54 protein-coding genes (1 of these 54 running past the window's edge) are annotated in these 57671 nt (G+C 36.0%); 46 read left to right on the forward strand and 8 right to left on the reverse strand.

Annotated elements, in window-relative coordinates; genetic code table 11:
• Positions 1 to 83 precede the first annotated feature (83 nt).
• The 13 genes from DWZ63_RS10900 (at position 84) to DWZ63_RS10965 (ending at position 20119) form a co-directional block, all read left to right on the forward strand.
• A complete protein-coding gene (locus tag DWZ63_RS10900) occupies positions 84 to 398 on the forward strand; it encodes a hypothetical protein (RefSeq protein WP_118499913.1) in 315 nt (104 codons plus the stop codon).
• 207 nt (positions 399 to 605) lie between these two features.
• The gene (locus DWZ63_RS10910; RefSeq protein ID WP_347474845.1) at positions 606 to 1265 is read left to right on the forward strand and encodes a YodL domain-containing protein; all 660 of its coding nucleotides are present in this window, start codon (positions 606 to 608) and stop codon (positions 1263 to 1265) included.
• Positions 1266 to 1381: 116 nt separating this feature from the next.
• Positions 1382 to 2167, forward strand: coding sequence for a site-specific integrase (locus tag DWZ63_RS10915; RefSeq protein ID WP_347474846.1), 786 nt, complete (start codon positions 1382 to 1384; stop codon positions 2165 to 2167).
• 108 nt (positions 2168 to 2275) lie between these two features.
• Positions 2276 to 4375: a zinc-ribbon domain-containing protein gene (locus DWZ63_RS10920; protein WP_118499915.1), complete on the forward strand. Its 2100-nt coding sequence runs from the start codon at positions 2276 to 2278 to the stop codon at positions 4373 to 4375.
• Positions 4376 to 4543: 168 nt separating this feature from the next.
• On the forward strand, positions 4544 to 5008 hold the full coding sequence (locus DWZ63_RS10925; protein WP_118499916.1) for a low molecular weight protein-tyrosine-phosphatase: 465 nt from the start codon (positions 4544 to 4546) through the stop codon (positions 5006 to 5008).
• A 375-nt stretch (positions 5009 to 5383) separates the two neighbouring features.
• Entirely contained in the window at positions 5384 to 7849 is a 2466-nt protein-coding gene (locus tag DWZ63_RS10930) for an ATP-binding protein (RefSeq protein ID WP_118499917.1), read from the forward strand.
• A 21-nt stretch (positions 7850 to 7870) separates the two neighbouring features.
• Complete coding sequence (locus tag DWZ63_RS10935; RefSeq protein WP_118499918.1) at positions 7871 to 10381, forward strand: EAL domain-containing protein; 2511 nt, start codon at positions 7871 to 7873, stop codon at positions 10379 to 10381.
• 303 nt (positions 10382 to 10684) lie between these two features.
• On the forward strand, positions 10685 to 11968 hold the full coding sequence (gene serS / locus DWZ63_RS10940) for a serine--tRNA ligase (protein ID WP_022013093.1): 1284 nt from the start codon (positions 10685 to 10687) through the stop codon (positions 11966 to 11968).
• A gap of 103 nt (positions 11969 to 12071) precedes the next feature.
• On the forward strand, positions 12072 to 12509 hold the full coding sequence (locus tag DWZ63_RS10945; protein ID WP_055940621.1) for a hypothetical protein: 438 nt from the start codon (positions 12072 to 12074) through the stop codon (positions 12507 to 12509).
• A 376-nt stretch (positions 12510 to 12885) separates the two neighbouring features.
• A complete protein-coding gene (locus tag DWZ63_RS10950) occupies positions 12886 to 15405 on the forward strand; it encodes an ABC transporter ATP-binding protein (RefSeq protein ID WP_118499919.1) in 2520 nt (839 codons plus the stop codon).
• 67 nt (positions 15406 to 15472) lie between these two features.
• On the forward strand, positions 15473 to 18043 hold the full coding sequence (locus DWZ63_RS10955) for an ABC transporter ATP-binding protein (RefSeq protein WP_118499920.1): 2571 nt from the start codon (positions 15473 to 15475) through the stop codon (positions 18041 to 18043).
• Positions 18044 to 18093: 50 nt separating this feature from the next.
• Positions 18094 to 18504 carry a C-GCAxxG-C-C family protein gene (locus DWZ63_RS10960; RefSeq protein ID WP_118499921.1) on the forward strand — a complete coding sequence of 137 codons (411 nt, stop codon included), beginning with the start codon at positions 18094 to 18096 and terminating at the stop codon, positions 18502 to 18504.
• A 328-nt stretch (positions 18505 to 18832) separates the two neighbouring features.
• Positions 18833 to 20119 (forward strand): hypothetical protein, encoded by a 1287-nt coding sequence (locus tag DWZ63_RS10965; protein ID WP_118499922.1) that lies wholly within the window; start codon positions 18833 to 18835, stop codon positions 20117 to 20119.
• Between the two features lie 58 nt (positions 20120 to 20177).
• On the opposite strand, the gene DWZ63_RS10970 is transcribed toward DWZ63_RS10965, so the two are convergent.
• On the reverse strand, positions 20178 to 20579 hold the full coding sequence (locus DWZ63_RS10970; protein WP_118499923.1) for a NusG domain II-containing protein: 402 nt from the start codon (positions 20577 to 20579) through the stop codon (positions 20178 to 20180).
• Positions 20580 to 21364: 785 nt separating this feature from the next.
• On the opposite strand from DWZ63_RS10970, the gene rpmG reads away from it, so the two are divergent.
• The 5 genes from rpmG to rplA all read left to right on the forward strand — a co-directional run bounded on the left by rpmG (position 21365) and on the right by rplA (position 23750).
• Positions 21365 to 21529 carry a 50S ribosomal protein L33 gene (rpmG, locus tag DWZ63_RS10975; RefSeq protein ID WP_270393414.1) on the forward strand — a complete coding sequence of 55 codons (165 nt, stop codon included), beginning with the start codon at positions 21365 to 21367 and terminating at the stop codon, positions 21527 to 21529.
• 46 nt (positions 21530 to 21575) lie between these two features.
• A complete protein-coding gene (gene secE, locus DWZ63_RS10980; RefSeq protein WP_022013755.1) occupies positions 21576 to 21893 on the forward strand; it encodes a preprotein translocase subunit SecE in 318 nt (105 codons plus the stop codon).
• A gap of 11 nt (positions 21894 to 21904) precedes the next feature.
• Entirely contained in the window at positions 21905 to 22429 is a 525-nt protein-coding gene (gene nusG, locus DWZ63_RS10985; RefSeq protein WP_022013754.1) for a transcription termination/antitermination protein NusG, read from the forward strand.
• A 60-nt stretch (positions 22430 to 22489) separates the two neighbouring features.
• A complete protein-coding gene (gene rplK, locus DWZ63_RS10990) occupies positions 22490 to 22915 on the forward strand; it encodes a 50S ribosomal protein L11 (protein WP_022013753.1) in 426 nt (141 codons plus the stop codon).
• A gap of 142 nt (positions 22916 to 23057) precedes the next feature.
• Positions 23058 to 23750 (forward strand): 50S ribosomal protein L1, encoded by a 693-nt coding sequence (gene rplA / locus DWZ63_RS10995; RefSeq protein WP_022013752.1) that lies wholly within the window; start codon positions 23058 to 23060, stop codon positions 23748 to 23750.
• A 257-nt stretch (positions 23751 to 24007) separates the two neighbouring features.
• Here the strand turns inward: rplA and fliD are convergent, their stop codons facing one another.
• Entirely contained in the window at positions 24008 to 24523 is a 516-nt protein-coding gene (fliD, locus tag DWZ63_RS11000; protein ID WP_118499924.1) for a flagellar filament capping protein FliD, read from the reverse strand.
• A 338-nt stretch (positions 24524 to 24861) separates the two neighbouring features.
• On the opposite strand from fliD, the gene DWZ63_RS11005 reads away from it, so the two are divergent.
• Positions 24862 to 25755 carry a phosphatidylglycerol lysyltransferase domain-containing protein gene (locus DWZ63_RS11005; protein WP_182431505.1) on the forward strand — a complete coding sequence of 298 codons (894 nt, stop codon included), beginning with the start codon at positions 24862 to 24864 and terminating at the stop codon, positions 25753 to 25755.
• A gap of 343 nt (positions 25756 to 26098) precedes the next feature.
• Here the strand turns inward: DWZ63_RS11005 and DWZ63_RS11010 are convergent, their stop codons facing one another.
• Positions 26099 to 27556, reverse strand: a complete 1458-nt coding sequence (locus DWZ63_RS11010; RefSeq protein WP_312032753.1) for an aminoacyl-histidine dipeptidase — start codon at positions 27554 to 27556, stop codon at positions 26099 to 26101.
• Positions 27557 to 27847: 291 nt separating this feature from the next.
• Between DWZ63_RS11010 and DWZ63_RS11015 the strand changes: the two genes are divergently transcribed.
• The 10 genes from DWZ63_RS11015 to DWZ63_RS11060 all read left to right on the forward strand — a co-directional run bounded on the left by DWZ63_RS11015 (position 27848) and on the right by DWZ63_RS11060 (position 36112).
• Positions 27848 to 29053 (forward strand): asparaginase domain-containing protein, encoded by a 1206-nt coding sequence (locus DWZ63_RS11015; RefSeq protein WP_055940645.1) that lies wholly within the window; start codon positions 27848 to 27850, stop codon positions 29051 to 29053.
• A 139-nt stretch (positions 29054 to 29192) separates the two neighbouring features.
• Positions 29193 to 30425: a polysaccharide deacetylase family protein gene (locus tag DWZ63_RS11020; RefSeq protein ID WP_055940647.1), complete on the forward strand. Its 1233-nt coding sequence runs from the start codon at positions 29193 to 29195 to the stop codon at positions 30423 to 30425.
• 36 nt (positions 30426 to 30461) lie between these two features.
• A complete protein-coding gene (gene ybaK, locus DWZ63_RS11025) occupies positions 30462 to 30941 on the forward strand; it encodes a Cys-tRNA(Pro) deacylase (RefSeq protein WP_055940649.1) in 480 nt (159 codons plus the stop codon).
• 125 nt (positions 30942 to 31066) lie between these two features.
• Positions 31067 to 31690, forward strand: coding sequence for an NUDIX hydrolase (locus DWZ63_RS11030; protein WP_243020599.1), 624 nt, complete (start codon positions 31067 to 31069; stop codon positions 31688 to 31690).
• 97 nt (positions 31691 to 31787) lie between these two features.
• Positions 31788 to 33881 (forward strand): ABC transporter substrate-binding protein, encoded by a 2094-nt coding sequence (locus DWZ63_RS11035; protein ID WP_055940652.1) that lies wholly within the window; start codon positions 31788 to 31790, stop codon positions 33879 to 33881.
• A 5-nt stretch (positions 33882 to 33886) separates the two neighbouring features.
• Positions 33887 to 34072, forward strand: coding sequence for a DUF951 domain-containing protein (locus DWZ63_RS11040; protein ID WP_055940655.1), 186 nt, complete (start codon positions 33887 to 33889; stop codon positions 34070 to 34072).
• A 174-nt stretch (positions 34073 to 34246) separates the two neighbouring features.
• Positions 34247 to 34534, forward strand: a complete 288-nt coding sequence (gene rpsF, locus DWZ63_RS11045; protein ID WP_022013742.1) for a 30S ribosomal protein S6 — start codon at positions 34247 to 34249, stop codon at positions 34532 to 34534.
• A 20-nt stretch (positions 34535 to 34554) separates the two neighbouring features.
• Positions 34555 to 35019 (forward strand): single-stranded DNA-binding protein, encoded by a 465-nt coding sequence (locus tag DWZ63_RS11050; protein WP_022013741.1) that lies wholly within the window; start codon positions 34555 to 34557, stop codon positions 35017 to 35019.
• A 42-nt stretch (positions 35020 to 35061) separates the two neighbouring features.
• Positions 35062 to 35322: a 30S ribosomal protein S18 gene (rpsR, locus tag DWZ63_RS11055; RefSeq protein ID WP_022013740.1), complete on the forward strand. Its 261-nt coding sequence runs from the start codon at positions 35062 to 35064 to the stop codon at positions 35320 to 35322.
• A gap of 202 nt (positions 35323 to 35524) precedes the next feature.
• On the forward strand, positions 35525 to 36112 hold the full coding sequence (locus DWZ63_RS11060) for a VanZ family protein (protein WP_118499927.1): 588 nt from the start codon (positions 35525 to 35527) through the stop codon (positions 36110 to 36112).
• 232 nt (positions 36113 to 36344) lie between these two features.
• Here the strand turns inward: DWZ63_RS11060 and DWZ63_RS11065 are convergent, their stop codons facing one another.
• The 5 genes from DWZ63_RS11065 to DWZ63_RS11085 form a co-directional block, all read right to left on the reverse strand.
• Positions 36345 to 36908, reverse strand: a complete 564-nt coding sequence (locus DWZ63_RS11065; protein ID WP_055940661.1) for a MerR family transcriptional regulator — start codon at positions 36906 to 36908, stop codon at positions 36345 to 36347.
• Positions 36909 to 37428: 520 nt separating this feature from the next.
• On the reverse strand, positions 37429 to 37776 hold the full coding sequence (locus tag DWZ63_RS11070) for a PadR family transcriptional regulator (RefSeq protein WP_022013737.1): 348 nt from the start codon (positions 37774 to 37776) through the stop codon (positions 37429 to 37431).
• A 162-nt stretch (positions 37777 to 37938) separates the two neighbouring features.
• The gene (locus tag DWZ63_RS11075; RefSeq protein ID WP_055940666.1) at positions 37939 to 38436 is read right to left on the reverse strand and encodes a hypothetical protein; all 498 of its coding nucleotides are present in this window, start codon (positions 38434 to 38436) and stop codon (positions 37939 to 37941) included.
• 19 nt (positions 38437 to 38455) lie between these two features.
• Positions 38456 to 38851 (reverse strand): DUF6120 family protein, encoded by a 396-nt coding sequence (locus DWZ63_RS11080; RefSeq protein WP_055940669.1) that lies wholly within the window; start codon positions 38849 to 38851, stop codon positions 38456 to 38458.
• A gap of 24 nt (positions 38852 to 38875) precedes the next feature.
• Positions 38876 to 39265, reverse strand: a complete 390-nt coding sequence (locus DWZ63_RS11085) for a DUF6120 family protein (protein WP_055940672.1) — start codon at positions 39263 to 39265, stop codon at positions 38876 to 38878.
• A gap of 192 nt (positions 39266 to 39457) precedes the next feature.
• Between DWZ63_RS11085 and DWZ63_RS11090 the strand changes: the two genes are divergently transcribed.
• The 17 genes from DWZ63_RS11090 to DWZ63_RS11170 form a co-directional block, all read left to right on the forward strand.
• A complete protein-coding gene (locus tag DWZ63_RS11090; RefSeq protein WP_147353228.1) occupies positions 39458 to 39844 on the forward strand; it encodes a hypothetical protein in 387 nt (128 codons plus the stop codon).
• A 17-nt stretch (positions 39845 to 39861) separates the two neighbouring features.
• Positions 39862 to 41355: a hypothetical protein gene (locus tag DWZ63_RS11095; protein ID WP_055940677.1), complete on the forward strand. Its 1494-nt coding sequence runs from the start codon at positions 39862 to 39864 to the stop codon at positions 41353 to 41355.
• Complete coding sequence (locus DWZ63_RS11100) at positions 41330 to 42523, forward strand: hypothetical protein (protein WP_055940680.1); 1194 nt, start codon at positions 41330 to 41332, stop codon at positions 42521 to 42523. Before DWZ63_RS11095 ends, DWZ63_RS11100 begins: the two co-directional genes overlap by 26 nt.
• A 7-nt stretch (positions 42524 to 42530) precedes the next feature.
• Positions 42531 to 44570: a hypothetical protein gene (locus DWZ63_RS11105; protein WP_118499928.1), complete on the forward strand. Its 2040-nt coding sequence runs from the start codon at positions 42531 to 42533 to the stop codon at positions 44568 to 44570.
• A 61-nt stretch (positions 44571 to 44631) separates the two neighbouring features.
• Complete coding sequence (locus DWZ63_RS11110) at positions 44632 to 45504, forward strand: ATP-binding cassette domain-containing protein (protein WP_182431506.1); 873 nt, start codon at positions 44632 to 44634, stop codon at positions 45502 to 45504.
• Positions 45505 to 45656: 152 nt separating this feature from the next.
• On the forward strand, positions 45657 to 46316 hold the full coding sequence (locus DWZ63_RS11115) for a PilZ domain-containing protein (RefSeq protein ID WP_055940690.1): 660 nt from the start codon (positions 45657 to 45659) through the stop codon (positions 46314 to 46316).
• Positions 46317 to 46522: 206 nt separating this feature from the next.
• Positions 46523 to 46966: a DUF1292 domain-containing protein gene (locus tag DWZ63_RS11120; RefSeq protein WP_055940693.1), complete on the forward strand. Its 444-nt coding sequence runs from the start codon at positions 46523 to 46525 to the stop codon at positions 46964 to 46966.
• A 136-nt stretch (positions 46967 to 47102) separates the two neighbouring features.
• Entirely contained in the window at positions 47103 to 47570 is a 468-nt protein-coding gene (locus DWZ63_RS11125; RefSeq protein ID WP_118499930.1) for a subtilin biosynthesis sensor protein SpaK, read from the forward strand.
• A 43-nt stretch (positions 47571 to 47613) separates the two neighbouring features.
• Positions 47614 to 48852: a PucR family transcriptional regulator ligand-binding domain-containing protein gene (locus tag DWZ63_RS11130; protein ID WP_118499931.1), complete on the forward strand. Its 1239-nt coding sequence runs from the start codon at positions 47614 to 47616 to the stop codon at positions 48850 to 48852.
• A 230-nt stretch (positions 48853 to 49082) separates the two neighbouring features.
• Positions 49083 to 50237, forward strand: coding sequence for an iron-containing alcohol dehydrogenase (locus DWZ63_RS11135; protein ID WP_118499932.1), 1155 nt, complete (start codon positions 49083 to 49085; stop codon positions 50235 to 50237).
• Between the two features lie 40 nt (positions 50238 to 50277).
• Entirely contained in the window at positions 50278 to 51612 is a 1335-nt protein-coding gene (locus DWZ63_RS11140; protein ID WP_118499933.1) for an aminotransferase class III-fold pyridoxal phosphate-dependent enzyme, read from the forward strand.
• A 424-nt stretch (positions 51613 to 52036) separates the two neighbouring features.
• Positions 52037 to 52663, forward strand: coding sequence for a PBECR4 domain-containing protein (locus DWZ63_RS15785; protein WP_182431507.1), 627 nt, complete (start codon positions 52037 to 52039; stop codon positions 52661 to 52663).
• A gap of 38 nt (positions 52664 to 52701) precedes the next feature.
• Entirely contained in the window at positions 52702 to 53061 is a 360-nt protein-coding gene (locus DWZ63_RS11150; RefSeq protein WP_022013721.1) for an Hpt domain-containing protein, read from the forward strand.
• Complete coding sequence (locus tag DWZ63_RS11155) at positions 53049 to 53720, forward strand: response regulator transcription factor (protein ID WP_055940708.1); 672 nt, start codon at positions 53049 to 53051, stop codon at positions 53718 to 53720. Before DWZ63_RS11150 ends, DWZ63_RS11155 begins: the two co-directional genes overlap by 13 nt.
• A gap of 94 nt (positions 53721 to 53814) precedes the next feature.
• Positions 53815 to 55107: an ATP-binding protein gene (locus DWZ63_RS11160; RefSeq protein ID WP_182431508.1), complete on the forward strand. Its 1293-nt coding sequence runs from the start codon at positions 53815 to 53817 to the stop codon at positions 55105 to 55107.
• A gap of 174 nt (positions 55108 to 55281) precedes the next feature.
• Positions 55282 to 56052: an ABC transporter ATP-binding protein gene (locus tag DWZ63_RS11165; protein ID WP_118499935.1), complete on the forward strand. Its 771-nt coding sequence runs from the start codon at positions 55282 to 55284 to the stop codon at positions 56050 to 56052.
• A 25-nt stretch (positions 56053 to 56077) separates the two neighbouring features.
• Positions 56078 to 57671, forward strand: the 5' portion of a protein-coding gene (locus DWZ63_RS11170; protein ID WP_118499936.1) for an ABC transporter permease. Its footprint extends 422 nt past the window's final position; 1594 of the gene's 2016 nt are visible here — the first part of the coding sequence; it begins with the start codon at positions 56078 to 56080; its stop codon lies off the right edge, out of view.

Below are 57671 nucleotides of genomic sequence, written 5' to 3' on the forward strand. Positions count from 1 at the left end.
TATGCTAAGTTATTTTATAATGTACGCCTGAGTTTTTTGCGCTTACGGAAACTACGAGAAATTAAAAGAGGTAAGGTATCAGGATGTGTACCACAAGGCACTTTGCTATTAACATGGATGAAAAAGGCAGTGACGGGATGGATATGGATGATGAGCTGGAAGCTCCAGAGAGCGAAAAAGAGGTCGCAGACCGTCAGGCGAAGAATATTCCGCTTGCAGAGAAAACAGTGGGTACAGGGCAGGATAAGGGCATCAGACAATATGCAGATGCACCTGCAGAAAGAACATCCCTAAAGGCGAAGCTGGAAACGATGAAAGCAAGGGTTGCAGGAGGAGAAACAGAAAAGTCTATGCCACAAAAGACAAATGGAAAAGAAGAAACTTATAAGATATTTTGAAGTTTTTTTATTTTTATTCCCAACTTTATTCCCAACATGATATAATGAATTTGGTTGGGAATAAAAGTTGGGTAAAGGAGCATACTAATGGATATTAAACAAATTGTTTTAGATTTATGTGCCTTAAGTGATGAACAGGAATGGTTTGAATTTAAATAATGATATTATACATGGAATGAAATGCTACTACTGACGCAGGAGAAAGCATTGGAATTGTTTGACCATGACTTACCTGTGTATCTGTTATACAATGACGGTTCGGAAACCACGGTAGAAGATAGAAAACAGATTACGGAGCATGAAGGAATTTTTGGCATTGAAAAAGGTGATTGGGAAAATGAAAGAAAACTTCGTTCTATGCAGGCTGAACTTTCGGACAATGAAATAAATAAAGAAGCAAAGCTTTTGTACGGCAGTTCTGACAAGTACGGTATTTATCAGTTGAAGCATAATTCGGAATTAGTTCATTTGCGGTTTGAGAGCACAGAGTCTTTAAAGCGTATGGGTATTACAAAGGACAATTTTGATGCTATCAAGCCAGAAAATTATGAACTGATTTATGTAGGAGAGCTTTCTGAACTGCAAGAGCAGACAGAGGGCGAAATGCTGGAAGCAATCTATGAGAAATTCAATATAGACCACCCGGAAGATTACAGAGGGTATTCCCTGTCTGTCAGTGATATTGTGGCCCTGCATCAGAATGGGAAAAACAGTGCTCATTTTGTGGATTCCTTTGGATTTACTGGACTTTCTGATTTTATGCAGACTTTGGAGGGAGTCAAAGAGCAGGAAGCGGAGATTGAAACCTCTGGACAGGATGTCCATAAGTCAGAGTTGGAGAAACAGGAGAAGGAAACTTCGGACTAATTTCCAAGATTCGAGTATCAGATACAAAGCTGTTCTTAATCAAGTTGCAACAGGAGGATGGCAAGAGTTACAGTTCTATCCATACCATTCGAGGGGTGCTTAGACCTGCTTTACAGATGGCAGTGGATGACGATGTTCTCATCAAGAATCCATTCGGATTTGAACTTGCAACAGTTCTGGTTAATGACTCGGTCACAAGAGAGGCAATTACCAAAGATCAGATGAGAAAGTTTTTAAGGTTTGTACATGACGATCTTTTATACTGCAAATATTATGAGGTTGTCTACATCCTTTTCCATACAGGAATGCGAATTTCAGAATTCTGTGGATTGACCTTAAAGGACATCGACCTTAAGAATAATACAGTAAATATCGACCATCAGTTACTTAGGACTTCGGCAATGGAATATATCATTCAAGACACTAAGACCACAGCTGGAACAAGGGTGTTGCCGATAAGCCAGGAAGTAGCAGATATGTTTCGCTCAATAATTGATGATAGATCTAAGTACAAGGTGGAGAAGGTGGTGCAAGGCTGCAGTGGATTTTTATTCCTTGACAAGAACGGAATGCCCCTTGTGGCTATGCATTGGGAACACCGATTTAGGAGTATGCTTGGCAGGTACAATGAGATTTACAAGGTGCAGATGCCTAACATTACACCTCATGTATGCCGACATATGTATTGTTCGAATATGGCAAAATCGGGAATAAATCCAAAGATGTTACAGTACCTCATGGGGCATTCGGATATATCGGTCATAATGAATGTGTACACGCATATCGGATTCGATGATGCTGAGGAAGAATTGAAGCGGATGGAAGAGTTTAGGAAAGCGCAGGCGGAGGTTGAACAGAAGAAAGAGAAGCCGATGTCACAGAAAATGTTTAAGGTTGTTTAATATGGAAAAGAGATGACGCTCTGGCTTAGGCTGGAGCGTTATTTTTTGGTGGAATTTATACGATAACACCAGTATAATATATACTTAGATAAAAGGTGGTGGATTGATATGGCTAAGAAAACTATTAACTGGATTGACAATATGCCCGAATTATTATCAGAGTGGAATTATGAGAGAAATGATGTAGAGCCTATTAATATATCAATTTGGTCAAAAAGAAAAGTGTGGTGGAAATGTAAAGAGGGACATGAATGGCTCTCTTCAATGAATAATCGACAGAAAAAAGTTGGTTGTCCTTATTGTAGTGGCAAGCTTCCGATAGTAGGGTTGACTGATTTGGAAACAACCAATCCTGAATTATTGAAAGAGTGGGATTATAGTAAGAATATTATAACACCAAAAGAAATAAAAGCAGGTAGCGGAATAAAAGTATGGTGGAAGTGTTCACTTGGTCATTCGTGGAGTGCATCACCTAATCATCGAACAAAGGGAAGAGGGTGTCCTATATGTGCTAACAAAGTGGTACTACTAGGGTATAATGACCTAACAACATTAAAACCTAATATTGCATCGGAATGGGACTATGAGAAAAATGGAGAGAAAACTCCTGCTAATTATATTGTCAGAAGTGGAGAAAGAGTATGGTGGAAATGTAAAAGAAATCATTCATGGGAAGCAGTAATTGCTAGTAGAACTGGCAATAAATATGTGGGATGTCCATATTGCTCTGGTTTATTGCCTATAGAGGGAGAAACAGATTTGCTCACAACTAACCCGGAATTAATAAGTGAATGGAATTACGAAAAGAATACATTATTAACTCCAAATATGGTGAAGGCTGGTAGCTCTGATAAAGTTTGGTGGATATGTGATAAAGGTCATGAATGGCAAGCTGTAATAAGTAGTAGAACTGTGAATGAAAGTGGATGTCCGTTTTGTTCTGGGCGATATGCTATTCAAGGCGAAAATGATTTAATGTCGGTCGATTCTCCACTATTAAAAGAGTGGAATTATGATAGAAATGGAAGGCTTACACCAAGTGATTTTAAAGAGCATAGTGCAAGAAAAATATGGTGGAAATGTAAAAAGGGGCATGAATGGTGTTCATCTATTTCTGATAGAAGTCGAGGAGATGGATGTCCATATTGCTCGGGCAAGAGAGTGTTGGTGGGATTTAATGATTTAGCACATATAAATCCATATATTGCAAAAGAATGGAATTATGAAAAAAATGGAAATAAAATTCCACAAAAATATACGTGTAAATCTGGAATAAAGGTTTGGTGGAAATGTGAAAAGGGGCATGAGTGGAAAACATCGATTAGCAATAGAAGTAGGGGAGACGGATGCCCAAAATGCAACTCTGGTATAAGAACTTCATTCCCTGAACAGGCTATATATTTTTATGTAAAAAAGATATATCCCGATGCGGTAAATAGATGTACAGATGTATTGCCTAATGGAATGGAAATTGATATTTTTATACCATCAATTAATGTGGGAATAGAGTATGATGGAAGTGTTTGGCATGAATCTGATAAAGCATTGGAGAAAGAAGTAAAAAAATATATTGAATGTAAAAGGAACGATATTTTTTTAATTCGAGTAAAAGAAAAGGGCGGTAATGCTAGAGAAAATTCATGTGATGTTATGTTACGAATAGATGATAGTTTTAATAATGAGGCATATAGTTCACTGTTTATGCAACTTAGTAAATACATCAAAATTCCGAATGAAATTGATGTGAAAAATGATAGAGTTCATATACAAGAAAATTATAAGACAGAAATAAAAAATAATTCTTTTGGAAGTAAGTATGCTGATTTGGTTGTAGAGTGGGATTCAGAAAAGAATGGAATGTTGACACCATATATGTTTTCGTCAAATAGTGGTGAACGCATTTGGTGGAAATGCTGCAAAAATCATTCGTGGCAAACTACAATATCAACAAGGGCAAAGGGAAGTGGATGTCCCTATTGTTCTGGAAGATACGCTATTAAGGGGGAAAATGATTTGCAGACATTAAGACCAGAAATTGCTAGTGAATGGAATTATAATAAAAATGGAAATTTGCTTCCATGTGAATTTAAGTCTCAAAGTAATAAAAAAGTGTGGTGGAAGTGTAAAGAAGGGCATGAGTGGGAAGCAATTATTGCAAATCGTACTAGAAGAGGAGACGGTTGTCCTGTTTGTGGTAAAAACCCTTAGTAGTAACCCATTCCCTAGTACTACCAATTTTACTACTAACAGGTAGTAGCAACTTGCAGGGTTCTACTCCAATTTGCTACAATCTGTAATTTCAGAGCATTTCATCATAACCCCGGAAAGCCTCGCAAAACAGGGCATTTCCGGGGCAAAACAAGGAGAAACAAAACTATGATAAAAATATTATTCATCTGCCACGGCAATATCTGCCGCAGCACAATGGCACAATTCGTTTTTCAGGACATGGTAAACCATGCCGGTCTTGCCGATGAATTTTTCATCGACTCAAAAGCAACCAGCACGGAGGAAATTGGCAATCCACCGCACCGTGGCACGGTTCGCAAGATGAACGAGCTTGGCATACCGATGCAGCCGCATTTTGCATCGCAGGTCACAAAGAGTGACTACAACAAATTTGATTATATAATAGGAATGGACAAGTGGAACTATAAGAATATGATGCGTATTTTTGGCGGTGACCCGGATGGGAGGGTGTCGCTTCTTCTTGAATTTGCGGGAAGTGGCAGGGATATTGCCGACCCGTGGTACACGGGAAATTTTGATGACACATACAGAGATGTAAAAGAGGGATGCGAGGCACTGTTATACAAATGTGTCGGTGAAATTAAAGCCTGACACAGATTGTCAGGCTTATACAACAGTGATTAGAATTTGCGTGATTACTTAAAATAAGTTCAGCCCGTTGAGTGCCATGATGCATATATGACAGCGTCAAACCTGAATTCTGGTTTATCAATGACGGAAGTACGGATAAAGTCATGCTATATATATGACAACATTAAACCGCCAAAAATTTATCATCTACGGGTGATACGAATCGTTGATGTAAGACTTGTGTTATGTTAGAATTGTAATTAGTGTATTGTATCATTGATACAATATACCAGGTGTGAATGGAATTTTATATGATGTTGGGGCAAAAGACATTTTGCATCATTATATAAAAGGATATAAAAGGGTTAAACTTTTTTGAAAGAGAGGAAACTCTTAATGAAATGGAATTATGATTTTTACATAGCATCATCAGTTGTGTTAATAGTTCTTATAATATATTATTACAGGGTTGCTGAACTTAATAAACTTTCACGGAGAATATATGGATATTTTCAGATAATCTGTCTGGCAAGTTGTGTGACAGATATGTTTTCGACAGTAGTTCTTAGAAAGTATTTTCCGGATATGACAGGTCTTAATTATTTTGGTCAGATGGTTGGATATACTTTTCAGCATTTGATACCGTGTATGTACTTTTTTTATATAGTATCAATGGCACGAGATATAAAGACCATAAGAAAAAAGATGCTTTTTTGGGCGATTCCTGCGATAATAGAGCAGGCTATGATATGGACAGATTATTTTACTGATGCCTTATTTAGTTATTCGGTCAGTGAGGGATACCGGCGTGGACCATTTATGCCGGTTCTTATAGTATGTACTGTTTATTACTTTGCAGCAGCTATTGTGCAGGCATTTTCAAAAGAAAGTATTTTAGAACGCCGTTATAAACTTGTCACAATATGGTTTATGCTTTTAAGTTTTGCAGCTATGCTTACACAGATGCTTAATCCGGAAATTGTAGTTATAGGTGCGAGTAGTGCATTAGGATGTCTTATTATGCAGATGACATTGCAAAACAATATTCTTATCAGACAGGCAAACCACAAGGAGATTGAGGCAAGACAGGCTGCTGAGGAGGCAAACAGAGCAAAGTCAACATTTCTTGCAAATATGTCACATGAGATAAGAACACCTATGAATGCAATATGCGGTATGGCAGATATTCTTGAAAAATGTGAACTCACACCACTTGAACATGAATATGTAGAAACGATACAGACGGCAGCAGAGTCATTGTTGTCCATTATAAATGATGTACTCGATTTTTCAAAGATAGATGCGGGCAAAATGGAACTCTGTCCTGTTGAGTATCGTTTTGATTCATTTATAGAGGGGATTGAAAATGTCATTTCTGCCAGGATTTTTGATAAAAAACTTGAGTTTGAGGTTTCTATGTCCGAAGGAATCCCAATATATATGTACGGTGACTATGCTAAGATTAACCAGATCCTTATCAATATATTGAGCAATGCAGTCAAATTTACCGATTCGGGAAAGATTAAACTTGATATACGCTCAAAGCAGATCAATAAGAACAATATTGAACTGAGTTTTGCCGTTAGCGATACCGGTATAGGTATTAAAAAAGAGGATATGGGCAAATTGTTCAATCAGTTCAGCCAGGTTGATGCTATGCGTAACAGAAAGCGTGAGGGAACTGGTCTGGGACTGGCACTTGCAAAAAAAATAGCACAGCTTATGGGTGGGGATATTGAAGTCCGGAGTGAGTACAATGTTGGAAGCTGTTTTACGGCAAGGATTAACCAGAGAATATGCAATGATGATAGCGAGGAGTTGAGACGGGAGGCAGCAGATAAGTACAGAAATAAGACTATATTTTTATATGAAAATGACTATAGCAGCAGAACGCATTTGATAGAGATTTTTGAACAGCTTAATCTACATGTTATTTGTATTAATTCCATAGACGAGATAGGCAGAGAAGTGTATAATATATATTCAGATGAACAAAAATTGTTTGTTTACAATTATAATGCTTATCTTAGGGTTAAAAATAAATTTTCAAGTAAGGAGTTGTTAAAAAAGATAAAAAACATTGCTCTGCTTGAATTTTATACTGTTTTTGAAGAAAACGAGATGCCGGGATTATATATAAGAAAGCCCTATGATTTGTTCAAAATTTACAGAGTCTTATTTGAAGAAAAATTGGACGGGTATAATATTAATGCCATTGGAAAATTGTTAAAAAATGGTCATGCAGATAATTCGCTCATAAAGCTTGATAATGCAGATGTTGAAGTTGATAAGTCTCGTTCATATAAAGAAAATAATCAGCCTGAGAGTAGACAAAAGGCTGTCGATGTCAGTGATAATAACATTGAGAAAGCTCAAGAAAGCGGGGATGTTAGAGGAAATACGAATAGAAATATTAAGGAAGAAAATTTTAAAAAACAGGATTCTGCCGTGAAAGTTTCGGGTGATATGTTTAAAAATATAAGAGTTGCAATTGTTGATGACAACAAGGTTAATCTTAGAGTTGCGGTAACTCAGTTAAGGCAGCTGGGTGTTATGGCAGAGGTGTTTTCAAGTGGCGGTGCAATTATTAAGGCACTTGAAAGAGAGCGTAAATATGATATGATATTTATGGATCATATGATGCCTGAAATGGATGGCATTGAGACCACGAAAGTAATACGAAATATGGCTTCGCAAGATTGCAAAGATGTTCCTATCATAGCACTTACCGCAAATGCGGTTACGGGTGTAGAGAGAGAATATAAAGAAGCGGGAATGAACGGCTGGATGTTTAAACCGGTAAAACTTGATGATTTTAAGGAGATACTACTTAAGTTTGTATCAAAAGAAAAGGTGTCTTAGGTTTGAATAAGGGGGATTAATATGGATGGAAAAATTTTTGAAAAGCTTATTGAGGTGTCAGAGTGTGCATTCTTTATTTCAAAGCCGGGCGGCGAAATGGAAATAACATATGCAAGTAAAAAATTTTATTCAATATTACAATACACAAAAGAGGAGTTTCAGGAGAAGTTCAAAAACAGTCTTATGGCTGTAATCCTGCCGGAAGAAAAACAGAAAGTTAAAAATCTTATAGCAAGACAGTTTGCAGCCGGCGGTGCAGTAAACATTGAATGTAGGGTAAAAAGAAAAGATGGGACTACCGCATGGCTTTCAATTTCAGCGAAAACCCTGTTACATATGTCGGAAAACAGATTTTTCTGTTCCTGCCTGGACATAACAAAATCCAGGAACAATGTTGAAAATATGTTTAAGGCAAAACATGAGATTGATGTTATCGCAAACAGTATTCCGGGAGGAGTATTGAAAATCCGTATGAAAGACATGAAGATTCTTTATGCCAATGACGGATATTATATGTTGTCAGGGTATTCGAGAGCCGAATTTCATATAAATTTTGGAGACTACTGTGATAAAATAATTTATCCTGCTGACATGAAGATGGTTAAGAGTGTTTTTGGAACGACTGTCGAGAACAATGGTCTTCTTGGCTTTGAGCATCGCATCGTTGGCAAGACCGGTAATACAAAATGGCTTTATGTGAACGGCCGCAAGATTGATGATGAGAGCGGTGAGGATGTATATTTATGTGTTCTTATGGATGTTACATCCAGAAAAAGCATGGAGGCAGAGTTTGAGGAGAATATCAGAAGATTTAAGTATGTCTCAGAGTATCTAAAGGAGACTATGTGGACATATGACATAAATAATAAAACTTTTACGAGGAGTGGAAGTCTCGGCGAATCTTTTTCAAAAGAAAACTTTTTAAGGACATGGGATGACATGCCTGAGATGCTTGAACTTTTCCATCCGGATGATGCAAAGATATTTGAAAAGAATGTAAAAAACAGAATTGAAAATATCGGAAGCAGCCGCTATATATACAGGGTAAGAGATAACAGTTCAATGTTTAGAAATGTTGAGATATGTGCCGTGTCTGTATCTGATAATGGTAATGATAAGCCGGATAAAATTTATACGGTTACCAGACTTGTAGATAATGCCGAAGAAATTTCATCAAGACTCGACCATGAGAGAGAAGAGATTTCAGAGCGCAACAAGCTTGTAAATATGGCTAAGTCAGCACAGGCACAGGCTGAGGATAATATTACATCACTTATGCCGTATGCTTCATTTATGAATAAGGCAGAAAAAATTCTTAGTGAGAGAAAAGAAAAAGAGCATTATGCACTTGTATGTGCCGATATAAATGAGTTTAGAAAATTCAGCCATCATTATGGTTTTTCAATAAGCAACAGGATTTTGGAAGAATTCTCAAAAACACTTCTCAACAATCTTGCAAAAGAGGGTGTTTGCTCACGAGTTGACGGAGATTATTTTGTATTGCTCACAAAATATGAGAGTCACAAAGAGCTTCTGCGTATGATGTCCGAGATGGTAAGAGCAAGAAATGTTGCTGAGGAAGAAGAAAAGGATGTAAATATAGAGTTTGGAACTACCACGGGAATTTATCTTGTTCAGGAGTCAGACTGTGAACTGCTTGAAATGCTTGAAAAGGCAGATATGGCAAGAAGAAGTATAAAAGGGCTTCGTGGAAACCATTATGCGATATATACCGATGACCTTAAGAGTGAGCAGTTCAAGGAAGAAGAAACAATAAGTGAAGTTTATGATGCGGTAAGAAATAATGATATAGAGATATGCTATATGCCTAGAATAAAAGGTGACAGGGAAAAGATTGTCGGCTGCAAGGCTGTTCCAAGAGTACAGTTAAAGGATGGTCATGTCCTTGAATCTGATGAATTGACAAGACTTATCGAGCGTGGCGGAAGACTGAGCAGTTTTGCATTGGCTACTTTATCGACCGTATGCTGCAGCGTCGGGGCATGGAAAAAACTTGGAAACAAAATCGTGCCGTTTTCAATAGAAATGACGGCGAGCGAGCTTTCAATACACAATGTTGTCAGAAAAATAGATGATATTGTTGTTGAAAAGAACGGACTTGAACCAAAGGATGTTATCATAGAAATTCAGGAGAGGTATCTTGCGGACATGACAACGGTGCTTGAAATGGCAATAGAGAAGCTGTGCGGCAGGGGTTACAATGTAGTTATAAGCAGATTTGGAACAGACCACACGGCTATCCACTCTATCAGAAAGTTAAATGTAACGGGAATCAAATTCCACGGAGAGTATTTCAATGAATACATGACATCGGAGAAAGAGTGCATTATATTGAGTAAGACCGTTGAGATGGCAAAGAGTCTTGGACTAACAGTTACCTGTGGAGGAATACACACACCTATGCATGAGGAATTTGCCAAAAAGATAGGCTGCGAGATGTTTGAGGGTGATATGTATTACGGTGCAGTCAGGGCAAATGTATTTGAAAAATGTTTTCTGTCAAATTTATAAGAGCTGTAATTTTATAAATGGGTTCCGGCTTTTACAGAATAGAGCAATAAGCGGTTGGGACTTGTTTATAATGGTGCGGTCGGAAAGAAAAATATTTGTGCTGTTTACATCTGTGGTATGACAGTCAATGTTTCAGGTTGCAATATTTCGATAATATGTGTAAAATAAAATGGATGTCGGGTGACATTTAACCATGATGCAGCCGGCAGCGAAATTCGTTTATAAACGGCTTTAAAATTTAGCTTTGAAAAGCCGTATGATTATGACTATTAAAATGACAAAAGAAGTAAAAGGAGATAAAAAATGATAGACATAAAATTTCTGAGAGAAAATCCGGATATTGTAAAGCAGAATATTAAAAACAAATTTCAGGATGACAAACTTCCTTTAGTAGATGAAGTTATAGAGTTCGATGCTAAGTCAAGACAGGCAAAGCAGGATGCAGATGCACTCCGTGCTTCAAGAAAATCAATTTCAAAAGAAATCGGTGCACTTATGGCTCAGGGTAAGAAAGAAGAAGCTGAGGCAAAGAAAGCAGAAGTTTCAAAGAATGCTGAAAAACTTGCGGAGTTAGAAGAACTTGAAAAAGAGTATCAGGAAAAAGTAAAAGAGAGAATGATGGTCATTCCAAACATTATCGATCCTAGTGTTCCTATAGGTAAAGACGACAGCGAAAATGTTGAGATTGAGAAATTTGGTGAGCCTGTTGTTCCTGATTTTGAAGTGCCATATCATACAGAGATTATGGAAAAATTTGATGGTATAGACCTTGATGCAGCAGGAAAAGTTGCAGGAAACGGTTTCTATTATCTTATGGGAGATATTGCAAGACTTCATTCAGCAGTTATTTCATATGCCAGAGATTTTATGATTGACAGAGGATTCACATATTGCATACCACCATTTATGATTAGAAGTAATGTAGTTACCGGTGTTATGAGCTTTGCTGAGATGGATGCCATGATGTATAAGATCGAGGGAGAAGATTTATACCTCATCGGAACAAGTGAACATTCAATGATCGGTAAATTTATCGACACTATTGTTGATGAGAAAGAGCTTCCAAAGACTCTTACAAGCTATTCACCATGTTTCAGAAAAGAGAAAGGTGCTCATGGTATAGAGGAGCGTGGAGTTTACCGTATACATCAGTTTGAAAAGCAGGAAATGATAGTTGTATGTAAACCTGAAGAAAGCAAGATGTGGTTTGATAAATTATGGCAGAATACGGTTGACCTGTTCAGAAGTCTTGATATTCCTGTTCGCACACTTGAGTGCTGTTCAGGAGATCTTGCAGACCTTAAGGTTAAATCTATTGATGTTGAAGCATGGTCACCTCGTCAGAAGAAATACTTCGAGGTTGGAAGCTGTTCAAATCTTGGTGATGCACAGGCACGCCGCCTTCAGATTCGTGTTCGTGGCGAGAATGGTGAAAAATACTTTGCACACACCCTCAACAATACGGTTGTTGCACCACCTAGAATGCTTATCGCATTTCTTGAGAACAATCTTCAGGCAGATGGAAATGTCCGTATTCCTGAGGCACTCAGACCGTATATGGGGGGCAAGGAGTTTTTAGGTAAATAATCATAACATTTAGATTTGTTTTATTGCAGACCGTAATGTTACATCTATAAGGTATGTCATTGTCTGCATATACTATACAGCAGATGAATTGGAGGGATTGCACATGACACTTGACAGAAAAGACTTTAAGAAAAAGCTGGATGAAAATGTGCATGAATGTGCACAGTGTGGTCGTATATTAAATAAGGTGTATAAGGATGACCTTTGTCCGGAGTGCAAGGATTTGAATTTGTTTGCGGAAGTAAAAGATTATATCCGGGAAAATGAAGTAAAAGAAATAGATGTTGCAGAACATTTTGGAATACCTGTTTCAAAAGTCCGCAGATGGATAAAAGAAGGTCGTATTCAGTATAAAGAAGGGGAAAATATTACACCAATTCATTGTCAGATATGTGGAAAAACCATAGATTTTGGTTCTGTATGTCCTGAATGTAGAAGGAAAAATGGTCTTCACATATATGCAAAAAAATCTTATAGTGATGATGATATACAAAGTGCAATGAGATTTTTAGGTAAAAGTGAAGAGGGCAAAAGATATTAGTATAAAGAATAAAAAAGAAGCAGTGCGGTTTTTTTCGTGCTGCTTCTTTTTTAATGTAGTAAAATGCTAGTAATGTAATGCCAATGAGAATTGCTTTGCTATTTTATATTCAAATTGTATAACAAATTGCACAAAACAGCACTGATTTCTGTGGCTTTTTATAAATGTAAGAAATGATATGATAGATTTAGATTTCAAATGTTTTGTATTGATTGCAGCAATATTTTGTGGATATATATTGCGTCAAAGTCAGCTTATATATCGTTATAAATAAATAAGCAGGTTGTTTGCTGAATTGATTATATGCTGTGTTAATCATTGATTATGACAGTTTTACAAACACAAAAAAGCATAATGAAAAAAGGGGAGGAGTAAAATGATAAGATTAGAGAATATATACAAATATTACTATTCTGAGTCATCGGTCACACAGGCACTCAGAAATGTAAATCTTGAATTTTCAAAAGGTGAGTTTGTTGCCATTACCGGAGAGAGTGGCAGTGGAAAGACGACGCTTTTAAATGTGATAAGTGGTATTGATACATACGACGAGGGCGAGATGTATGTCAATGGACAGCCTACATTCCAATATGATGATGACGACTGGGAAGCGTACCGCCGAAATAAGATAGGCTTTGTCTTCCAGAATTACAATCTTATAGGTCATTATACCGTACTCGACAATATGATAAGTGCACTCCTTATACTCGGTGTCGGCGAGAAGAAAGCAGAGAAAAAGGCGTTAAAATATCTTGAGAAAGTCGGACTGAAAGGTTTTGAGAAAAGCAGGGCTTCAAAACTTTCAAGCGGTCAGAAACAGAGACTTGCCATCGCAAGAGCACTTGCAAAAGAGACGGATATTATCATGGCGGATGAGCCGACAGGAAACCTTGACAGCGAGACTGGACTTCAGATAATAAAACTTTTGGCTGAATTATCAAAAGAAAAACTTGTTATCATGGTAACTCACAATTATGAACAGGCACAGGACTATGTGACGAGAAAGGTTAAGATACATGATGGTGAGATAGTGCTTGATGTGGCAGTAAATACGGATAAGAGGATAAATTATAAAGCTGAACAGCCGAGTGATGATAAAAATGCGGATGCCGGGGAAAAATTAGGAAATCAGCCGAAAAACACACAGGCAGATTTAAATCAAAAGAGGAAAGAAGAAAACAGCATCGCAAGGTATTTTGCGTGGAAAAACTTTTCTACCCAAAAATTAAGAGGGCTGTTGTTTATAGTGTTTTTTATGGTTGTTTCAACTGCATCATTCTTGTTTTTAGGTCAGATATATTCCAATATTGATGATTCATCAACAAAAAAATATGACGATTCAGTTTATTATAATGGTGATAAGACGAGAATATCCGTAAGGAAAAAAGACGGAACATCTTTTAATAAGAGTGATATAGAAAAACTGAATAAGATAAAATATGTAAAAAATACAGATATATGCGACAAGGCAGATGATATAAATTATTACTGCGAGGAGGGAAAGGATTATAAATATTCATATGGTGCGGTAGAGTCAGATGGTTCATCATATGGTGCATTGGATCCGGATGATTCATCATCTTCATATAGCATCCGTACACAGTCGGAGAACAACTGGACATTTGCAAAAGGTATTAAAAAAGCTGTAAAACAGGATATGAATGTTAATTTTATCAAAAAAAATAAGTTTATGAGGTCGGTTAGCTGCATTACAAAATCAGACCTTGTGAAAGGAAGTCTTCCAAAGAAAAACAACGAGGTTGTCGTATATTCAAAGGACAGTTCAGTAGTCGGAACGACGAAGAGGTTTTATTTTACGGCAAAAAACATTTGGGGAATGGACGGATATTACTACGAGGATATGAAAATTACAGGTTGCCTTAAGGAAGAGACAGAGCAGGCATATTTTGCAGAAAGTCTTTGTAATATGCTTTCGTCATCAGATGATGGGGCAAAATTTAAGATTGATTTTATGTATGATACAAAGACAGACAGTTATCAGGGAAGTTACAAATTGATTCCGATATACAGTGAAACAAGGGACAACCTGTATGACAGTAGTGCGGACATGACTGAGGATGAGGACACAAAAGACAAAGATTATGATTATAGAAATGGAGTGCCATCCGGCGAAAAAGCAAGAGCTTCATGCAATACACAGGTTACATTAAATAATTTAGGTACTTATGATGAAACATACGATGAAGATGCAACTGCGATGATGGGAACAGACAGACTTACCATAACCAAAAAAGATAAAAATGGTGAGCTGACAGGAGAGAGTGATAAGCTTGTGCTTGAAGTGACAAAAGAAGTGACTGATTATTCGGACAGGTTTATAGAAATCTCAAAGCATCTTTATTATAAGTATTTCAAGAATGAGAGCAATCAGGCAGCGGTTTATATCAGCAATTATGCAAAGACGGATAAAGTTATAAAAAGTATTGAAAAGCTTGATAAAAATTATGAGGCTGTAAGTGCCTATAGAATGTCACTTGGAGAATATAATGATGAAAAAGTATCAGAGCGGCTTGTAACACTTGGAATAGCACTTGGAGTTCTTGTAATGCTTATTATACTTGAAATCTTTATTCTTCGTTCACTCATGAAGATTAAGATTAAAGATTATTTTGTACTTAAATTTATAGGTATGAAGTTGAATACGATAAACAAGATAAGTATTATGGAAATGTTTTCGTATTGTGCGGTCACGATTGTTTTTGTGATAGTGGCGGCAAATATTATCGCATTGTGCGGCAGCCGTGTAATGATTGATATGCTTGCCTATTATACGATACCATTTTATCTGATTTTTATAGTGTATAATCTTATCTTGTGTGGTGTTACGGTAAAAGCGTTTAATAAGTTACTTGTACAACGAATGATTAAGAATTGATGTTTGAACAGGCAGAAGAACGGATTGCAAATATCGGCATGAATTGTACCGGAGGGAGGCTTGAAGGATGATCAGAGTTAAAAAATTAAATAAATATTTTAATAAAGGAAAAAATAATGAACTCCATGTGTTAAATGATATAAATCTGGAGTTTGAAAATAATGGACTTGTCGTAATCTTAGGTGAGAGCGGTTCGGGAAAAACAACGCTTTTAAATACGATAGGCGGACTTGATGTGTTTGCCGATGGTGAGATAGATTATGACGGTGAGACTGTAAACAGATATTCGCCAAAGAAGATAGAAAAAATAAGAAATGACAAATTCGGATATATATTTCAAAATTATTATCTTTTGATGGATAACTCTGTTGAGTATAATGTAAAACTTGCACTTAGCGTTTATGATATGACGGATGAGGAGAAGCAGGAGCGGACGGAGTATGTTCTGGATGCCTTAAATATGGGGCGTTACAAAAAGAAACTTGTCTCGGAACTTTCAGGTGGACAGCAGCAGAGAGTATCTATAGCAAGAGCACTTGTAAAAGCACCATCAATAATACTTGCCGATGAGCCGACTGGAAATCTCGATGAAGAAAACACGATAAACACTATGAGTCTTTTGAGAAATATCTCAAAGGAATGTCTTGTAATAGTTGTATCACACGAAAAACGCATATCAAAATTTTTTGCTGACAGGATAATCGAGATACAGGACGGACAGGTAAAGAAAGATTATAAAAATAAAGCTATAAAAAGCTATGAAAAGGCGGACGACTCTAATATATATTTAAGAGAGCTTTCAAAAGAGAGCATGGAAAATGATGATTTTAGGATAAATATATATAAGGACAGCCGGCAGATAAAGGGTAATGCGGATAAAGAAAATAGTAAAATAATATCCGGAGAAAATATAAGTGAAAAAATAAAAACTGTGGCTGCACAAGATAAGGAAAATCAAGGGAATGAAATAAAAAATGAGACTGACAAGATAGTGCTCAATTTTGCATGGAAAGACGGAAAACTCTACATACAAAATCTTTCTGACACAGAGATAGCCTTTGAAGGGGAGGAGTCAGGTTGTCAGATGGTGGATGACAAAAAGCCACAGATAGACATAAGCAGTGTCGATGAGATAGATTATTCGCTTGAAAAGCCAAAAGCAGGCAGAACTGCAAAGCTTCCGTTTAGGGAGATAGTAAAAATGGCGAGAGAAAATTTAAAACTTCTCGGAAAAAAACAGGCATTTATGATAGGAACGCTTTTGATGGTATCAGTGCTGTTATCCGTAGGTGCGGCGGATTTTACAAATCGTATGTCGATAGATAAACAGAGTGTTGTGAAAAGTGATTCTCATGTTGTTACGGTGCAGTTAAGTCCGGTGGAGGGGGTTTTTGACGATCAGCTCAATAAAGCGGCGAAAGATTTTATCGGAAAAATAAAACAGGAAAACAAATATTCAGATATATTTATTTCTGCAAATTGCGATATGGCGGTAAAATATAACGGATACAGTCAGCTTGGGGGAAGTGTTGCAAAACTTAGCGGATATTCGTTTATTTCAAATAAACATTTGAAAAAATCATCGCTTATATGTGGAAAAATGCCGGAAAACAGGGATGAAGCGGTAGTCGATAAATGGGTGCTTGAAAACTTTATGAAATCGGACAGTGCCATAGCACCGTTATACAAAAAAGTTGATGATTTTATCGGAACAACGATAATATCACCGGCAAATCAGATTGAGTTTAAGATAACAGGAGTGTCCGACACAGGAGAACCGGATATATTTGTTGAAGAAAATAAACTGCTAGGTCTTTCATATTCTGCTATGAATCTTGCTTCACTTGATGAGATGAAACGGATTTATGCGGATAAAAAAGGCAGTGGAATAAAATCAGATACTAAGCTTGAAAGCAAAAAAGTGCTTGCGAGAAAATCCATATATAATCAGGATAAGATGATGGGTTCATTTTTGTTTACGGATCAGAGGTATGGAACATTTGAGATTGTAGGGTATTTCGATGATGATATAAATGTAGATTATATTGCAAATGAGCAGGACTGCGAAAATATACGAACTACATATAATGCATATTCAAAGTCATTTGATGTTTATACTGATGATGTAGACGGTGCGATAAAATATTTAAAGAAAAAAGCATCAGCTTACAGAAAAAAATATTTTACGGCGAGTGTAAAATGCCAATACAATAATCAGCTTAATAAATATAGGGAAAAGCGTAAAATGAATGTTGGTACAAAAAATATTGTCACAATCGCACTTGCGGTACTTGCATTTATAATGATATACTTTTCAATAAAATCAAATGCTGTTTCGAGAATAGAAGAACTGACGGTTTACAGACTTCTTGGAATAGAAAAGGGAAGCATACTACAGGCATATGTACTCGAAATGATGATGCTTTGTGCATACACCGTACTGCCGGGGGCATTGATAACAAGCAGTATTATAAAATTTATGGCACAAGTGCCATCGCTTCAGATAAAAATGATATATCCGTGGTGGGCGGTTCTGCTGCTGATAATCATTATTTTTGCAATAAACATAATACTCAGCATACTTCCGGTAAACAAGATAATATCAAGACCACCTGCAGAACTTGCGGTAAAGGACTGATGGATATGTAGCGAAGAAAGAATAAAGATAAAAGAAAGGAAATCAAAGACATGGAAACAAGAGTAGAGAAAACAATAGAAAGACACAATAAAGGATATAACTGTGCACAGGCGGTTGCCTGCACATACTGTGACCTTGTCGGAATGGACGAGGAAACAATGTTCAAGGCAACAGAAGCATTAGGACTTGGAATGGGCGGCATGGAAGGAACCTGCGGTGCACTTACCGGTGCGTGTGTTGTAGCAGGAATGAAAAACAGTTGCGGAGACCTTGAAAATCCTGTAAGTAAAGGTGAAACATACAGTTATTCAAGACAGATATTAAAAAAATTCCTTGACCAGAACAAAGCCACACGCTGCAAAGACTTAAAAGGTGTGGAAACAGGAGTTGTCTTAAGAAGCTGCCAGGACTGCATAAGAGATGCTGCAAAGTTTTTGGAAGAAGTAGTGTTTGCCGAGTAAGTAAATTACAGATATTTTCAGAACTGAAAATATCGTATGGAAAAAGAAGAACATAAAGATTTTGGCAATTAAGGATGCGAAGCATTGCCAAAATCCTGCTGTCCACAGTTTGTGGACAGTAGTGTTTGCCGAGTAATAGTTAAGTGAGTTACAGATATTTTCAGAACTGTTACATTCAGCCATAAAATAAATTTCTCTCCCCCTTTAAAAATGATAAAAGTTGTGTTATATTATAAAAGAGTACAATTTTTTAGATGAAAATTTTTATCTGAGTTATTATAATAAGGAAAATGAAGATAGTAAATGAAAAAGAAAGGGGATGTTTGAGATGGATACCGCTGTTTATAATCATCTGATGACGCAGTATCGACCAAAAGAGCTGACTAAATATGATACACACAAAGCATCAGAACTTAGAAGTGTTGTAAATCAGATTGCTAAAAAAACAAAGACATCTCCGATATATATGGTTAGGCTTACAGATGCAAAACAGTCATATGCACTTGGTGTCAAAGAGTCGTCCATGCTTCTTGGGACAGGACTTAAAGAGCTTTCAGACACTTCAGCAGATGGTGTTTTTTCTAAGAAGAAAGCATATGCATCTGATCCTGAAAAAGTCGGAGTTGAAATAGTAGATGAGGACGAGGAAAAACTTCCCGATGAGTTTTCACTTAAAGTTGAGAAGCTTGCCACTCCACAGTATAACATTGGAAATCCGGTTTATGGTTCAAGCCAGAGTCTTCCGGGGGGAACATACAAGTTCAGGATAAGTGTTCTTGATGATATGTATGATTTTCAGTATAATATTAAAAAAGACTCGGATAATGCGGAAGTTATGAATGGAGTTGCGTCATTTATAAATAAAGCAAATATCGGTCTGAATGTTGGAGTCGTTCCAAATGATAGCGATGACAGAGTAAGGATGAGTATTGTTTCCGATGCAACGGGAAACAGCGGAGACGAGAGGATATTTACACTCACTGACAGGAACAGTGACGGAAAGCTGGGGATAGTCGATTATTTTGGATTAAATGAGCAGGAAAAGAGTGCAACAAGTTCAAAATTTTATATGGATGGCGTAGAAAAGAGTACACTGGCAAATGAATTTACCATTGGAAAAGCACTCAGGGTATCATTAAAGGGAATAAATATTGACGGTGACGGTATCAGTATCCGGTACAGACCCGACAGTGAGAAGATACTTACGAGCCTAAATAAAGTAAAAGATGCTTACAATTATATGATAGAGGGCTCAGATGAGTACGCAAAGATAACAAACAAGACATCAAAACTTGCGTCAGAACTTAAATATCTTGTCGAGCCGTTCAAGTCAGAGATGGAATCATGTGGTCTTTTATTTGAAGAAGACGGCACGATGAAAATAGATGAATCACTTGCAACTCAGGCGATTAACGATGGAGATATGCAGAAGCTTTTTGCATCAGATTCGGATTTATCAAAACGCCTGCTCGGTAAAAGCGAGAGTGTAAAACTTGACCCTATGGAGTATGTAGACAAACTTCTTGTCTCATACCCAAACTACACAAAAGAAGGTGTGGGTTATTCCTATATCACTTCGCTTTATAGCGGAATGTTGTTTAATTACTATTGCTGATTGTCTGGTAAGATACGAAGAAAAGCCTCATTACCCTTGGGTGATGGGGCTTTTTTTGTTATTTAACTACAGCGTCAGGTGCATCATCATCTGTCTTGTCATTAGAAGAATGGTCAATGGAAATCACGACTTTATGCGGCAGACACACGATAGTCTCGCCCTCATATCTTATACTGTGCTTTTTAACACAGGTCTGGTCAGGGCAGTCGGCTTCGGTCATGTCGGCAGTACCGCTGCTTATTTTAAGAACATTTTTACCGCCGTTTACCCCATTTATCGTAACGGTCTTGTCAACATCAATTGGATAAGAAGCGGTAACTTTGCCATCAACCTTAACTGTGACAAACTTACCTGATTTATTAAAATATAACTTGTAAGCCGTAAAACAAATGACAGCGGCGACGACAACGCATATGATAAGTATAATGTCATTGCGTTTTTTTGCGTCTTGTAAATTCATGTTTAAAATCCTTTCATTATAAATAATGGTAGGTATTTGCGAAACTAATTGTATGTTGTGTTAATTGCACAGCTATAACAAATAATACCGTCGGCACGCTTTCGCTATGTTGTCGTTCGTAGCAGTACATAAATCAGCAAAAAACGCTGATTAAGTGCTGACGACGACAAAAATGCCGACTAACATTATTTGTTATATCTGCACAATTTAATCAAGGTTTATGATAGTTTCGCAAATGCCTATAATAAGTAGATAGGTGCTTGGTGATTGCAAAACTACTTATATATCGTGTGAATTGCAAAAAAATAGCAAATACTATTTTATATATTGAGTGTATAACAAAAAGCAAGTATTATTATATACAAAAAAATATCTATATAAAAGTGTAAAAGAAAAAAATTATACTAAAAAGATAAAAATAATCGTTACTGTTCATACATAAACTTCTCATTATCTTTTAAGTGAAATACTGACAAATGAGTTTGTAATATTAAAGTGTATATAAAAGCAGATACAAAAAATATAAAACATTTTAATAATATAACATTTAGTATTTATTAGAAAATATGTAAAAATATACCACAATCCATTCTAAGCGTCCGTGAACTGTTACAACCAGTTACAAATTCCCCAAAAACCACTTGACGAGGGGTGCATTTTTGTGATATATTTGATAAGCGATGTAACAGGTCTTTTTTTTATGCCTAAAATTCTTTAGCGATATTAAGAAAAAGGTCATGGTAAAAAGCCATGAAAACAGAACTAATCGTAACACAAAATATTATATGGAGGTGAAACCTGTGAGAGTAAAAATTACATTAGCATGTACAGAATGTAAGCAGCGTAACTATGATACTACTAAGGAAAAGAGAAATCATCCTGACAGAATGGAAACAAAGAAGTATTGCAGATTCTGTAGAAAGCACACAATGCACAAAGAGACAAAATAAGTCTTAGTAAATATGCAAGCAATGCTTGTTACAGTAGGAGGCAGTTATGGGAGATTCCGAAAACAAAGAAGTATTACAGAACGAAGCAGTTGCAGAAAATAAACAGGCAGACAATGCTGTTGATACAAAAAAAGCAGACAAGCCTGTAAAAGATAAATCTGCAACAGATAAATCTGTGAGAAAAAAAGGTGGTTTTTTCCGTTCATTAAAGTCAGAGTTCAAGAAAATCGTATGGCCTGACAAGGAGACAACCATCAAAGAAACTACTGCGGTAGTTATTGTAACAGTTATTTTGGGCGCAATCATTGCTCTGCTTGATTTTGTTATCAAGACAGGCCTTGATAAGATTATTCAGATGGGTTAAGGTGATAGATTATGGCAGATACAGAAGCGCGTTGGTATGTGGCTCATACTTATTCAGGGTATGAGAATAAAGTAAAAGCAGACATAGAGAATACTATCGTAAATCGTAATCTTCAAGATCAGATTTTAGAGGTATATGTACCTATGCAAGAGGTTGAAAGGGAAGGAAAGGACAGCAAAAAGCTTGTTCAGCAGAAAATGTTCCCTGCATATGTTTTGATAAAGATGTTTATGAATGATGATACATGGTATGTTGTCAGAAATACTCGCGGTGTTACAGGATTCGTTGGTCCGGGATCAAAGCCGGTTCCACTTACGGATGAGGAAGTGGCAAGCATGGGACTTATGAGTTCGGTAGCTGAAGCTCCATTTAGCATAGGCGATTCTGTAATCGTCACATCGGGCATCTGGGAAGATACGGTTGGTATTGTTCGCCAGATAGATCTCAAGAACAAAACAGTCACGATAAATATTGATATGTTTGGTCGTGAGACACCAACTGAATTGAGCTTTAATGATGTAAAAGTTTGTGACTAATTAAAGCAATGCAGTTTCAGATTGTTACCATGTATTTATTATTTAGGAGGTAAATTAAAAATGGCTAAGAAAGTCGAAGGATATATTAAATTACAGATTCCTGCAGCAAAGGCAACACCAGCACCACCTGTTGGTCCTGCTCTTGGTCAGCACGGAGTTAATATCGTACAGTTCACAAAGGAGTTCAATGCTAAGACGGCTGGACAGGAAGGAATGATTATTCCTGTTGTTATCACTGTATATCAGGATAAGAGCTTCAGCTTCATCACAAAGACTCCACCGGCAGCAGTTCTTATAAAGAAAGCTTGTAACATCCAGTCTGGTTCAGGTGTTCCTAACAAGACTAAGGTTGCTACAATCACAAAGGCACAGGTCCAGGAAATTGCTGAGACAAAGATGCCTGACTTAAATGCTGCAAACCTTGAAGCTGCTATGAGCATGATCGCTGGTACAGCACGCAGCATGGGTGTTACTGTAGAGGAATAATAAGCAAAAATCAGGTATAATATTTAAAAAGAATATCGCATAGGAAGATTTGTTATAGATTGAACGTTGTGGGAGGCGACATACATAAAATTCCGGTATGTCTTAGAACCCGCCGTTACTACCACCAGGAGGTTTTATTATTATGAAAAGAGGAAAGAAATATGTAGAGGCTGCTAAGTTGTACGATAAGACTCAGCAGTATGATGTTGCAGAAGCAGTAGGTATTGTAAAGAAAACTTCTACAGCAAAGTTTGATGAGACAGTTGAAGCTCATATCAGACTTGGTGTAGACGGACGTCATGCAGATCAGCAGATTCGTGGTGCCGTTGTATTACCACACGGAACAGGAAAGAAAGTAAGAGTTCTTGTTTTCGCTAAGGGTGACAAGGTAGACGAAGCATTAGCAGCAGGTGCTGATTATGCAGGTGGCGAGGAACTCGTACCAAAGATTCAGAACGATGGATGGTTTGAGTTTGATGTAGTTGTAGCTACTCCTGACATGATGGGTGTTGTTGGTCGTCTTGGTCGTGTACTTGGACCAAAGGGCTTAATGCCAAACCCTAAGGCTGGAACAGTTACAATGGATGTAACAAAAGCCGTAAACGATATCAAAGCAGGTAAGATCGAGTACAGACTTGACAAGGCTAATATCGTTCATGTTCCTGTAGGAAAAGTATCTTTCACTGAAGAGCAGCTTACAGACAATGTAAACACATTGATCGCAGCTATCACAAAGGCTAAGCCGGCTTCAGCAAAGGGTCAGTACTACAGAAGCTTTACACTTGCTTCTACAATGGGACCTGGAGTTAAACTTAATGTAGCTAAACTTGTTTAATTATAAACAGATTTGAGCGTGCATGGGTTTTGATACCAAAAAAGCATATTTAATATAAAAAAGTACCATCGGGACAGACGGGTAAGTGGTCGTCCTGATGGTACTTTTTTGTTGAGACAAAAGTAAATGATGTATTTTTGTCTTTAGCCGGAAAGTAAGCAAAATCTGAAAGCGATTGGTACTTTTTGAATGAAATCCAATAAGATAAACGAGTCCCAAAAACTTCCAATATTTGTTTTAAATTTTAACTTAATAACCTACAATGTCACATCTATGCGGTTTGATGCACGGTAAATTTTGTTTGCATAGAAGTTTATTTTTTTCGTAAATTCACTGTCTTCTGAGAATAATTTACCAATTTTGGCAGGTTTAGTTTCCATAAGTTTATCCTCGTCCAGTTTGAGCTTGCCTGATGCCGATATTGTAATTCCAATATCAGAAAGAGCCTTTTCCTGGTCTTTTGTAAGACTTTTGAGAAATTTTTCAGGATGCGATATATCATACTCGTTTGATGAGCCCGAACTTTCCATAAGATTGTTGTAAGCATTTACAAAGGATTTTACTGTGTAAAATATATCATTGCCGTTGTCCTGTGAAAAATCCATTTTACGAAGTGTTTTTGAAATCTTTGTCATTGCACTTGAGTCTGCTTTAGCGAGTTTATTTGTTTTATATGAAGCACGCTGTTCACTTTTTGAAGCATTTCTGTCAATCGAGTAGAAATCACGAAAATACATATCATATGACTTTGTAATTGAATAATCTATAGCCATGTGTAAATCCTCCTTATATGATTAAAAAATAAATAGTCATTTGCAAAACCAATTATATGCTGTGTTAATTTCAGTTTTTGATAGTTTCGCAATCACCTGTTAAAAATTTCAATAAAATGCAAAATATAACCTATATATAATATCGGAGAAGTCATGCTATAAGTTTACCATTGGTGTAGATATGCATTGTGCACATGACGGGCATAAATAGCATACAAGTGTATAGTGTCGAAAAAACGAAGTTTTGCACTTGCAAGAATGTGTTAAATGTATATAATAGTAGGATGCAGGGATAAAATAATATAGAAATTTACCAGTAACCGGAAATGGAGATTAGAATGATTTTTAGAGATATAGAACTTAGTGACAGGGATTGGCTTGGCAAAAAGTTCAGGGAAGATAATAAAAAAGCCTGCGAGTTTTGTTTTGCCAACAATTATTTATGGAGAAAATATTTTCCGACCCAGATAGCCACGGAGGGCGATTGTGTCATTTTGAGATATTATGCCGAGAATGATGCTATGTATGTTTTTCCTATTGGAAACGGAGATAAAAAGAAAGCATTGGAGCAGTTGTTTTTATATGGTCAGGCTAAGGGAGAGCAGATACACCTTTATGGACTGCTCGATTACGAAGTTGAACAGCTTAAGGAGTGGTATCCGAAACACTTCAGATACGAGGCTGACAGGGATATGTTTGATTATATCTACGAGACAGAGCATCTTGCAAATCTCTCAGGAAAGAAATTTCATGGGAAGAGAAATCATATTGCGAGATTTATGGATGATGATGATTGGGAATATGAAAAGCTTAACAGTGAAAATTTACATGAATGTATAGATATGAACAATAACTGGATTCAGAAAAAGTATGATGATGATGCATGGAGTCAGGAAGTGCAGGATGAATATGATGTTGTAAAAGGTGCACTGATTGATTATAAAAGGCTTGGACTTGTCGGCGGTGTGCTGAAAAAATATGGCGAGGTCGTTGCATTTGAGATTGGTGAGCCGTTAAATGATGATACATTTGTTGTTCATTTTGAAAAGGCATACGCTGATGTTCAGGGTGCATACCCTATGATAAATAAACAATTTGTATTGCATGAATGTCAGGGTTATAAATATGTAAACAGAGAGGAAGATGATGGAGAAGAAGGCTTAAGAAAAGCAAAACTTTCCTATCACCCGGACATATTACTAGAGAAATACAACGCCTACAAAATCGGGTGATAGTCTTATAAATTTACCTGAGAAAATGTATATTTTTGCAAGCCGATTGCATCCGAAAAAAGAAGAAAAATGTAATATTTTACAAAAACTTGTCTTATTTTACAAAAGGGGTGCAATTTCTGAAAAAATATGTATAATAATAATTGTCAGAGAGATAAGATATAAAAATCTGACATATAAATAAGCTAATGACATAGTTGCAACAGAGCAACGAAGAGATATACCCCTCAACCCCACCCCATTGGATCAAACCAATGGGGACTCTTTTTTATACGAGCAATTCGTTATACGAATGTTTCGTTATACGAACATTTCGTTATACATATGAGTGAAGGGTGTATGATTATTTAAGTCGTTTTAAAACTTCAAGCGTAAATTTCCATGTTCTTATGACACTTTCTATTGAAAGTCTTTCTTTAGCCGTATGAATATCATAGATTGCAGGACCAAATGATACGCAGTCGAGTCCGGGAAGTTTTTCAGAGAAAAGACCACACTCAACACCGGCATGAAGTGCATTGATAATAGGTTTGTAACCGTACTGTTCTTCAAATACTTCAGACATTACATCTCTAAGATGTGATTCCTTTTTAAATTCCCATGCAGGATATTCACCAAAGTTTGTGATATAGCCGCCAAGTGAGTCCATAAGACATGAAATCATATCCATAAGCATAAACTTTTCACTGCTTACGCTGCTTCTGATAGAAAAGCTTGCCTGCATCTCATTTTCAGTGGTTTTTAATATGCCCATGTTAAGGGAAGTCTGAACAAGCCCGTCAATATCGTGACTCATGCGGTGAACACCACCCGGAAGATTTACAAGAGCTGTGATAAACGCTTTAGTAGACTGTTTTGTCATTGCATCGGCGGAAGTGTTGTCGCTAAATGATACCGTGGCTGAAAGTGATGGGTCTGTGACAGCATATTCATGTTTGTAAGTATCGTTCATTTCTGAGACTGAAGAAGAAAAAGCATCTTTTACACCGGCGTCTGTCAGAATAAGAATAGCAGTTGTCTTGTTAGGTATGGCATTATCCTTAAGACCACCGTTGACACTCACAAGACTAAAATCATATTTCTTAGAAAGAGCATATAAAGTTCTTCCCATAAGTCTGTTTGAGTTTGCCCTGTCTTTGTTTATCTCTGTACCTGAATGTCCTCCGACAAGACCTGAAATTGTAATCTCAGCCGTAAGTCCATTTGTTTTTTCAAATGTGAGAGGGAGATGTGCAGTAGTAGAAACACCGCCGGCACAGCTTACAAGAAGTGAACCCTCATCTTCTGAGTCAAGATTTAACATTATTCTTGATTTTAGAGGGGAACAGTCAAGACTTGCGGCTCCGAGCATACCGATTTCTTCATCAACAGTAAAAACAGCCTCGATAGGAGGATGAGGAATATCTGTTGAATCGAGTATTGCAAGTGCAAAAGCGACAGCAATACCATCATCACCGCCGAGGGTTGTGCGGTCGGCATGAATATCGTCCCCATCAACGATAAGGGAAAGTCCGTCTTTTTCAAAGTCTATATCACAGTCATGCTCTTTCTCACATACCATGTCAAGATGCCCCTGGATGATAACGGATGGAGAGTTTTCATACCCGTTTGTTCCGTCTTTCCAGATAATGATATTGTTAGACTCGTCCTGTGAATATTTTAAATTGTGCTCTTTGGCAAAAGAAACGCAGAAATCGCTTATCTGCTTAGTGTTTCTTGAACCGTGTGGTATAGAGCATATCTGTTCAAAATAATTAAATACTGATTTTGGTTCTAAATTTGATAAAATATTATTACTCAAAATGCTACCTCCAAAAAATTGATATATCATTATATTTGTGCCAAAAGGTGTTTTGCCTCTTGCATTATATTACAAATATACCACAAAAATAAATCAAAACAAGTGGATTTGTGCATGATTAAGTAAATATTTGGAATGATAAGAAAAAGTTAATTTTTAATAGTGTTATGAGCAAGCAGCAGAGTATATTATGAAAATCTGACGGACTGCATATGTTCGACAAGATTTAATAGACCTTTTGCTGAAAATAGGGTACAATGTCTTAAAAAGCGAAAAACGGAGGTTTGGATTTTGAAAGTATTGGTCGCTTTTACAGGTGGAACTATTGGAAGTACGATTACAGACGGCTATGCCGCACCTGATGCTGATAAAAAATACAGGCTTATTAATATGTACGAGGAGAAGATAAAAAGCAGCAAGGCAGGAGAAACTAAAGATGATGAATGTGCAGGTTCATTGTTTTCGGGACTTGAAACTGAAAAAATAGAGTTTGTTATGGAGTCACCGTATCAGGAACTGAGTGAAAATAATACCTGCTCAACAATGCTTTTTCTTGCAAAATATATAAAGGAACAGATTGAGTCAGAAAAATACGATGGGATAATTATTACGCACGGGACTGATACATTGCAATACACTTCGGCTATGCTTGGCTATATGTTTGACGATGTATCGATACCGATAGTGCTGGTATCCTCAAACTATGTGCTTGAGGATAAGCGTGCAAACGGACTTATCAATTTCGCATATGCCGTGGAATTTGTCAAAGGCAGATATGGAAACGGTTTATTTGTTTCCTATTATAATACGGGCGATGTACAGCGTATTCACCGTGGAACAAGAGTGATGGAGCATTGTGCGTACACTGATGATGTATTCAGCGTAAAAAATTCTGAGTATGGTTGTTTTAAAGATGGTAAGTTTGTCAAAAATACAAAAGTTGATTTATATAGAAAGAACAAAACATATACGAAAGCAGACTATAAATCATCAGAAAATGACATGACGATAAAAGACGATAAATCAGAAGAATATAGTAGAACATTTACAGATAAATCAAAAGAAAAACCTGCATTGTTTAAAAAACCTGATATAGCCGATATTATATTGAAAAAGGCAGATATTGACAAAAGTTTTTCGGACATACAGATTATAAAGCCTTTTCCGGGGATGGCATACGGGCTTTTGTCTGATGATGTGAAAGCGGTTATTCATCTTACTTACCATTCAGGAACTATGTGCAGCAAAAATCCGGGGCTTGAGGAGTTTGCGGCTGAAACAATAAAGAGAAATATCCCTGTATTTATATATGGGGCGGGTGACAGCGTTGATTATGACAGTGTAAAGATTTATGATAAATTAAATTTTAAAGTATTGCCTGTGTCATCATTAACGGCAATGACAGTAAAATTGTGGCTTGGAAGTATCATTTATGATGATATGGATAAACTTGTGGAATTTATGTTTGCTGATATATCAGGAGATTTTGATTTTTGAGAAGATAAGTTCTGACTGATATTGCACAAATTTGATAGTTGCTGTCAGTTTATGCTTTAATGAATTTATTTTAACACTATCAGGCAGGAGCAGAGCGGATTGTAAGTATCTGCTTAACTTTGATTTTAGGAGGAATTTTATGAATAGAAAGAAAAAAATAATATGCATTGTGTTGTGCATTGCAATGGTCGTGACGGTAAGCGGCGGTTTTAACAAAAAAATATCACCAAAACATATTTTTGCATACTCTGAAAATATGGTAAATACGGCACAGGTGGCAAGTGATGCAGCTATACAGACAGAAATGCCTGTTACAAAGACAGCGACACCGGGGGCGGCAGAGCCGTCTGAAACAACATCGGGCGGTGTCATAATAGCACCGACGATAAAACCTGATTATGTGGTTGCACCTACTATCAAACCGACAGTAAAGCCGACAAAAAGTCCTAACAGCAGTAAGAACGGATTTGTTGTAAATGCAAATGGCAGGTATTATTATAAAGATGGAAAAATGGTAAAAAACAAGTGGATGAAGATAGATGGAAAGAAATACTACTTCAAAAGCAATGGAGCGGCGGCGATAGGCTATAGGAACATCAACGGAAAAGGTTATTATTTTACAAGCAGTGGTGTGATGTACACGGGATTTGTGAATATCAACGGAAAGAAATATTATTTTGGAAAAAACGGTGTCAAGGTATGCAGCAAAAAGAAGATAGGCAGATATATGTGCTATTTTAGAAAGTCCGGGGCATTGTATAGAAAGATTAATACAAAAAAGAAACTTGTTGCACTTACATACGATGACGGTCCGTCAAAAAATACAAATACCATTCTTAATATATTGAAAAAGAATAATTCAGTTGCAACATTTTTTGAGGTTGGAAACAGGATAGCATCGTATAAGAGCATCGTTAAAAAGATTGACAGGATGGGCTGTGAGATTGGAAATCATACATATGGACACAAAATTCTTACCGGATGCAGCAGGGCAGAGATAAAAAAACAGATAAACGGCACAAACAATGTTCTTAAAAAAGTAATTGGGAAAAAGACTATCATTACCAGACCGCCCGGAGGAAATCATAGTGCTGTTATTGATAAGATAATAAACACACCAGTCATCATATGGTCGCTTGATACCAAGGATTGGAAGAACAGAAATGCCGCAATGGTGACAGATGCCGTCTTGAAAAATATTAAAGATGGTGATATTGTTCTTATGCATGACTTATACAAAAGTACGGCAGATGCATCGAAAAAGATAATACCGACACTTGTAAAAAGAGGGTATCAGCTAGTGACGGTAAGTGAACTTTCAGATTGCAGAAAAGCAATGAAAAAGGGCAGTTCCTACAGTGCGTTCAGATAAAAATATTATCAATAAAATTGAAAGGCGTGAGATAAAATGGGTAAGGAAGTTAAGACAAATGCAGTTCGTATTCTAGACAGAAATAAGGTTGAATATGAACTTAACAAATACGAATGTGATGATTTTAAGGATGGCGTGTCGATAGCAGATATGCTTGAACAGAGTTATGATATGAGTTTTAAGACGCTCGTTACGGTCGGAAAAAGCGGCAAATATTATGTTTTTGCGATTCCTGTTGACAAAGAGATAAACATGAAGAAAGCTGCGAAAGAAGTCGGTGAGAAGAATATAGAGATGGTGCATGTAAAAGACATAAATGCCGTTACGGGATATATAAGAGGCGGCTGCACACCGATAGGAATGAAGAAAAATTATCCGACGGTCATAAATGAGAGTGCAAAAGAGCATGAGAAGATAATTGTCAGTGGAGGAAGATTAGGACTCCAGATAATTTTGAAACCGGATGATCTTGTGAAAGTCACTAATGGAAGATATGCGGACATTATTATGCACTGATTTGTATCTGCAAAACTGATTATAGGTTGTGTTATAGCTGCATAATTTAATTTTATATAAAGAAAGTTTCGCAGATATATGAATTTGGATAAGAAGTGTAGTAGGATTTTTAGAAGGAGATTAATATGAGTGATAGAGAACATGTAAGAGGTATGAAGAAGCAGACGGACAATAAATTTTTGAATATGTACGAGTTAAATGCCGTGGATAGGAATGGCAGGGAGCATCCGTATTATTTTGCAACGAGAAGAAAAGACGGTGACCTTATGTGCCAGACGGGTGAACTGAAAGCAGATGGTACGGTTATTTATGCGGTGCTTAAGGATGATCCGGAGAAGATTGTTCTTGTGAGACAGTACAGATATCCTATAAACAAGTATATTTATGAGCTTCCGGCTGGTCTTATTGATGAGGGCGAAACATCTGAGCAGACTGCAATAAGGGAGATGAAAGAGGAGACAGGGCTTACATTTGAGCCGTTTACCGATTATGATGACTGTCTTAAAAGACCATTTACGCAAAATCAGGGTATGTCAGATGAATGTGATACTGCCGTGTTTGGTTTTGCCACAGGCGAGCCGTCTAATTCAGGCAATGAAGCATCAGAGGACATTGAGGTGGTTATTGCAGATAAGGCAATGGTAAAGAAGATATTGAAAGAGGAGATTGCGACTATAAGAGGTGCATATCTTCTTATAAATTTTCTTCACAGTGATAAAAATGACCCGTTTGCTTTTTTGAAGATTTAATACTATTAAGCAGGTCTGCTGCTTCGATTGCAAGCATCTGCTTGATATAAAAATCATAACATTTTTGCAAATGCTAAAATAAATTCAGAGGTGGAAGATGAGAAGTAAAATAAAACAGACGATAAGTGTAATTTTATGCCTTTCTATGATATTAGGTATGACAGGTTGTGGAAAGAAAGTTAAAAAAGAGCCAAAGCCGAAGCCAAAGGTGACAATTTCAACAAAAAAAGGAAGTGCACAGGCGGGCGGAAAAGGTGATGGACAGGCAGATTCGCCTATAGTGATAGGCTGTGATAAGTTAAATAAAAACTTTAATCCGTTTAGTGCTAAAAGTGCAGGTGACAAAGAGGTAGTAAGACTTACACAGGCATATCTTGTCACAAATGACAGAGCAGGAAAACCGGTTTATAAAGGTGTCGAGGGAGAAGTAAGGCTCTACAATGATAATGGGTACACTTATTATGGTCCCGCTGATATATCGGTACAGTATAGAAAGAAGAAAAACAGAACGGTTTATACGATAAAGCTTGATGATGATTTGCTTTTTAGTGACGGCGAAAATGTAACGGCAGATGATGTTATTTTTTCGTTATATGCATTTTGTGATAAATCTTATAAGGGCGATGAGAAGATAGGTAAACAGAAAATAACGGGACTTCAAAAATACAGGAAAAATAAAAAAGTCAGAAAAATATCAGGAATAAGAAAGACCGGAAAATACAGTCTTACCCTGACAACAGACGGTTACAGTGATGATACAATAAAAGCATTGCAAATACCGATATGTCCGCTGCATTATTATGGTGATGAGTCGAAATATAATTATAAAAAAGGCAGATTTGGATTTAAAAAAGGTGATATATCATCAGTTCGTGCGAATAAGAGATCTCCTATGGGAGCAGGACCGTACAGATATGTAAAATACGAAAAAAAGATAGTTTATTACACCTACAATGAGCTTTATTTTAACGGCTGTCCTAAAACGGCATTTGTGCAGATAAAGGAAATGTCAGGTATTCTAAAAAAAGCAAACAAGCGTGTTGCTAAAGTTATAGCGGAGGAAAAAAAGGCAGAAGCAGCAGGTGAAGATGAAAAGACTCAGGACAACAATGAAGATGCCAAAGCAGGAGACGATAAGGCAAAAGACGAAAATGCATCTGACGAAGAAACTGTTAATCATGTTGCGGAAGTGACAGAGGTAACGGAGGGAACAGTTGATGTATTGGACAGAAACATCAGCGGAGATGACCTTGAGTGGATAGCAAAAGCGAACTCAAATGGGAAATTATACGGTTCAGATATAAATACAAGTTTTACTTCTGATAAGAAATTCAGTTATGTAGGAATAAATGCAAAGAATGTGCGTGTCGCAAACAAGAGTGAGTCTGAACAGTCAAAAGCACTCAGGAAAGCGATAGCTTCTGCTATAAGTGCACAGAGGATACAGAGGGCAGAAGAACTTGCAGGTAAGGTAAAGATATTAAATTATCCTTACACATCAGAATCATGGCTTTCACCAAATACAGGTGATGAGGATTATAATAGGGCATACAGTGACACAATAGATGGCGAAGAAATATATAATGATGATATGACAGACGAAGATAAAAGGATAGCGGTCAAGGATGCAGCCACTAAATATCTTGAAAAAGCAGGATACACATTTAAAGACGGTGTTTTGGAAAGTATTCCGGTGGGAGCATCTAAAACATACAGGATATATGTTGAAAATGGAAGAAAAAATATGCTCTATCCGATGATAAAAGAAACATCTGCATTGCTTAAAGATATAGGGGTTAACCTTAAGATTGTATCAGTAACAAAAAAACAGATGAATTCAAAGAAATTTATAAATAAAGCACAGTTGTGGTGTGCTGAAACAGATACATCATACGGATACAGCCTCTATAAAAAATATATGTCAAAGACAAATATGTTTGGAATTAAGATACCTGAATTTTCAACATATCTTAAAAAGACCGATGCCACCGTAAAAATGGGGAGAAAACAAAAGCTTTATAAAAAAGTCTTTAACAACATACTTGAGCAGGCAGTAGAAGTGCCGGTATTTCAAAAACAAAAAGCCACATTGTTTAGTGCAAAGAGAATAAAAATGAGCACTGTGACAAAAGATACAACGGCTTACTATGACTGGATAAATGAAATTCAAAATGTTGAGATGAAGGAGTAGTAAAGATGGCAGACAAGGTTGAACTTAAGATAGGCGACATAATAAAGATGAAAAAGCCGCATCCCTGTGGAACAAACGCATGGGAGATAAAGCGTGTCGGAATGGATATAAGACTTTGCTGCACCGGCTGCAATCATCAGGTTATGCTTCCGAGAAAACAGGTAGAAAAAGGTTTTAGAGGTTTCGTATGAAAAAATGCTTGCATGAGATAAAAAAATGTGGTATGATAAGAAACTGTGATACGTTAAATTTTTCCTTGCTCTTTTCTGTTAGGACAAAGTGTGTTGAAACACATCGATTTTGAATTATCACACAAAGTCGGCGTCATGAAGAGAGCCAGAGACCAAAAGGAGGTACAGACAGCTATGAACAAATATGAATTAGCATTAGTTGTCAATGCAAAGATCGAGGACGATGCAAGAGTAGCTACTGTCGAGAAGGCAAAAGAATATGTCACAAAATTCGGCGGTAACATTACAAATGTTGAGGAATGGGGCAAGAAGAAACTTGCTTACGAAATTCAGCATATGAAAGAAGGATTCTACTACTTCATCCAGTTTGATGCAGAAGCAGATGTTCCTGCACAGCTTGAGCAGGCAGTCCGCATCATGGACAATGTTCTCAGATACTTATGCGTTAGACAGGAAGCATAAGAAAGGAAGGTGTTTCCTTCATGAATAAGGTTATTTTAATGGGACGTCTGACAAGAGATCCTGAGATAAGATATTCAGCGGGAGAAAATCAGACAGCCGTTGCAAGATATACACTTGCAGTAGATCGTAGATTTAGACGCCAGGGAGATGAGCAGACAGCAGACTTTATCAACTGCGTAGTATTTGGCAGAGGTGCAGAGTTTGCAGAGAGATATCTTCATCAGGGCACAAAGATTGTAGCAACAGGTCGTATCCAGACAGGAAGCTACACAAACAAAGATGGCAATCGTGTTTATACAACAGATGTAGTTGTAGAGGAACAGGAATTTGCTGAGAGTAAGGCAGCAGCATCAGAGAATGCAGGCGGTGGATACCAGCAGGCTGGGGCCGCAGCTCCAACAAGACCGGAACCTACTCAGGCAGCAGGTGACGGATTTATGAACATTCCGGATGCCATCGAAGAGGAATTACCATTTAAGTGTTAATGTTTATCAAAACATTACGGAAAAATTAAGGAGGATTTCGACATGGCTTACAATAAGAGCGATAGAGATGGCGCAAGAAGAAGACCTATGCGTAGAAGAAAAAAGGTTTGTGCTTTTTGTGCAGATAAAGAGCATGATGTAATTGATTATAAAGATGTAAACAAGTTAAAGAGATATGTCTCTGAAAGAGGAAAAATTCTTCCTAGAAGAATTACAGGAAACTGTGCTAAGCATCAGAGAGCTTTAACAGTTGCAGTTAAGCGTGCAAGACACGTTGCAATTATGCCTTATACAACAGACTAATTTTTGTGTGATTTACACAATTGAAAAAAGAACCATTGTATCTTTTGATATGATGGTTCTTTTTGATTTAATGATAAAGTTATATTATAACTCTATTAAAATGCTTTGATAATAAAAATATTATTGAAAAAGATTGATTATTAATGATATAATTAAAGCGTTGCTTAAAGATATTAACAGAATTTTGAGGGAGGGAGAAGCCATGTTTACGATTGCGATACATCCACCGTTGTTTTGTGTAGCGTTTTTGGTTGTTTTTATCATAACATTTTTAGTCAGGATTATAAAAAGAGAACACAGGATTAGACTGTGTTACATAGGGATTATTGAGTTATATATCATGTTGCTGATAAGTGTAACGATTTTTCCTATCAGAATAATTCCGTCTGAAATGAGAACTGGTAAAAACAGCATCTTGGATTTTTGCCAGTTAATACCCTTTAAAGATATTATTGATATTGTTAAGAATAGTGGAATTATAAATATACAGTTGATAGGAAACATTATACTGTTAATGCCAATGCCTGTTCTTATAGGGTATTTAAGTAAAAAAGTTAATTATAAAGTATTATTTTTTAAATCAATATTATTTTCATTTGGGATTGAGATAATACAGCTTATCATTGACACACTGCTGTCTTATCCGAGCAGAATATTTGATGTGGACGATATTATACTTAATGGAATTGGAATTTTAATAGGTATGATTATTTTTAAAATATTAAAAGAACAGCAAAAAATTTATGATTTCATAGGGGAGAAAATTGTCTGGAATACACAAAAACAATGATAAAATACACGAAAAATTAAATGCATAATAAAATATTATGGCATTGTTCACAAACTACATATAATAAATTGATAGTGTTATGAGCAAGTCGTAGAGCGTATCAGAAATATAAGCTTGATTATAACCAGCCCGGCGGTTTGTCTGCCGGGCTGGCTTTTTAAGTAATAGGAAATTGCTTGGATCATAGAGCGATTCTTGCAGAGGTAAAACACTGTTTTTGCCTTTTTATACATTATCTTGGAATTCCTATAGCACCTCCCTGAAGATTGCTTTTTACTTTTGGATGTGCGAAATAATAGCTGGATGCAACCAATTTTGAATATTCCTTGTGTTCATCAGTTTTTTGTTTGCGTAAATCATAATCGGTAAAAGGTTCATCAAAAGTGCTGAGGTCATAATCGGAAAAATAGTCATCAAGTATAGTTTCACGGCGGAGCATTTCAACTTGTTCAGTAAGGTCTTTGGCTTCATTTATATGGCTAAAATCAACATCATCAAGAAGTTTGCATATCTGAGTCATAACGCCGATTTCACGTTCAAGATTATTTCTGTGCGTATTGCATATTTCAGCAAGCTTTTCAGGTTCAGCAAATAAAGCTTTTATTTCATCAATGGAAAAACGGAGCTTGCGCAGTCCGATAATTGTTTTCAACTGGGTTATTGCTGCTTCGTCATAATCTCTGAAAATTCTGCCTGATTTATTTTGTGTAAGTGGCATTATAAATCCACAATCTTCATAGTAGCGTATGGTTTTCTGACTGACATTAAGTAAATTTGATAATTCTTTGATTTTCATAATAATCCCTCATTTCTGACTGATATTAAACTGTTGTTTTTGGTATCTGTAATAAAATTACCATATAACCTTAGGGAATAAGCAAGCTTTTTTTGAAAAAAATTGAAAAAGTTCGTATCAGACAAAAGTTTGAACTGTTGCAATCTCTTTAGAAAGTAAAAAAATGAGATTAAATACACAAAAATAATGATAAAATACACAAAAGACAATATCTGTAATAAAATGTTATGCTAATGTTCACAAACTATTAACAAAAACAACATTGCATATTCATAATAGTTAGGTAATATATAACCATCAAATGAAACGGAATCATTTGATAAGTGCTTAAATTTTTTTCATACCTTCTCCTTTAAGAATCGCTTCTCCAGGCGATTCTTTTTTTTATGTTCCAGGAAACGAGAAGTTTCCTGGAACATAAAAAATACTTCGTGAGAGTGTCAGTAATAAAAAATTGCACATAGCTTTGTAGTCAGTGATATAAAGCTATGTGCAAATGAACAGCGATAAAATGAAATGTTTACTCCTCGTTTTGTTCTTTTAAACTGTGAAAAATCTTATCAACGCCCAGTGACATATTTTGATAAGTTTCGTATAGTTTGTTGTAGTAGTCCCGCCCCTTATCTTCGAGATGGAAATAAATCCTAGTGCGTTTTTTTCCAACCTTTACATTTTTTTCAGTAACAAGACCGCTATCAATCATCTTGCAGGTTGCAGCATATGTTGTGTTATATGAGAGAGAGATAAGACCATCAGAATTTTCTTTGATAATCTTGCAAATCTCATATCCGTAGCTGTCTTTTTCATTTAATATAGATAGTATTAATAATTCTGCAATGCCGGTTGTAAGTGTATTCTTTGCAGCCATAAAATCCCTGCCATTCCTTAAATAATATTTTTTAATATGATACAATGAACGCTTATGCGTTCATATTAAGAGTTTCTTTGAAACTCTGCTGTGTGCAAAATTTATGCACATACATTATGATACAATAATGTAATATAAAAACAAGCATAATGTCAATAGTTTTTATGAGATTGTACCATTTTTAGAACAGGTTATCGTAACATTTTTATTTATGTTAGTTTTGCAAGTATTATTGTATGTATGAACGACAACAGCATTTACAGTGGCAGAGTTATCTTTTTTTGATGATGATATGGATTTTATAGTCCAGTTTGTGGTATAGGTTTTTGAGCTATGTGAACATGATACACATTTTGCACTTGAACCATTGTAGGTAAATGTACCTGTAATTGATACTGACCACATACTTTTACCGCTAGCTGATTTATATGTGCTGGTTTTTGTCTTTGTAATCTGTTTTGTGCTTCTTGTAAATAAGCTGATTTCAGAAAGTGGTAATTTTGTTTGCTCGCTTTGAATTTTTGTTTCAAGATAGTCACCATTTTCTAAATATATGATTTGAGAATTAAAATCTGTGCTGTTTGTCATTTGTGCAGAAACATTTACCGGTGCAGTTAATATAATGGCTAAAGTGGTTATAATAGTAATAATATTTTTCATGATTTTGACTCCTTGTAATTTATTTGTTGTTAAGTTGTTCAATTAAATTTTTTTCATATTCAAAAATTTGATCGGCTCTGTGATAGTACCAAATTGACGCTGAGGTGACAATTAAAAATGCAATTAGCGAAAATGTCAAAATTCTGATTATCCATTTTTTAACATTTATTTTTTTAAAATATGGTACAATATTATCTGGATTTTCAGACATATAGCTGTTGATTGTTTCCTGTGGAGAACCAAAAATATTGTATAAATCTTCTATAGCAGCATCCGGATTATCAATACAGTAATCATTAACTGAAGTTGAAATGTAATTTATGTATTTCTTTTCATTTTGACGAATTACAGGAAAAAAGCATTTTATCTGCGATATATATTCTTTGCATAGTTTAGTCTTTTTTTCGGAATTCATATTAACCCTCCTTATTATATTGTGTTATTCTATGGTTTCTTCGTAATCGTAAATGGCTGTATCTTTTAAAGTCTTGTAGTCATTATGCAGTTTTATTACTTCGAGAGTTGAAGCAATCATAATAACGGCTATAAGGATGATTGAGATATATCTAAAAGTTCTTGCCCGTTTGACTTTTTTAAAATATGGCTTTAAGGAGTCGGTGGTTGTCATTATATAGTTATTGATGGTTTCCTGGGGAGAACCAAATTGTTCATATATATCCTGTATATTTGCATCAGAGTGTTCTGTGCAGTAATCATCTACTGAGTTTGATATTATTTTTAAAAATTTTCGTTCATTTTTAGCTTTTACAGGAAAAAATGCCTTGACTTGTGACATATATTTCCGGCGTAGTTTATTTTTGAAGATCATGGTAAACTCCTTTTTTTCGTATATGTAGTTTATAATAATACTTAAATATGTATTTATTGTAAAAGAAAATATTTAAAAGTCAATATTTTGAATATAAAAATATTGTTGACAAAAATATTAAAAAGATGTAATATCTAAATACATGGTCATGTATAGTTATTTAATTTAAGAGAGAAAGGATAAGTGAAATTTATGAAAAAAGCAGTAAAAGTAATTATGTCATTAGTAGTAGCATTAAGTATTATGTTGGTTCCGCAGTATGGGTGTGCAAAGACTAAATCAACGATTATACATCTTTCTGAAAAGAATGTATTTTGTAATAGTGAAATAACTAGAACGAGTGCTTCTGGAACTACAGGTAATGATGGATGGATAAAAGTTAAAGTTACATCAACTTATATATGTGCTGTTAATGGTAAACAGAAAAAACCTGTAACAAGTAGTAAATTGAGTTATAGTTCAATTGCGCAAGTTGGGTTTAAAGCCGTTAATAATGGAATAAGCCTTAGTGTTTCATCATCACATTATGCAAGTTATGCGGGTTCGACTGGCACAGGGCATACAGCAGTTGCATATTAAAGAGGAGTAATTAATATATGAAAAAGAAATTAGTAGCAGTATTTTTAACATCTGCACTTATTTTAACTTCATGTAATTCAAGTGGGGCTGGCAGCAAGACAGCCCCTTTGAAGTCTGATAAAAAGACATCTGACAATGAGGTTGTGTGGACTCTTGAGGATGGGGCAAAAGTACCTGAAGATAATGTGAAAAAGCTAAATGAAGCATTGTATAAGAAAGGTTATGATGTTTCTGTCAGATTTAATTATCTTAAAAATGATTATGTAAAGAACAGTCCGAAGGAATATCATAGTGCATTGGAGAAAACAATCAAAGAAAAAAAGACGGATATTGCATTTTGTGGGTGGGAATATGAAAATTATCCCGGCGAGATGACAGAATTTATCAGGAAAGGATATTTTTATCCTTTGGAAAAGTGGCTTGTATCATCTGATGGCAATGCAGTATATAAGCTTTACGATAAGGAAATATGGGACTGTGCAAAGATTGATAATAAGAACTATTTTCTGCCAAATGAAAATATGTCATATACACCATCAAATGTGATTGGTTTTAATAAAAAGTATATATCTCAGGATAAGATAGAGTCATGGAATGGAACATGGGCAGGGTTACTTAGCATAATGGACGGACTTAAGCTTAAGGAAGATGCTGCTAAGATTTTAGGCTTTCCTTCAATAAATTCTTTTCAGGATATGACTTCAAGAGAAGTTTATACATATAAAGACGGACTATTTTATAATGTGAAAACAGGGGAGATAACTAATCCTTTTAATACGAAAGGTTTTTATGAGTATTTATCATTTTTACATAAATGTTATCTTAAGAAGTATATTAAACATGGTATGGATGATAATGGTGTGACAGATGATAATGAGTCAGAACAGTATGACACAGGTAAGTTTGCAATGATGTTTAATGTTACGGATGACAGTGGCAATGCAGATATGGTATATAAGAAAAGAAAATTTGCTATTTCAAATGATATAGGTATCGGAACTGCCGTATGTGCAAATTCTGATAAGAAAGATAAGGCATTATTGCTTCTTAAGGCATTGCGTACTGATGATGACCTTGCAAATATCCTGTTATGGGGTGACGCGGATAAATCAAAACTCACTGATGCAGACGGATTTGTGGATGAGGATAAAGTGAAAAACGGTATTATATATCAGCCTGCGGCGATTGGTCTTAGTGATGGAACTTTTCAGCTGAAAGGTGCAAAAGCAACAGATATGAGGGTATATAAAAAGAAGTGTCTTTCATCAAAACTTAGGGTAAAGTCGGCTATTGCTGGATTTAATCCGGATTATAGTAATTTAAAGAAAGAGTTGTCGGTTTATACAAAATTACTAGAAATGTATCAGGACTGTTGGCAAAAAGCAGATTTCGGCAAAAAGATGTATAATGATATAAAATTAAAAATAACAAAGAAGTCAGAGCGACTAGTAAAAGAGTTAAATGCACAGGTGGAGGAGTATAAAGTTGAAAAACAGAACGGGAAAAAATAATAAATTTTTGTTTGTGGCAGTTGGTATTGTTGTAATTGCATTAGTGTGTGTCGTGGTTAAGATAAACTTTGGCAGCAGGAAAAGTACGGATAATAAAAAATCTGAGCAAAAGGCTCAGTTGCATGACAGCATTACCGGTTATACAGAGCAGTATTTTGAAGATGGTATATTGTATGTAGATGACAATTATATGAGATTTTGCTCTAATGCTGCAAATGAAGACGGACTTATTTGTGCAAGACCGAATTGTAAGCATCAAAAGTCGAGAACAGAGGAATGTGGGGCATATGTAGATAATATAAACACCACAGGGTTTGCAAAGCGTGGTGATAAAATTTATTATATCGGTGCTGGGGATACAGGTGAGGATTATTCATTATATAGTGAAGATCTTGAGGGACAAAACAGGAAAAAACTTGTTAAACTTCCTAAGGCAAACTATATTTTTGAGGCTTTGTATCATGACAATACGGTATATATTGCATATATGTATAAAAATTATACTGATGATGCTTCTAAAACTACACTTGGAATATACAAATATGATACTGGCAGTGAACAGGGCAATGTTTATTTTGAGACAAAAGCATACGGTTTTTCGTTTGACGGAATGGTTATGGGAAAAGATACATTATATATGTCTTATGTGTGCTCAAATGTATCTAATTCAGATGTTCTGAAACATAAGTCTGACAAGTATTATGAAAGAAAGCACAGTCGTAAATTTGTTAAAGGTCTTGATGTAAAATCAGGAAAAGAAAAAGTTTCGTTAGACGGTTATGGAAATAATAATACGCTTTTATATGTTTCAGGAAAATTATTTTATAATACGGGAAAAGACAATTTATATTATGATGAAAATACCAGAGAGACTCAAAAGATAAGCGGTGACAACCTTATACCTGTAAAAAGCACGGATAAACAGTATGCGTATTTTATGTCATATGATAAAAAGACAAAAAAGAGAACTTATTTAAGATATGATACATCAAATGACGAGATGAACATAATAGCACAGGGAGATTATATCCTTTGTGCCGTTTATGAGGATAAAGTTTATCTGTCAAATGCGGAGGGAGAGAAAACGGAGTATTCATATATCGCACTTTACGATTTTGTTAAAGGTGATATTACAGGTGTGAAGAAGTATAAGTCAATGTGGGGATGATTTTATTATGGGTTTGATAAAGCAGGAATTTAAAAAGGTGTGCAAATTTGATGTTTTTTGCCGAATTATTATTGCAATATTATTATTGTCGTTTTTTATATCTTATTATAATGCGGTAAATGTGCAGGATGCAGCGAAGTGTCAGCCAAAGGACTACTGCCGTATCTCAAAAAGCATATATGAAACCGACATAAATAAGGCAGTTAAGAAACTTGAAAAGGAACAGGAAAAAAGTCTGAATACTGGTTCGGGTTCTTATGCTGCAAATAAGACTGTACTTGAGGAACTTGAAAATATAAAAAGTTATAAGAATTATCTTGATAATCTTAAAAATGGTTCAAGCGGAGGGCTGTTGGCAGAAAAACAGGATAGTTTTCAAAGCAGGGTAAGGGCAAAGTGTAAGAAACTTTATAAGAAACTTGACGCATCAAAGGTCAGATATTCAGCTTCAAGGGGTATTGAACTGTTTATGCAGACTGATACTACGGACTTTGTAATAGCATTTATGGTGCTTTTTATAGTGTTTAGGATTGTTACTATTGAGAGTGAGACAAGTATGGGATGTCTGCTTGCAGGTTCTGTAAATGGAACTAAAAAAACAACATTTGCAAAGTGGGTCGTGGGTCTTTGTCTTGTATGTTTTTTGACCGGATTATCGGTTTTGATAAAACTTATTATATATACAGGAGAGTATGGCTTTTCAAGCTGGGGTGCACTGATACAATCCGTGCGGGGGTATCAGGCAGTTGCGGGAGAGTTTACGATAGCTTTATATACTGTATTTTTTATTATATTTAAGATAATAGGATTTATATTTTTATATACTCTGTTTTTTCTTATAGCAGAAATAATAAAAACTCCGGTTTTGACATTTTTAAGTGAGATTATCATTTCGGCAGCGTTGTTGTTTTTGATGTTAAAAATACCGCTTTCAGGTAATATGGCATTTTTTAGTTATTTTAATCCGTTGAGATGTGTTGACCAGCAGATGCTCATGTTTGGGTATAATGCTTTGAATTTTTTTGAGAAGCCTGTTGATTATATGACGGCATGGCTGATATATGCACTTATATTGTTTGTAGCAATGCTTGCTGTGATATTTAATATAAGCAGTGCATCAGCGGGTGTGTCTTTTCAGGTAAGAACTCTGGAGAAAAATAAAAAAGGCACAAACGGATTAAAAAAGTTTCTTATTTATTTTGAAAGTGTTAAGAGTTTAAAATATGGAGGAGGTCTGGCAATTCTGTTTTTTGCTGTTGTGGCAGTGTTTGTATTTTATTATCCGCCACAGGAGAATTTATCTGCTTCTTCTGATTTTTATTATCGTGAATATGTCATCAAATATCATGGAAATTGCACGGATAAGAAATGTATTAAACTTTCTGATGCTTATAAAAAACTGGAAGATTTAGAGAAAGATTTGGAATTAAACGGTGACAAATATACTGAACTTGCGGCAAAAGCGGCATCAGATGAACTTGAAAAAATGGAGCCGCTGAAAAAAATCATAGATTATTCAAAGTACCTTAAAACCAAGAAAAATGCACATATTGTATATGAAAAAGGTTATCTTATGCTGCTTGGCAGGAATATACCAGGAAGTTATCTTAGATGGTGTGATATTTTAGGTGTTTTAGTTGTAGTTCTTATCTCTGTTTCAATGTGGGGAATGGAGGAATGGTATGGGACAGATGTGTTGTGCCATTCGACAAAATACGGACTAAAAAGCATAAATAAAAGAAAGATGATATTAAATGTCATATATGGAATTATTGTGGCAGTTATCATTTATGTACCGTGGATAGTTCAGGTGTCAAAGGCATATCAAGTGGGGGATATGGGTGCTTCTGCGGCGAGTATAAGAGCACTTAAAAATATAGAATTTTTGAGTATAGGACAGGTGACATTTTTAAGTTATGTCATAAGAACCGTATATCTGGCAGTTTCAGGTATGGCAGTAAGGGTGGTTCAGAAACTTGTGCACGGAAAGATACTGACAGTTGCGATAAGCTGGATATTGATGACGCTTCCGCTGATAATGTTATGAGCAAATAGCAGGCAGAGCGGATTGCAAATATCTGTTTAAATGTTATGGGATGGTGAGTAAAATGGTATTAGATATAAAAAATATTGTTAAAAGATATAAAGATGTTGTTGCGCTAAATGATTTTTCATTACATATGGAAAACGGTCTGTATGGTTTTCTTGGGGAGAACGGTGCAGGAAAGTCGACACTGATAAAAATATTGTCATGTAATCTCGTACAGGATGAGGGAGTTATACTTGCTGATGGAAAGGATATAAGACTTACTCCCGAAGAATATAGAAAAAGGATAGGTTATATGCCGCAGGAGTCAGTCGGGTATCCCGGTATGAGAGTACAGGAATTTATGGAGTATATGGCTGTCCTAAAGGGGTTGTCGTTAAAAGAACCTTCGGTGAAAGAGCAGATATTACGCTTACTGAGACAGGTGCATTTAGAGGAACATATGAAAAAGAAATTTTCACAGCTTTCGGGTGGTATGAAACGGAGGCTGTTGTTTGCACAGGCTGTTCTCGGAAATCCATCATTGCTTATTCTTGATGAACCGACTGCGGGACTTGACCCGAATGAGCGTATTGCCATGAGAAATCTTATAGCAAAGGAGGCTCTTGACAGGATTGTTATACTTGCGACGCATATTATAAGCGATGTAGAGTGTGTTGCCGATGAAATCGTACTTATGAAAAAAGGACAGTTAGTGGGGTGTAAAACTCCGGAGGTCTGGCTTGACGATGTGAAACCATATGTGAGGGAATTTGTATGTAAGCCCGGTGAGATTGAAAAGATGCAGGATGATTATGTGATAAGTAATATGCGTCAATGTCAGAATGGTGTAAGTATCAGGGTTATTGGAGAAAAATTTGACGGAAATATTTTTAAACTTGCAGAAACATTGCCGACACTTGATGATGTGTACCTTTATTTTGCATCTGTTTAATTTTATTCCATCAGTCGCATCGCAGGCTTAAACTAATCAATTATCGTTCCGAAAAAAGTTTGTGTAAAGCCGGCATAAATCATTGACAAATATTTGTGCTGGTTTAAAATTGTATTGATAGGGGGGAGAACGACTTTAGAGAGGAACGAGAGATGGGAAAAAAATTAAGTGAGATGCAAAGTGGTGCTAAAGTTCATCTGACGGCAAGTGCAGGTCTTAATACACTTGAGTTTGATACGAGCATTGTCCAGGCAGGTGAAGGTCATATAATCGTTGAGCCGATTAAGCATGATGATAAGATTTTAAATTTTTCAAATAATGATATTATTAAGAATATAGTTGTCGAAACTGAGCCATTACCGGAGAAGTATATAAATGTCGAGGTAGGGATAACGATGCTCGACAATAAAAAATATCATATAGTCCTTTGTGATAAAGAGGGTATTCAAGTAAACAGGAGAGATGATTTCAGAGTATATGTGGGGAGTTATGTCAACGCACAGTTAGCGAGTATCAATGTGACTACGGAAGCTATACTTAAGGATGTAAGTATAGGCGGATTTTCGCTTGTTATAAGAAGTGAGGAAATAGATGGAATTGTCGGCTGGGTAGGGCAGCAGATAAAAGCAGTTTTTTATCATGGTGGTAAGGAGCGTATTCCGATGGTATTTATAGGAGAGGTTGTCAGGGAGGAGAGCCTTGAGGACGGCAGGACTGTTGTCGGATGCAAGAGCCTTAGGCAGCCATTTGGTATCGAAAAGTTTATTGCAGAAAAGCAGCGTGATGAGCTTAGAAGAAAAAATAATGAATAAATAGGATGATACATAATATAATCAGCAATACAATGAGCAGGCTTAGATATTGCCGATTATATTTTTATGGCTGAACTGTTACTAAATTTGATTAAATAATCAGTATTTTATTGTTTTTCGCCATACATATATGATATACTTCTGATATAGTTTAACATTGTGATGCAAGGGACTATTTATAAAAAAGTGAAGAAATGGAGATTATTATGAACGATAGAAATGCAAACTTATTTTTTAACAACAATGGTGAGGAAGTAGCAGTTATCACTCTCAATGATGAGGAGGGAAACGAAGTAGAAGCAGCAGTTATGGCTGTTTTTCAGCTTGAGGAGCAGTATCCTGATTATGAATTTGCCGTGCTTATGCCTATGGAACAGGATGAGGAAGCTATTGAGAGCGGTCAGGGAGAGGTGCTTATCTTCAGATATTTTGAGGATGAGGACGGAGATCCTAATTTTGAACCTATCGAGGATGACGATATTGCACAGACAGCAGTTGAGGCTTTCCAGTCTATGATTGACAACGGCGATATAAATATTGAATTCAGCGAGGATGAATCAGAGGATGAAGAAGAGGTGTCTACAGCTTCAGTTGGTGGAAACTCTATTGACCTCGGAGATGTTGTTGTTCATCTTGATGATTATAAATAGACTGAGTGCTATATACATAGTGTATAGACAGAGGGACATCTTTTGGGTGTCCCTTTTTCAGATAATATATGTACTCTCGAAACTTTTCGTTCAGAAGATACCGGGAGTACATAATATAAGGAAGTGAGGAAATACGATGAATTTTAGAACAGTTGATGAATTTGAAAAGTTTAATTTTGACGAGGCTCATATAAGTGGGATAGAGATTAAAAGCGGTCATGTATTTTTATATCTTGACAATGTTATGATAGCTGCTGACAATTCCTGTAACAGGGATATTCGTGAGATGCGTACAAATGACCTTGTATTGAAGCTTCAGGACGGAGTAGTTACTTCATTTGTTAAAGAGGGAGTGAAAGTTTACAATGCCGATGGTGTGTTCCAGAGGGAGATACCTGACGAGATAATTCCTGTAGATAAGTATCAGGAGACATTTGACCTGCTTGCAGATAAATATATGCTTGAAGCAACGGTTAAGAGGGATGAAATTTCGGGTGAAAATGTTTATGAGTTTGAGATAGAATATGAGGAATTTTCGTATCTGCTTGTAGTGAAAGCAAATCACGATACGCAGGAATGGGATCGTTTTATGAATAAGGAATAGACAGAAAAATTTAAGTAAGTTGATGCATGGAGGACAGTAAAGAATGACATACGATGAATTATTTCAACTTAAGGGACTGGAAAAGGCAAAGCTTCTTGCAGGCAAGTCTATTCTTGGCAGGGAGATTTCGGGTGCTCATGTCGTTGAGATAGTAGAGGCACAGGACTGGGTCAAGAGAGGAGAACTCATTTTTGTGAGTGGTGTTGCTTTTCGTGATGTGAAAAGGGATCTGACAGAAGCAATATGTGAGCTGTCAAAAAAACAGGTGGCTGGTGTTGTGCTTGAGGTTGGACCATATATTAAGGAAGTGACGGATGATATTATCGAGCTTGCCAATGAGCTTAATCTTCCGCTGCTGTCACTGCCTTATGAAATTCATGTTTCGGAGATAATTTCACAGATTTATTATGATAAATATAGTAAAGAGGAGACAAACAAATCCGTTGAAAAATTTATGACGGAACTTCTTTATGAAGATGAAAAGAAAGCATTGGAGAGAATAGAGCTTTTTAAATATAATGCAGAGAAGAAGCATATCGCCATTTATGTGAGTGGTGAGGCGGAAGATAACAGCAGTCAGACAAAATCTGTTGAGAAGGTTAATGAAAACGGTGAAAGCAAGAATGAAAATAGTTCCATTAATTCAAAAAATGACGATATATCGGAACAGCTTTTGAGGGCAGTCAGAATGTCGTTTGTCAGGCAGAACCAGCTTCTTTACCTGAAAGAGGAAGATGGAGTGGCGGCGGTTATCGAGCTTGAAGCCGGTGATAAGGTTCATAAGCTGATGCGTCAGAAGAGAAAGGAAATTGAGGAAAATCTCAGATACAGCAGAAAAAATGTCTCTGTAAGCATGGGAATAGGAAAAGTATTTATTGGAGCAGATTCTATTAAAAAGAGTGTTACAGAAGCGAGAAAAGCGAACAAAGTTATAAAGACAGATGGTGGGACGGGAAATCTCAGATATTATGATGAGATAGGAATATACAGGATATTTTTTAATCTGTCCGATGATAAGGTGCTTCGCAATCTTTTGACGGAGACACTTGGAGCAATTATGCAATATGACGATGAAAATGGGAGTGACATGGTTCACACATTGGAGGTTTTTCTGGAACAGGGCTGCAATATAGCGGCGGCAACGGACGCTCTTTATGTGCATAGAAATACCGTGAAGTATCGCATAAAAAGAATAGAGGAGATAATGAATATAGACCTTAAAGATGTGACGGTACAGTTTAATCTGCGGCTTGCATTTAAGATAATGCATTATCTGGGATGATTGAGGTCTGGTGTGGCAGGCAGTGTTGATTTTGAAGGTGAAAAAATGATTTGTCCATAGTGAACAAATCGGTGCAAAATACTTTGTATATTATGGCTATATGAAACTATCTGACATGATGATATTATATGTTCAACAAAAACAAAGCAGACGACCAAAGGCGGTTGAGTAACGATAAATGCCTTAGTTGTCTGCTTTTTAAATGTAGAATAAATGAATGGAGGGATAAGATGAGCAGTAATTTTGTTATGCCTAAGCAGATTATTTCAGGTGCCGGAGCATTAAATAATGCAAAAGATGTTTTTAAGAAAGCCGGAAAGAAAGCACTTATCGTTTCCGGTAGAGTTATGGAGAAAGTCGGGAATGTCGCAAAAGTAACAAAAATTCTTGATGAATTGTCGATAGAATATGCCATTTATACAGATATAACCGGAGAGCCTACTGATGTGATGATTGAGGGCGGCTTAAAAGTTTATAAAGAAGAAAATTGCGATTTTCTTATAGGACTTGGCGGTGGCAGTCCGCTTGACTCAATGAAGGCTATTGCAGCACTTGTCACAAACCCAGGAAAAATTTCTGATTATATGGGAAAGATTATTACAAATGAAGTACCGCCGATGATAGCTATTCCGACTACGGCGGGAACAGGTTCAGAAGCGACATGGTTTACTATTATCACAGACAGTGAGAAAGATATAAAAATGCTACTCAAAGGGCCGGTGCTTATGCCTGATGTTGCGATTATTGATTATACATTTACATTGACCTCACCTAAATCGGTGACAGCGGCACCGGGACTCGATGCACTCACCCATGCGATAGAGGGTTACACTTCAAGAAAGGCTCAGCCGCTTACGGACACATTTGCAGTATCTGCAGTAAAGAGGATTTCCAAATATCTTCCGATTGCATACAATGACGGAAGTAACGAAGAAGCAAGAGAGCAGATGGCACTTGCGGCACTTGAGGCAGGGGTTGTTATCAACAACTCATCAGTTACGATAGTTCATGGAATGAGCAGACCTATAGGTGCATTGTTTCATGTGCCGCATGGAATGTCAAATGCAATGCTTATGAAAGAATGTTTTTCATTTGCACTTGACGGAGCATACGAAAGATTTGCAGACCTTGGCAGAGCCATTAAGGTTGCGGCAGAGACGGACAGTGACAAAGAAGTAGCAGAAAAGTTTCTGGATGCTGTTGAAAATATCTGTAAAGTCTGTGAAATTCCTACACTTGAGGAATATGGAGTTGACAGGGAAAAATTCTTCGCATCTGTTGATAAGATGGCGGATGATGCACTGGCAAGCGGAAGTCCCGGAAATACAATTAAAGATGTTACAAAAGATGATGTATTAAAAATATATGATGCTTTGTGGAAATAAAAGTTAAGGGTACAAGATTTGTGCAGAAAAGAGGTATATTATGAGAGATATGACAAAGGAAGAGATTAAATCATTAGATAAAGAGCATGTATTACATTCATGGAGTGTTCAGGGAACACTTGACCCGATGGTAGTTACAAAAGCTGAGGGAATTTATTTTTATGATGCCGACGGCAATAAATATTATGATATGAGTTCACAGCTTGTAAACTTAAATATCGGTTATGGCAATGAGAAAGTCGCAGATGCAATAGCAGAGCAGGCTCACAAACTGCCGTTTATCGGACCTGGTTATGCCGTTGATGTAAAATCAGAGCTTGCAAGAAAGATTATCGAGCTTGCACCTGATAATATGGGAAAAGTATTCTTTACATTAGGCGGTGCAGATGCAAATGAAAATGCATTGAAGATAGCAAGGCTTTATACGGGAAGAAATAAGGTGTTCAGCCGCTATCGTTCATATCACGGTTCAACAATGGGTGCAGGAAATCTTACAGGTGAACCTAGAAGATTTAACTGTGAGACAAACGGCGTATCTGGATATATTAAATTCTTCGACCCATATATCTACAGAGAGCCTATAGAATTTAAGTCAGAAGCAGAGGCAACAAAATATTATCTTGCAAAACTCAGAGAGCAGATAATCTATGAAAATCCTGAAACGGTAGCAGCTATCGAATGTGAGACAATTACCGGTTCAAACGGATGTATCATTCCTCCTGACGGTTATCTTCAGGGAATAAGAGATATATGTGACGAGTTCGGAATAATGATGATATGTGATGAAGTCATGATGGGCTGGGGCAGAACGGGAGAGTATTTTGCATTCCAGAACTGGGATGTAAAACCTGACCTTGTATCATTTGCAAAAGGTGTAACCTGCGGATATGCACCGCTCGGAGGTGTAATCGTGTCAAAGAAGATTGCAGAATATTTTGATGACCACAAACTTCTCTGTGGACTTACATATTCAGGACATCCGCTTTCATGTGCGGCAGGTGTTGCAACACTTGATGTATATAAAGAGGAAAAACTTGTTGAAAATTCAAAGGCAATGGGCAAGATACTCGGAGAAATTCTTGAGGAATTAAAGAGAAAGCATCCATGTGTAGGAGATGTCCGTTACAAGGGACTGTTCTCAGCACTTGAACTTGTAAAGGACAAGGCAACAAAAGAACCGCTTGTTGAGTACAACTCAGACCCGGACAATACAATGGGTAAGATAATCGGTTCACTTAAGAAAAAAGGATTTTCTACATATTCACATGAAAATTGCATAATCGTGGCACCTCCGCTTATCATAAAAGAGGATGAACTCAGGGCAGCGATGGATATTATGGATGAAGTGCTTGGTGAAGTAGATAAAATGATATAAGAAGTAATAAATAAAAATTATTCTACTATAAAATAATAATTGGCAATACAATGAACAAGTTTATTGTATTGCCAATTATCTTTAATGTTTAAATTGTTGCATAAAAATGGTAGATAAAGTTGATTTTTTTAATAAATTGGATATAATATAGGTAAGAATAGAAATATTCTCGATGTAAGAGCATCGTTAAAAGTTGGGCTGCAAATGGAGCAGGTTAAATTTCCATTTCATTTATGGTATCTTAACTGGGTATCGAGCCTGGCAGCTAGGATAAAGTTGTAGTCCACATGGAGGACTTAATGATTTCCATGTCATTATGATACTTTAACTGGGTATCGAGGCTGACAACCAGCATAAAACTCTTTTATATGAATTTGATAGAGGAGTGTGGTTTTGCCACACTCTTTTTACATATGGGGGAAAGATGGCAACAAAAGAAAATAAAAAGAATTTTATAAGACAATATATTATAGACTCGGCAAGGATATATAGTAGTGAATTGGCAGGCAAGTCTTTTTTATATGTTTATGGAGAAGATTTTTTTGAAGTTTCTTTTCCGATAAATCATTTTCTTCATTTAACCGGTGTTGAAACTAATTTATCGGCTAAGGAGTTTTACAGAAATGCGAAGAAAGGGCATCTTACAAACAGGCAGTTTTATTTTAATGGGCGTCATCCATATGCTAATGCCAAAAAGAAATTACCGTGTTTGAAAAGATTACCCGAATTAACAAATGAAGTGGTATGTATTTTGAAAGATATGGAAACATTGACAGTGACTTATAAGCTGAGTTTGACTAATTTGGAGTTTACATTGGGTTTAGTGAAAGATATGAGTGAATTTGGAAATAAAAATAATTATTTTCTTCCTATGTCTTTAAGGGTTAAAGATTCTGCGGTAGAAAAGAGCAAAGAGGGAGATATAGTAGATTTTATTTTTGCTAAAGAAGCAAGTCATATGAAATATGATTTAATATTAGTGAGTGATGAAAACAAGAAAATACCAAATACAGTTAAGCATTTATTGGGTGCTGAGCTGATAAAAATATAACAACAGTATGATAGATTAAGTGACAGGAGGAAAAAATTATGACATTTATCGAAAAGATTGAAAGTATACTTCCGGAGATTGACATTGAAACCGGTATTATGTACTGTGGAGATGACGAGGAACTTTTTGAGGAGGTTGTCGGGGAGTTTGTCGAGGGGGAGATGACAGCTTCTATTGAGAAGAATTTTAAAAATCAAAATTGGAAAGATTACCAGATTGAAGTTCATGCGGTCAAGGGAACAAGTCTTACAATAGGTGCTCAAAAACTCCATGAGGAGGCTGCGGATATTGAGCAGTCGGTCAAAAATGGGGATGTTGATTTTGCAATGAAGCATCACAGAGTATTTATGGAGCATTATGAAGATGTTTTAGAAGGTCTTAAAAAATGTATAGAGTAATGATTGTTGAAGATGATGATATTATAGCAGGGACGGTTAAAAAACATTTGGAACAGTGGCAGTATGATGTACATATAGCAGCGGATTTGTCAAATGTTATGGGAGAATTTACCGATTATTCACCGCACATTGTTCTTATGGATATAAAACTTCCATTTTACAATGGCTATCACTGGTGCAGTGAGATACGGAGAGTTTCAAAACTTCCTATTATGTTTTTATCATCGGCATCCGATAACATGAACATAGTTATGGCTATGAATATGGGGGCAGATGACTTTATTTCAAAGCCGTTTGACCTTGATGTGCTCACGGTAAAGATACAGGCACTTATAAGAAGAAGTTATGACTTTTCGGTGGGCAGCAGTGTTATATCACACAGGGATGCGATACTTAATCTTACAGATGCGACACTTAACTATAAAGATGAACAAATAGAGCTTACAAAAAATGAGCTTAAGATTTTACAGACACTTATGGAAAATAAGGAAAAGATAGTATCAAGAGATGACCTTATGGCAAAAATCTGGGAGAGTGATGATTACATAGATGAAAATACACTTTCAGTCAATGTGAACAGGCTTAGAAAAAAACTTAAGGAAATAGGTCTTGATGATTTTATAATGACAAAGAAGGGTCTTGGATATAAACTAAATTAAATCTTTGATAAATTGAGCATAAATGTACTATCGAAAGTGTAGGTGTATTCAATGTATCAATTATTCATTGTGCCAGGTTAAAATGGAAAATATTATGAAGATATTTGTATCATATATAAAAACGAATGTATTATGGGTTGTTTTTTGTGCAGTCCTTATATTATTTCAAATGGTATTTATGCGGCTTTCTGGCATGAAACAAAATGACTGTATATATGGAGTTATTCTTGAAAGTATGGTGTTTATAATAGTCTTTTTTAGTGGCTTTATAAATTATCTTATCAAATACAATAAGCTTAAAAGAATATCATTGCTTGATATTGATGAACAGTCTGATATGCCTGAGACTTCAGAATGCGTTGAGCAGTTGTATCAGGAAATCGTAGAAAATCAGATAATAAGCCGTAAAAAAATAAAAGCAGACAAGGATAAGGCAGACAGTGAAATGCTGCAATATTACGGGATGTGGGTGCATCAGATAAAGACACCGATAGCAGCAATGCGTCTTTTATTGCAGACTGATATATCTGAATTTGTAGCCGATAACGAAAATAAAAGTGAAGAAAATATAAATGCTGCCGGATTAGATACTGAATATGCAGAAAATATAAATGCTGTCGAATTAAAGAATGAATATAAAGAAAGTATAAATGCCACCGGATTAGACACTGAATATATAGATACAGATAACAAAGAGGATGAATTAGAAAAGATATATCTGGGTTTTGGTGAATTAAAAAAAGAATTGTCAAATGAACTTTTTCAGATAGAACAATACACGGAAATGGCACTTCAATATCAGCGTGTGCAATCAGAAACAAATGATTTTGTACTTGAAAAAGTAAAACTGGACAAAGTGATAAGAGAGTCGATAAGAAAATATGCAAAGATATTTATAAGAAAAAAACTTGCCATGAATTATGATGGGACTGACATAACGGTTATGAGTGATGAAAAATGGCTTGGATTTATAATAGAGCAGCTTTTATCAAATGCGGTTAAATACACCAAGTCTGGAAGCATAACAATTAGTATCGGAATGAACACATTAAAAACAGATGCGTTAAATAATGTTGATAAAGAAGAAATAAAATATAAAAATTGTGAAAATGTTTTTGACAGAATTGAAAAAAGAGTTGAAAAAGAAAGTAAAAGCAAGATAATTTTTGTTGAGATTGCAGATGAGGGCATAGGCATAAGTGCAGAGGACATACCGAGAGTGTTTGAGAAAGGATATACAGGTTATAACGGACACGAAAATAAAACATCAACCGGTATCGGACTTTATCTGTGCAAACAGGCAGCAGATAAACTTGGACACCGATTGGAGATAGAGTCGGAGGAGAAAAAAGGAACAAAAGTGAGAGTGTATCTTACAAAAATGTAAGAAATAAAAGAGAAATGTAAGCTGTTTCGATAGCAGACATTTCTCTTTTTTGTTAGGATAATATCAGAACAGAAAGCAATGCAAGTCATGCGAATTGCGAATATCAGTTTGACTTGCGGATTATGATAGTTTTGCAAATGTTTAAAAAGTTTTGTTATAAGAAAGGTGGAAGTCATGGAAATATTATCAGTTTCAAATTTAAAGAAAGTTTACACTACAAGATTTGGGGGCAATCAGGTGCAGGCACTTAAGAATATCAATTTCTCTGTAGACAAAGGCGAGTATGTTGCGGTTATGGGAGAGTCGGGTTCGGGAAAAACAACATTGTTAAATATTCTGGCGGCACTTGATAAACCTACAGCCGGCAATGTGCTTTTAAACGGAGTAAATCTTTCAACGGTCAAGGAAAAGGAAATATCTTCATTTAGGAGGGAGCATCTAGGCTTTGTTTTTCAGGATTTTAACCTGCTAGACAATTTCTCACTTAAAGACAATATATATCTTCCGCTCGTGCTTGCGGGAAAGAAACATAATGAGATGGAAACTAAACTTCGTCCGATAGCAAAAATGCTTGGTATCGAACAGATAATTGAGAAATATCCGTATGAGGTTTCCGGTGGACAGAAACAGAGGGCGGCAGTGGCAAGGGCACTTATAACGGAGCCGGAACTTATACTTGCTGATGAGCCTACAGGGGCACTTGATTCAAAGGCAACAGATGACCTTTTAGGACTTTTCAATGAGATAAATGAAAACGGTCAGACGATAGTTATGGTAACGCACAGTACAAAGGCGGCAAGCCATGCAAACAGGATTTTATTTATAAAAGACGGTGAAGTATTTCATCAGATATTCAGAGGTGGTCTGTCAAATGAGGAGCTTTATGCAAAGATTTCTGATACGCTGACGGTACTTACAACCGGAGGAGACAAAGTGAACGATTAAGAATTAAAAAAGGGAGTAATCACAGATGGGTAAATTATATTTTAAACTGGCAAAGACAAATCTGTCTAATAACAAACCGTTTTATATACCATATATAATTTCAAGTATAATTACGGTTGCAATGCTCTATATGATGTCATTTTTAAGTGACAATAAAGGACTTAATAAAATAATGGGGGCGGACAGTCTTGCAATCATATTCAGACTTGGTGTCGGAATTATAGTAATATTTTCATATATATTTTTGTTTTACACAAACAGTTTCATCATCAAAAGAAGGAAAAAAGAAATAGGTGTTTACAATATTCTCGGAATGGAAAAAAGACATTTATCAAAGGTTCTTTTTGTAGAAACTATTTATTTTGCAATAATCTCTCTGGTATGCGGAATTATCGTGGGAATAGCATTTTCTAAATTTATCCTTATGGTCTTATATGGAATTATAGGCATACACAAGACAGTAGAATTTTTTGTTAATATACACGGAATTATCTTATGTGTAGTTTCATTTGGAATATTATTTTTGCTGACATTTTTATATAATTTTATGCAGATAAAACTGGCAAATCCTATTGAACTCCTGCGTGGCACAAGTGTAGGTGAGAGAGAACCAAAAACAAAGATTTTGATGACAATAATAGGAGTAGTATGCCTTGCAGTAGCTTATTATATAGCGATAACAACCGAAAATCCGCTAAATGTACTTACACTTTTCTTTGTTGCCGTGCTGCTGGTTATAATCGGAACATTTGCGTTATTTACGGCGGGAAGTATCGCATTGTTAAAATTACTTAGAAACAATAAAAAGTTTTATTATAATAAGAGACATTTTATGGCAGTTTCAGGTATGCTTTACAGAATGAAACAGAATGCGGCAGGACTTGCAAGTATATGTATTCTTTCAACAATGGTGCTTGTAGTAATATCAACAACGGTGAGTATGTATGTCGGAATACAGGATGAACTTATGGCAAGGTATCCTAACGATGTATGTGTCACGGTTGACTATAACAGTGTAATTGACAAAAGCAGTGAAATAGAAAAAGCCATATTTGATGAAATTGATAGTGCGGAAGTAAAAAATAAAAAAGCGTTTTCGTATTTATCAGTTTTTGTAGGGCAAAAGGGAGATAATTTTACAACTGATAAAGAACATTTGTCATTTCAGAACTCATATCTCTTTTATATACTTTCAAAAGATGATTTCATCAAAAGGGATAATAGTTTTAAAGATAAAATAGGGAACATTTCAAAGGGTGAGGCAGTAGTTGTTTTAAATAAAAAATACGATAAAAAAGATATAAAAATATTTGGTAAGAATTATAAAGTTAATAAAAGCTTTGAACATATGGAAGATAATGATTTATATATGATAAGCACACTTAATGGATTGGGATATATAATTCTTGATAATGATGAAAGTGTGCAGGAATTATATGATATGCAGGAAAAAATGCTTGGAAAGGGGGCAAATTACTATACAAATAAAATCAGGTTTGATTTTAAATCCGGAAATAAAAAGCAGAAAGCAGCGGCTTATAAAAAGATAGACAATGTAGTCAAGAAGTATTTTAAGGAAAATAAAAATGACAAAAAGGAAATTTCGTCATATTGGGTTG

Origin of the sequence: Clostridium sp. AF34-13 (assembly GCF_003477845.1) — a bacterium.
Taxonomy (GTDB): domain Bacteria; phylum Bacillota; class Clostridia; order Lachnospirales; family Lachnospiraceae; genus Butyribacter; species Butyribacter intestini.

Bases quoted from the DNA above. Each gene is read 5' to 3' on its own strand.
- DWZ63_RS10900 (WP_118499913.1), top strand. From the start codon at position 84: ATGTGTACCACAAGGCACTTTGCTATTAACATGGATGAAAAAGGCAGT.
- DWZ63_RS10915 (WP_347474846.1), top strand. From the start codon at position 1,382: ATGGCAGTGGATGACGATGTTCTCATCAAGAATCCATTCGGATTTGAA.
- DWZ63_RS10920 (WP_118499915.1), top strand. From the start codon at position 2,276: ATGGCTAAGAAAACTATTAACTGGATTGACAATATGCCCGAATTATTA.
- DWZ63_RS10925 (WP_118499916.1), top strand. From the start codon at position 4,544: ATGATAAAAATATTATTCATCTGCCACGGCAATATCTGCCGCAGCACA.
- DWZ63_RS10930 (WP_118499917.1), top strand. From the start codon at position 5,384: ATGAAATGGAATTATGATTTTTACATAGCATCATCAGTTGTGTTAATA.
- DWZ63_RS10935 (WP_118499918.1), top strand. From the start codon at position 7,871: ATGGATGGAAAAATTTTTGAAAAGCTTATTGAGGTGTCAGAGTGTGCA.
- serS (WP_022013093.1), top strand. From the start codon at position 10,685: ATGATAGACATAAAATTTCTGAGAGAAAATCCGGATATTGTAAAGCAG.
- DWZ63_RS10945 (WP_055940621.1), top strand. From the start codon at position 12,072: ATGACACTTGACAGAAAAGACTTTAAGAAAAAGCTGGATGAAAATGTG.
- DWZ63_RS10950 (WP_118499919.1), top strand. From the start codon at position 12,886: ATGATAAGATTAGAGAATATATACAAATATTACTATTCTGAGTCATCG.
- DWZ63_RS10955 (WP_118499920.1), top strand. From the start codon at position 15,473: ATGATCAGAGTTAAAAAATTAAATAAATATTTTAATAAAGGAAAAAAT.
- DWZ63_RS10960 (WP_118499921.1), top strand. From the start codon at position 18,094: ATGGAAACAAGAGTAGAGAAAACAATAGAAAGACACAATAAAGGATAT.
- DWZ63_RS10965 (WP_118499922.1), top strand. From the start codon at position 18,833: ATGGATACCGCTGTTTATAATCATCTGATGACGCAGTATCGACCAAAA.
- DWZ63_RS10970 (WP_118499923.1), bottom strand. From the start codon at position 20,579: ATGAATTTACAAGACGCAAAAAAACGCAATGACATTATACTTATCATA.
- rpmG (WP_270393414.1), top strand. From the start codon at position 21,365: ATGGAGGTGAAACCTGTGAGAGTAAAAATTACATTAGCATGTACAGAA.
- secE (WP_022013755.1), top strand. From the start codon at position 21,576: ATGGGAGATTCCGAAAACAAAGAAGTATTACAGAACGAAGCAGTTGCA.
- nusG (WP_022013754.1), top strand. From the start codon at position 21,905: ATGGCAGATACAGAAGCGCGTTGGTATGTGGCTCATACTTATTCAGGG.
- rplK (WP_022013753.1), top strand. From the start codon at position 22,490: ATGGCTAAGAAAGTCGAAGGATATATTAAATTACAGATTCCTGCAGCA.
- rplA (WP_022013752.1), top strand. From the start codon at position 23,058: ATGAAAAGAGGAAAGAAATATGTAGAGGCTGCTAAGTTGTACGATAAG.
- fliD (WP_118499924.1), bottom strand. From the start codon at position 24,523: ATGGCTATAGATTATTCAATTACAAAGTCATATGATATGTATTTTCGT.
- DWZ63_RS11005 (WP_182431505.1), top strand. From the start codon at position 24,862: ATGATTTTTAGAGATATAGAACTTAGTGACAGGGATTGGCTTGGCAAA.
- DWZ63_RS11020 (WP_055940647.1), top strand. From the start codon at position 29,193: ATGAATAGAAAGAAAAAAATAATATGCATTGTGTTGTGCATTGCAATG.
- ybaK (WP_055940649.1), top strand. From the start codon at position 30,462: ATGGGTAAGGAAGTTAAGACAAATGCAGTTCGTATTCTAGACAGAAAT.
- DWZ63_RS11030 (WP_243020599.1), top strand. From the start codon at position 31,067: ATGAGTGATAGAGAACATGTAAGAGGTATGAAGAAGCAGACGGACAAT.
- DWZ63_RS11035 (WP_055940652.1), top strand. From the start codon at position 31,788: ATGAGAAGTAAAATAAAACAGACGATAAGTGTAATTTTATGCCTTTCT.
- DWZ63_RS11040 (WP_055940655.1), top strand. From the start codon at position 33,887: ATGGCAGACAAGGTTGAACTTAAGATAGGCGACATAATAAAGATGAAA.
- rpsF (WP_022013742.1), top strand. From the start codon at position 34,247: ATGAACAAATATGAATTAGCATTAGTTGTCAATGCAAAGATCGAGGAC.
- DWZ63_RS11050 (WP_022013741.1), top strand. From the start codon at position 34,555: ATGAATAAGGTTATTTTAATGGGACGTCTGACAAGAGATCCTGAGATA.
- rpsR (WP_022013740.1), top strand. From the start codon at position 35,062: ATGGCTTACAATAAGAGCGATAGAGATGGCGCAAGAAGAAGACCTATG.
- DWZ63_RS11060 (WP_118499927.1), top strand. From the start codon at position 35,525: ATGTTTACGATTGCGATACATCCACCGTTGTTTTGTGTAGCGTTTTTG.
- DWZ63_RS11065 (WP_055940661.1), bottom strand. From the start codon at position 36,908: ATGAAAATCAAAGAATTATCAAATTTACTTAATGTCAGTCAGAAAACC.
- DWZ63_RS11070 (WP_022013737.1), bottom strand. From the start codon at position 37,776: ATGGCTGCAAAGAATACACTTACAACCGGCATTGCAGAATTATTAATA.
- DWZ63_RS11075 (WP_055940666.1), bottom strand. From the start codon at position 38,436: ATGAAAAATATTATTACTATTATAACCACTTTAGCCATTATATTAACT.
- DWZ63_RS11080 (WP_055940669.1), bottom strand. From the start codon at position 38,851: ATGAATTCCGAAAAAAAGACTAAACTATGCAAAGAATATATATCGCAG.
- DWZ63_RS11085 (WP_055940672.1), bottom strand. From the start codon at position 39,265: ATGATCTTCAAAAATAAACTACGCCGGAAATATATGTCACAAGTCAAG.
- DWZ63_RS11090 (WP_147353228.1), top strand. From the start codon at position 39,458: ATGAAAAAAGCAGTAAAAGTAATTATGTCATTAGTAGTAGCATTAAGT.
- DWZ63_RS11095 (WP_055940677.1), top strand. From the start codon at position 39,862: ATGAAAAAGAAATTAGTAGCAGTATTTTTAACATCTGCACTTATTTTA.
- DWZ63_RS11105 (WP_118499928.1), top strand. From the start codon at position 42,531: ATGGGTTTGATAAAGCAGGAATTTAAAAAGGTGTGCAAATTTGATGTT.
- DWZ63_RS11110 (WP_182431506.1), top strand. From the start codon at position 44,632: ATGGTATTAGATATAAAAAATATTGTTAAAAGATATAAAGATGTTGTT.
- DWZ63_RS11115 (WP_055940690.1), top strand. From the start codon at position 45,657: ATGGGAAAAAAATTAAGTGAGATGCAAAGTGGTGCTAAAGTTCATCTG.
- DWZ63_RS11120 (WP_055940693.1), top strand. From the start codon at position 46,523: ATGAACGATAGAAATGCAAACTTATTTTTTAACAACAATGGTGAGGAA.
- DWZ63_RS11125 (WP_118499930.1), top strand. From the start codon at position 47,103: ATGAATTTTAGAACAGTTGATGAATTTGAAAAGTTTAATTTTGACGAG.
- DWZ63_RS11130 (WP_118499931.1), top strand. From the start codon at position 47,614: ATGACATACGATGAATTATTTCAACTTAAGGGACTGGAAAAGGCAAAG.
- DWZ63_RS11135 (WP_118499932.1), top strand. From the start codon at position 49,083: ATGAGCAGTAATTTTGTTATGCCTAAGCAGATTATTTCAGGTGCCGGA.
- DWZ63_RS11140 (WP_118499933.1), top strand. From the start codon at position 50,278: ATGAGAGATATGACAAAGGAAGAGATTAAATCATTAGATAAAGAGCAT.
- DWZ63_RS15785 (WP_182431507.1), top strand. From the start codon at position 52,037: ATGGCAACAAAAGAAAATAAAAAGAATTTTATAAGACAATATATTATA.
- DWZ63_RS11150 (WP_022013721.1), top strand. From the start codon at position 52,702: ATGACATTTATCGAAAAGATTGAAAGTATACTTCCGGAGATTGACATT.
- DWZ63_RS11155 (WP_055940708.1), top strand. From the start codon at position 53,049: ATGTATAGAGTAATGATTGTTGAAGATGATGATATTATAGCAGGGACG.
- DWZ63_RS11160 (WP_182431508.1), top strand. From the start codon at position 53,815: ATGAAGATATTTGTATCATATATAAAAACGAATGTATTATGGGTTGTT.
- DWZ63_RS11165 (WP_118499935.1), top strand. From the start codon at position 55,282: ATGGAAATATTATCAGTTTCAAATTTAAAGAAAGTTTACACTACAAGA.